Raw genomic sequence first — 43,236 nt, forward strand, 5'->3', positions numbered from 1 at the left:
TCGGGGTGATCAGGATGGTCTTGGCACCGGCGGCGATCATGTTCTCCATCGCGGTGACCTGGCCGGCGTTGTCGCCGTCGGTCTTGCCCGCGCCGCTCAGCAGCTTGGCGCCGAGCTTCTTGGCCTCGGCCTGGGCGCCTTCCTTCATCTTGACGAAGAAGGGATTGGTCTCGGTCTTGGTGATCAGGCCGATGACCGGCTCGGCCGCCATCGACGACGAGGCCATGCAGGCCAGAGCGGCGGCGATGCCCAGGGTGGAAAGACGCTTCATGGTGTTGTCTCCGTTGCGCTAGGAACGGCCCGCTTGGCAGGCCCGGTGGTGAGGTGAGGTGTGGTGTGGGATGAATTCTTGTCCTTGAGACTAATTAAATCAACTAGCTTGATTTAGTGCTTTCCCTAGTGCCTTGCCGAGCCTGAAATGAGACGATGACTGCCCACACGGCACGCAAACCATTGCGTCGCCTCCTCAACAGGACAAGAACCGGACAAGACCCATGAGCGCGAGCCTGCCCATCGTCATCTGTGGCGAATCCCTGCTGGATGTTTTCCAGAACGGCACGACCCCCAACGGACTGCACCTGGATGCCGTCGTGGGCGGCTCGCCACTGAATGTCGCCGCCGGCGTGCAGCGCATGGGCGGCCGCGCGGTCTTCCTGGGCGCGGTCTCGCGCGACTTTCTCGGCGACCGCATCCTTGCCAGCATCGAGCAGGAGGGCATCTCGACCGAGGCGCTGGTGCGCTGCGATGCACCGACGACGCTGAGCCTGGTCGGCGTGGACGCCGCCGGCGTGCCGAGCTACCGCTTCTACGGCCACGGCGGTGCCGACCGCCAGCTGCTGCCCGCGCATCTGGCGGCGCTGCCGGCCCAGGTCGCGGCGATCCACTTCGGCTCCTACGGCTGCGTGGTCGAGCCGATCGGCTCGACGCTGCGTGCGCTGGTCGAGGCGCGTCACCGCGACACGGTGATTTCCTTTGATCCGAACGTGCGTCTGAATGTCGAGCCCTCGCATGCGGTCTGGCGCGAGCACATCGAGTGGATGGCCTCGCGCACCCATCTGCTCAAGCTCAGCGACGAGGATTTCGAGCGCCTGTACCCGGGCGAGAACATCGAGGCGCTGGCCGCGCGCTGGCTGGGTGCCGGCGTGGCGCTGGTGATGATGACCCGCGGCGGCGAGGGCGCCTTCGCCTGGACGAGGGCCGCTCGGGTGCAGGTCGCCGCGCCGAAGGTCACGGTGCAGGACACCGTCGGCGCCGGGGACACCTTCCAGGCCGCGACGCTGATCGCGCTGGCCGAGATCGGGCGGCTGTCGCCGCAGGCGCTGGCGGACATCACGCCCGATGAAGTGGGCCGGGTGGCCGATTTCGCCGCCCGGGCTGCGGCGATCACCTGCACCCGACGCGGCCCGGATCTGCCGCGCCGCGCCGAGCTGCGCGCCCAGATCTGAGAATTTGCTATGATCGCGGTCTTCGTCGGGGTGTAGCGCAGTCTGGTAGCGCATCTGCTTTGGGAGCAGAGGGTCGTGAGTTCGAATCCCACCACCCCGACCACCGAATCCAGCGCCCCGCCATGCGGGGCGTTTTCGTTTGCGGCCGGCTTCGGCCAGCGACTCAGGCCTCAGGCCGGCGTGCGGAACGAGGCCACCGCCTGCAGCAGGCCGCCGGCCTGCTCGCGCATGTCCTGCGCGGCGGCGGCACTCTCCTCGACCAGCGCGGCATTCTGCTGGGTGCTGCGGTCCATCTGGGTGATCGCCTGACCGACCTGCTCGATGGCGGCGTTCTGGTCCTGGCTGGCGTCGCTGATGTCGGCGACGATGCTGCTGACCCGCTCGATCGAGCGCACGATGTCTTCCATCGTCGCGCCGGCGCGGCCCACCAGCGCCGAGCCCTGCTCGACCCGGCCGACGCTGGTCGAGATCAGGTTCTTGATCTCGCGCGCCGCCTCGGCCGAGCGCTGCGCCAGATTGCGCACTTCGCTGGCCACCACCGCAAAGCCCCGGCCCTGTTCGCCGGCACGCGCGGCTTCCACCGCAGCATTTAGCGCCAGGATGTTGGTCTGGAAGGCGATCGAGTCGATCACGCCGATGATGTCGCCGATCTTGCGCGAGGACTCGCTGATGCCGTCCATCGTCTGCACCACGTCGCGCATCAGCGTGCCGCCGCCGGTGGCGATCTGCACCGCATCCTGGGCCAGCCGGGTGGCTTCCTGGGCATGGCCGGTGTTGGTCCGCACGGTGTTGCTCAGCTCGTCCATCGTTGCGGCGGTCTGCTGCAGCGCGCTGGCCTGATCCTCGGTGCGCCGGCTCAGGTCGTTGTTGCCCTCGGCGATCTGGTTGCTGGCCTGGGCGACCGTCTCGGCACTGCCGCGCACGCCGCTCACGATCTGCGTCAGCGAGGCCTGCATCTCCTGCAGCGCGCGCAGCAGCGGCGAGAACTCGTCATGCTCGCGGTCGGTCACCGGGGTGGCCAGATCGCCGTCGCGCACCCGCTCGGCGATGCGCGTGCTCTCCTCGACCCGCCGGCTCATCGTGCGGCCGAGCTGCACCGTGTTCCAGACCAGCCCCGCTGCCAGCAGTCCGAGCACCGACATCAGGATCGTCATGGTCTGGCTGACGGCCTGACTGATCTGGTCGATTTCCTTCTTGAGTGCGCCTTGCTGATAACTGACGTTGCCGCTGAGCGTCTTGAGCAGCGCGTTGCGGGCAGGAATGGTCTTGTCGACCAGATGAGCCATCGCCTCGTCGCGACGGCCTTCCTGCACCAGGGCCAGATTGGCGCCGGCGATTTCCCAGAAGGTCTTCAGCTCCCCGGGCACCGGCGCGAAGTGGGTGCGGCCCTGCTCGCTGAAAAGCTTGCTCTCATAGCTGGCCATCGACTGATCGATCAGCTGGCGCCGCTTCAGGATGTCGTCGATCGCGGCCTGGCGCTCGTCGGCATTGCGCGCCAGCATGCCGTGGCGCAGCTGCAGCGAGCTCTGGGTCACGTACAACTCCATCTGTGCCATCTCGCCCAGCTGCGCGGTTCGCACCGTCTCGGTCCGCCGGGCGATGTCCTTGGCTGCGCCGAGCTTCCAGTACGAGAAGCCGGCCGTGCCCGCCATCAGCGTCACCGTCAGCATGGAAAAGAGATATTGACGGCGTGTCACGCCGGGTGCGGGCCAGAGAGCCATGTCTTTTGTTCCTGCCGTGCTCGACACTGGTTGGACATGGGTTCCGGTATCGGCAGATTCATGCGGATCTGAACCCCGGTGGTATCATGCAGGGCTCTGCCTGTAGCTCAACTGGATAGAGCAGCTGCCTTCTAAGCAGCAGGTCGGGGGTTCGAGTCCCTCCGGGCAGGCCAGTCGGCTTGCTGGCCCAACGCCAGAAAATCCGCCCAATACAAGCACGAAGCCCCTGGGGGATCACTCTCCCCCAGGGGCTTCGCGCATTGGATCGCTGGAGCGACCCGATCAGTGGTCAGTGGTCAGAGATCGGCGTCCGCCGACTCCAGCATTCTCTGGCTCTGCTGGGCCAGCGGCTTGGTGGCCCAGGCCCAGGCCGAGGCCACGCCCTCGCGACGGACGCAGGCCCGGACCTGGGCGCGCAGCTCGCGGCGCGGGCCGCGGATCCGCTCGACGGTGCAGCGGCCGGTGACCGCCTCGACGATGTGCATGTCGACTTTCATGAAATCCTTGTGTTCGCGATGAGCGGCCCGGACGGGCCGCGGGCATGCATCATGCCCGTGTTCCGGCCGAGCGTTCAGTCGCAGCCTCGGCCGCACGTCGACCGCGCATCAACCGCGCAGCAGGAAGGCCGCCGTCATCGCCAGGCCGGTCAGCACCACGCCGGTGCGCACCCAGGCCGCCGGCAGCCGTCGTGCCAGCCGCGCGCCGATGAAGCCGCCCAGCGTGGCGGCCACCATCATCACCAGCGCCTGCGGCCAGGCCACCGCGCCGGCCCAGGCGAAGGCGGCCACCGACAGCAGCGACAGCACCAGCGAGTTCAGGTTCTTCAGCGCGTTGGCGGTGTTGAGGCTGGATTCGCCGGTCAGCGTGTACAGCGCCATCAGCAGGATGCCCAGGCCGCCGTTGAAATAGCCGCCGTAGACGGCCACCGCGAACAGGCCGAGCCGCTGCACCCGCAGCGAGGCGGAGGACGACGAGGGCGAGGGCATCGACATGCTGGCGTCCCGCGCCCGGCGTGCGGCCACCAGGCGCGGCCCGAGCGCGAACAGCACGGTGGCGAACAGCAGCAGCCACGGCACCGCGGCCGAGAACAGCCGGGCCGGCGTGACCAGCAGCAGCCCGGCTCCGGCCAGGCCGCCCAGCGCGCAGATCAGCGCCTCGGCATGGCGGCGTGCGGCCGGCAGCTCGGCGAGTTCGCGCCGGAAGCCCAGCGCGCTGCCGAGATAGCCGGGACTGACCGCCACCGCGCTGGTCGCATTGGCGACGATCGGCGGCAGGCCGGTCCAGACCAGCGCAGGAAAGGTGAGAAAGCTGCCGCCTCCGGCGATCGCGTTGAGCGCGCCGGCGCCCAGCGCCGAGGCGCTCAGCAGCAGGAGATGGGAAAGGTTCAGGGGCAGATCAAGTGCGGACATGCCCCCGAGTGTCTCAGCTCCGCGCGCGGCGGGCGCGGGCCTCGCCGGCCTGCGGGCGCACCATCAGCTGGCGGCGCGCCTCCGGATAGATCAGCGACTCCTCCAGATCGATGTGGTCCTTGTAGAGTTCGGTGAAGACGGCGGTGCCCTGGCGCAGCGCGTCGATGTCGTACCAGCTGTAGCCCTGAGCGACCGCATCGATCTGCGCCGACAGCTCCAGCCAGTCTTCCTCGAGCCAGCCGTGATCCTGCTGCAGGCGCAGGATGTGCTGCACCAGCTCGGCGTCGCCGCTGGCGAGCAGGCCGGGAAAGACCAGCCGCTCCTCGTCGGCATGATGCGCGCGTGCGGTCTGGCTGAAGAAGCGCACGATGTCGGAGGCCATGCGGCGTGCCACCGCATCGACGCCCTTGTCGTCCAGGTGATCGACCAGGGCGGCCATGTCGCGCAGCGTCGCCAGCACCTCGCGGTGGCAGGTGTCCAGCGCCTCGAATTCCTGCTCGACCGGGATCGGCACCGGCAGGACGGCTTCAGCGGCAAGGGATGCGGACAGGCTCATGATCGACTCCTGGGTGGTGCGCTGCAGCAGCGCGATGGGCCCATTCTTGGCCTGTCGCCGGCACGCGGGTTGAGCGAGGTCAACCCGGGATCAGTCCGGAGAAAATTCACATTTCAGGTGCATCCGTGCCGATCTTGCCTCATTCTGGTGCCTTCTTCGCCGCCTGGCCGCACAGATAGGTCCAGACCAGCGTCGCGGCGGCGTTGCTGCTGAGATCGGCGTGGTCGTAGGGTGGCGCGACCTCGACGCAGTCCATGCCGACCCAGTTCTCGCCGGCCAGCTCCTCGAGCAGCGTCAGCGCCTGCGCGGTGGTCAGGCCGCCGGGCTCGGGCGTGCCGGTGCCGGGCGCGAAGGCCGGATCGAGCGCGTCGATGTCGAAGCTGAGGTAGAGCGGCGGCTGGCCGCAGGCGGCCCAGCGCGCCTTCAGGGTGTCGATGACCTCGGCGAGCTGGGCGGCGCTCTCGCGCCCGCGCAGGTCGCGCGCGGTCCAGATCAGGCCGCCCTGGTCGCGCACATAGTCGCGCGCGGCGCGGTGGCCGGCGCTGCGGATGCCGATCTGCGCAAACGCCTGCGGATCGACCAGGCCCTCCTGGATCGCCTCGTACACCCAGGTGCCGTGGCCGCTGGGCTCGCCGAAATGGTCTTCCCAGGTGTCGCAGTGGGCATCGAAGTGCAGCACGCCGAGCGGCCGGCCGTGCTGCTGGCGCTGGGCGCGCAGCAGCGACAGCGTGATCGAGTGGTCGCCGCCGAGCCAGACCATGTGCTGGCGCGCCAGCAGCGCCGCGGCCTGCGGCTCCAGCGCCGCGCGCATGCGCTCCAGGCTGGTGTTGGGCAGCGCCAGGTCGCCGTGGTCGCACAGCAGCGCGTCGGGCGAGACCTCGAACAGCGGATGGATGCCGTCGCACAGCATGTGGCTGGCCTGACGGATCGCGCGCGGGCCGAAGCGTGCACCGGGGCGGTTGGTGACGGCGCCGTCCCAGGCGATGCCGGCCAGGCCGAAGGGGCGGGGCTGCGGGCCGGCGGGCACTTTCATGAAGGTGTGGGCGGACAGGAAGGCAAAGGCGTGGTCGCTCATGGCTTGAACCGAGGGTCGATCAGGCCCGCAGTGTGCAAGATCCGCGGCATGAAGACCTCGACCGAAACCCTGCAGGCCCTGCATGCCGCCGAGATGCAGCGCTATCTCGACACCCACCCGCGTTCGGTCGCGCTGGCCGACGAGGCCACCCGCCACTGGCTCTACGGCCTGCCGATGCACTGGATGCGCGACTGGCCGGCGCCACGGCCGCTGTTCGTCGCCGAGGCGCGCGGCGCGCGGCTGCGCTGCGTCGACGGGCATGTCTACGACGATTTCTGCCTGGGCGACACCGGCGCGATGTTCGGCCACGGCCCGGCGCCTGTGGCGCAGGCGCTGGCGCTTCAGGCCGGGCGCGGCCTGACCGCGATGTTGCCGCCCGGGACGCTGCCCGACATCGGCCGGCGGCTGGCTGCGCTGTTCGGGCTGCCGCGCTGGCAGGTCACGCTGAGCGCGACCGACGCCAACCGTTTCGTGCTGCGCTGGGCGCGCGCGATCACCGGGCGGCCGAAGCTGCTGGTCTTCGAGGGCTGCTATCACGGCACCGTCGACGACACGCTGGTCGACCGCGCCGACGACGGGCGCACGCTCACCCGCGCCAGCCTGCTCGGCCAGGTGCAGGATCTGGCGATCGGCACCGTCGTCGTGCCGTTCAACGATGCCGCGGCGGTCGAGGCGGCGCTGGCCGGCGGCGACATCGCGGCGGTGCTGACCGAGCCCGCGCTCACCAACTGCGGCCTGGTGCCGCCGCTGCCGGGTTTCCTGGAGGCGGTGCAGGCGGCCTGCCGGCGCCACGGCACGCTGCTGGTGCTCGACGAGACGCACACGCTGTCGAGCGGCCCCGGCGGGCTGGGTCGCCGGCTCGGGCTGCAGCCGGACTTCCTGGTCGCCGGCAAGGCGGTGGCCGGCGGCATGCCCTGCGCGGTCTACGGCTTCACCGATGCGGTGGCCGAGCGCATGGCGCGCACGAAGGAGGCTGCGCCCGAGGGCCATTCCGGCATCGGCACGACGCTCTCGGGCGGCCTGCTCGGGCTGGCGGCGCTGCAGGCCTGTCTGGCCGAGGTGATGACGCCCGCGGCCTGGGCGCGCATGGAGGCCGGCGCGGCGCGGCTGCAGGCCGCGCTGGAGCAGGTGATCGCCGCGCGTGCGCTGCCCTGGAGCGTGACCCGGCTGGGCGCGCGCATGGAGCTGCAGTTCTGTGCCCGCGCGCCGCGCGACGCGCGCGAGGCCGCCGCGGCGATGCACGCGCCGCTGGAGCGGCTGCTGCACCTGTGGCTGCTCAACCGCGGCGTGCTGCTGACGCCCTTTCACGACATGCTGCTGGTCTCGCCCGAGACGGACGATGCGGCGATCGACCGGGTCGCGGCGCTGCTCGACCGCTTCCTTGCCGGTCTGACCCCGGCCTGATCCGGAATTTTCATGCTGCCGAACATCGTTCCATAATGCGGAAAATTGTTCTGCTGCGGCGCATCAAAATTTTCCATCGTGAGAAAAATTTTACCATGATGTGAAATGATCTCTATAAGTCGTTGATTTCATTGGGATCAAAAAGATGTCTTATATAAGACATAAGTGTTGGCGACCGGAAGGGGCGGGATTAAGCTTGAGCCATCGAACACGCCGTGTTCAGCCTCCTTGAAACACCGTCGAACGGAGAGACTCATGACGAACCTGACCCGCGAACAACAGATCGCCGCCCTCGAGAAGGACTGGGCCGAGAACCCCCGCTGGAAGCTGGTGAAGCGCGGCTACAGCGCCGCTGACGTCGTGCGCCTGCGCGGCTCGCTGCAGCCCGAATACACCCTGGCCCAGCGCGGCGCCAAGGTCCTGTGGGACAAGGTCAACGGTGGCGCCAAGAAGGGCTATGTCAACGCCTTCGGCGCGATCACCGCCGGTCAGGCGATGCAGCAGGCCAAGGCCGGCCTGGAAGCGGTGTACCTGTCGGGCTGGCAGGTCGCTGCCGACGGCAACACCTCGGAAACGATGTACCCGGACCAGTCGCTGTACGCCTACGACTCGGTGCCGACGATGGTGCGTCGCATCAACAACACCTTCAAGCGCGCCGACGAGATCCAGTGGAGCCGCGGCATCAACCCGGGCGACGAAGGCTACATCGACTACTTCCTGCCGATCGTCGCTGACGCGGAAGCCGGCTTCGGCGGCGTGCTGAACGCCTTCGAGCTGATGAAGAACATGATCGCGTCGGGCGCTGCCGGCGTTCACTTCGAAGACCAGCTGGCCGCGGCCAAGAAGTGTGGCCACATGGGTGGCAAGGTGCTGGTCCCGACCCGCGAAGCCGTCGAGAAGCTGATCTCCGCCCGTTTCGCCGCTGACGTGATGGGCGTGCCGACCCTGATCCTGGCCCGCACCGACGCCGAAGCCGCCAACCTGATCACCTCGGACTACGACGAGAACGACAAGCCCTTCCTGACCGGCGAGCGCACCCAGGAAGGCTTCTTCCGCGTGAAGAACGGCCTGGAGCAGTCGATCAGCCGTGGCGTCGCCTACGCGCCCTACGCCGACCTGGTGTGGTGCGAGACCGGCGTGCCCGACATCGGCTTCGCCCGTGAATTCGCGCAGGCCGTGCTGTCGGCCTGCCCGGGCAAGCTGCTGTCGTACAACTGCTCGCCGTCGTTCAACTGGAAGAAGAACCTGAGCGACAGCCAGATCGCTTCCTTCCAGGAAGAGCTGAGCGCGCTGGGCTACAAGTATCAGTTCATCACGCTGGCCGGCATCCACGTCAACTGGTACAACACCTTCAAGTTCGCCCACGCCTATGCCCGCGGCGAAGGCATGAAGCACTACGTCAACATGGTCCAGGAGCCGGAATTCCAGGCCCGCGAACAAGGCTACACCTTCGTGTCGCACCAGCAGGAAGTCGGCACCGGCTACTTCGACGAAGTGACCACCGTGATCCAGGGCGGGTCGTCCAGCGTCAAGGCGCTGACCGGCTCGACCGAGGAAGAGCAGTTCCACTGATGACTGCTCCGGCGCCCGTGCGGGCCGGTCCGTGATCCGGTCGGCCGTGCGGGTGCCAACCCACAGTTCATGTGGCTTTGCAACGTTCTGTTTTGAGTTCTGTTCTTGAAGGCCTCGGAGTTCATGCCTCCGGGGCCTCTTTTTTGGTGCGATCATGATGCCGGGAGGCATCGGATAAAATGCGCAGATCCTTCCGATCCACCGACCAGCAAGACACGGGAAAGGCACCAAGGGTTATGACACCGCGAACTCCACCGTCATCACGGACCGCCACCGCGGTCTGACCGGTCGGCCGCGGCTTGTTTCCCGACAGTCCCCAGACGGAAAGCGCGGCGACCCCGCGCTTTTTGCTTTTCCGAATTCCTCTTCCGTCCAAGGTTCCCCGATGATCTCGATCCAGCTCCCCGATGGCTCCCTGCGTGAATTTCCCGGTCCGGTCACGGTGGCCGATGTCGCCGCGTCGATCGGCACCGGCCTGGCCAAGGCGGCCCTGGCCGGTCGGGTCGGCGCGGGCGCGGGCGAGGGCGCGCGCCTGGTCGACACCAGCCATCTGATCGAGGCCGACACGAAGCTGGCGATCATCACCGCCAAGGATGCCGACGGCCTGGACATCATCCGCCACTCGACCGCCCACCTGCTGGCCTACGCGGTCAAGGAGCTCTTCCCCGACGCGCAGGTCACCATCGGCCCGACGATCGAGCACGGCTTCTACTACGACTTCGCCTACAAGCGCCCCTTCACGCCCGAGGATCTGGCAGCCATCGAGAAGAAGATGCTTGAGCTGGCCAACAAGGACGAGAAGGTGGTGCGCCGCGTGCTGCCGCGCGACGAGGCGGTCGACTACTTCAAGTCGATCGGCGAGGCCTACAAGGCCGAGATCATCCAGAGCATCCCGGCCGACCAGGACGTCTCGCTGTACGCTGAAGGGACGTTCACCGACCTGTGCCGCGGCCCGCATGTGCCCTCGACCGGCAAGCTCAAGTTCTTCAAGCTGATGAAGGTGGCCGGCGCCTACTGGCGCGGCGACCACCGCAACGAGATGCTGCAGCGCGTCTACGGCACCGCCTGGGCCACCAAGGACGATCTGCAGAAGTACCTGACGATGCTGGAAGAAGCCGAGAAGCGCGACCACCGCCGCCTGGGCCGCGAACTCGATCTCTTCCACATGGACGAGCATTCGCCCGGCACCGTCTTCTGGCATCCGAAGGGCTGGACGGTCTGGCAGGCGGTCGAGCAGTACATGCGCGCGGTCTACCGCGACAACGGCTATCAGGAGGTCAAGGGTCCGCAGATCCTCGACAAGGGCCTGTGGGAGAAGACCGGCCACTGGGACAAGTACCGCGACAACATGTTCGTGACCGAGTCGGAGAAGCGCGACTATGCGCTCAAGCCGATGAACTGCCCCGGCCACATCCTCATCTACAAGCAGGGCATCAAGAGCTACCGCGACCTGCCGCTGCGCTACGGCGAGTTCGGCCAGTGCCACCGCAACGAGCCCACCGGCGGCCTGCACGGCATCATGCGCGTGCGCGGCTTCACGCAGGACGATGGCCACATCTTCTGCACCGAGGACCAGATCCAGGCCGAGTGCGACGCCTTCACCGCGCTGCTGCAGAAGGTCTACGCCGATTTCGGCTTCACCGAGATCCTCTACAAGGTCGCCACCCGCCCCGAGAAGCGCATCGGCGCCGACGCGCTCTGGGACAAGGCCGAGAGCGCGCTGATCGAGAGCCTGCGCCGCACCGGCTGCGAGTTCGAGATCGCCCCGGGCGACGGTGCCTTCTACGGCCCGAAGATCGAGTACACGCTGAAGGATGCGCTGGGCCGCCACTGGCAGTGCGGCACGATCCAGGTCGATTTCTCGCTGCCTGAGCGCCTGGGTGCGGAATATGTCGCGGAATCGGGCGACCGGGTGCATCCGGTGATGCTGCACCGCGCCATTCTCGGCAGCCTGGAGCGTTTCATCGGCATCCTGATCGAGGAGCACGCCGGCGCGCTGCCCTCCTGGCTGGCGCCGATCCAGGTCGTGGTGCTGAACATTACCGATGCGCAGGCCGACTATGCGCGCGACGTGGCCAAAACGCTGCAAAAACAAGGACTTAGGGTCTCGCTCGATTTGCGCAATGAAAAGATCACGTATAAAATCCGCGAGCATTCTTTGCAGAAGGTTCCTTACCTGCTCGTTGTCGGTGACAAGGAGAGGGCCGCGGGGGCCGTTGCAGTGCGCGCCCGAGGCAATCAGGACCTCGGGGTGATGGCTCTCGAAGCCTTCTCCCAGAAGATCGCTGCCGAACTGGCTCCCGCGCGGGGCGAGTGAGGTCCACCGGTCTTTCGTCCTTGTCCCCAGGCGTGAATCCATGGTTTTTGGGTCGCCAGCCCTTGAAGGAATCTCACCATCGCTACCTTTCTTGATCGCCGCACGCCCAACGCGGAGCGCAAGCATCGTCTCAACCGCGAGATCGTCGTCCCCGAAGTTCGTCTGAACGGACCGGAAAACGAGCCGCTGGGCATCGTCAGCATCCAGGAGGCCCTGCGGCTGGCCGCCGAAAGCGACGTGGACCTGGTGGAGATCTCCGCGACGGCGCAGCCGCCGGTGTGCCGCCTGATGGACTACGGCAAGTTCAAGTATCAGGAACAGAAGCGTGCCGCGGAGGCCAAGGCCAAGCAGCACGTCATCGACGTGAAGGAAGTCAAGTTCCGTCCGGGCACGGACGAAGGCGACTACCAGATCAAGATGCGCAACCTGCGCCGCTTCCTCGAGGATGGCGACAAGGGCAAGGTCACGCTGCGTTTCCGTGGCCGCGAGATCACCCACCAGGACATCGGCATGCGCCTGCTGGAGCGGGTGCGCGACGAGCTGACCGATGTGTCGGTGGTCGAGCACATGCCCAAGCTCGAAGGCCGCCAGATGATCATGGTGCTGGCGCCGAAGCGCAAGAAATGATCTCCGCCAGCTCCCGCGCTTGCGCGGGGCTGGCACAAAAGTCGCCGCTCGGCGACAATCGACGTTTTTCGAGCGCGCAGCGGTCTGGTCGCCGCTGTCGCTCAGTGCCCGCAGGCCCCCAAGAGTCCGAGTCGTTCGGGCCGCCTCGCAGGAACATTCCAAGGAGCAGTCATGCCCAAGATGAAGACCAAGAGCAGCGCGAAGAAGCGTTTTCGCGTGCGTCCGGGTGGTACCGTGAAGCGCGGCCAAGCCTTCAAGCGCCACATCCTGACCAAGAAGTCGACCAAGACGAAGCGCCAGCTGCGCGGTGCCGCCAATGTGCATGAGACCAACATGGGTCACATGGCACAGATGCTGCCGTTCGCCGGTCTGTAATTCACCACACTGAAGGAGTCACACAATGCCTCGCGTCAAACGTGGTGTTACCGCCCGCGCCCGTCACAAGAAGGTCCTCGCCCTCGCCAAGGGTTTCCGTGGTCGTCGCAAGAACGTCTATCGCATCGCCAAGCAGGCGGTGATGAAGGCGGGCCAGTACGCCTACCGTGACCGCCGTGCCAAGAAGCGCGAATTCCGTCGCCTGTGGATCGCGCGCATCAACGCCGGTTCGCGCGCACTGGGCCTGACGTACAGCAAGTTCGTCGCCGGCCTGAAGAAGGCCAAGATCGACCTGGACCGCAAGGTTCTGGCCGACCTCGCCGTCAACGATCCTGCCGCCTTCGGCAGCATCGTCGAGAAGGTGAAGGCCCAGCTCGCTTGAGTCTGACGGCACCGGAAGCGGTTCGCGCCGTTTCCGTGTCCCTCGAAAAAGGCCGACACTGCGTTCGGCCTTTTTTCTTGGCTGTCGCCGCCCGCAGGTGCGCGCGACGGCAGCATGCACAACCCGTCCCCCGATGAACGATCTCGACCAACTCGTGCAGGCCGCGCAGGCCGACTTCGCGGCGGCCGCCACGCCCGCCCAGCTCGAAGACGCCAAGGCGCGCTACACCGGCAAGACCGGTCAGGTGACCGAGCTGCTCAAGGGCATGGCGAAACTGTCGCCCGAAGAGAAGAAGACCCGCGGCGCCGCGATCAACGAGACCAAGCAGCGCATCGAAGCCGCGCTGACGGCCCGCCGCCAGGCGCTGGCCGAGGCCGAACTGCAGGCGCAGCTCAAGGCCGAGGCGCTCGATGTCACGCTGCCCGGTCGCGGCCGCTCCGTCGGGGGCCTGCATCCGGTGTCGCGCACGATGGAGCGCATCGAGCAGATCTTCGGCTCGATGGGCTTCGACGTCGCCGACGGCCCCGAGATCGAGACCGACTGGTACAGCTTCACCGCGCTGAACAATCCGGAGAACCATCCGGCGCGTTCGATGCAGGACACCTTCTACGTCGACATGAAGGACGAGGCCGGCCGCCCGCTGTGCCTGCGCCCGCACACCTCGCCGATGCAGGTGCGCTATGCGCGCCAGCATGCCGCCACCCATGCCGGCAAGGATCCGCTGCCCGAGATCCGCGTCATCGCGCCGGGCCGCACCTACCGCGTCGACAGCGACGCGACCCACTCGCCGATGTTCCACCAGTGCGAAGGCCTGTGGATCGGCGAGAACGTCTCGTTCAAGGACCTGAAGGCGGTCTTCACCGACTTCTTCCGCACCTTCTTCGAGACCGACGATCTGCAGCTGCGTTTCCGCCCCAGCTTCTTCCCCTTCACCGAGCCGTCGGCCGAGGTCGACATCGCCTTCTCGTCGGGGCCGCTGAAGGGCCGCTGGCTCGAGGTGGCCGGCTCCGGCCAGGTGCACCCGAACGTGGTGCGCAACTTCGGCCTGGATCCGGAGCGCCACATCGGCTTCGCCTTCGGCATGGGCCCGGACCGGCTGACGATGCTGCGCTACGGCGTGGCCGACCTGCGCCTGTTCTTCGAGGGCGATCTGCGCTTCCTCGGCCAGTTCCGCTGATTTCCCGGCCCAGCCCGCCACGCCCCGGATTCCAAGGACCAGAAGATGCAATTTCCCGAATCGTGGTTGCGCGAGTACTGCAACCCTGAGCTGACGACGCAAGAGCTTGCCGACCTGCTGACGATGTCCGGCATGGAAGTCGAGGAGCTCCAGCCGGTCGCGCCGCCCTTCACCGGCATCGTCGTCGCCGAGATCCTGACCGCCGACCAGCACCCCAACGCCGACAAGCTGCGGGTGTGCACCGTCGCGGCCGGCCCGTTCAGCAAGGACGGCCCGCTGCAGATCGTCTGCGGCGCCCCGAATGCCCGCGCCGGCATCAAGATCCCGCTGGCCACCGTCGGCGCGGAGCTGCCGCCCGGCGAGGACGGCAAGCCCTTCAAGATCGGCAAGGGCAAGCTGCGCGGCGTCGAGAGCTTCGGCATGCTGTGCTCGGCGCGCGAGCTGAAGATCGCCGACGACCACGGCGGCCTGCTCGAGCTGCCGGCCGACGCGCCGGTGGGCACCGACATCCGCGAGTACCTGAACCTCGACGACACGCTGTTCACGCTCAAGCTCACGCCGAATCTCGGCCACTCCCTGAGCGTCTACGGCATCGCGCGCGAAGTGTCGGCGCTGACTGGCGCGCCGCTCAAGACCCTGACGGCCGAGCCGGTCGTGCCGACGCTGGACGACACGGTGGCGGTGCGCGTCGAGGCGACCGACCTGTGCGGCCGCTTCTCCGGCCGCATCGTGCGCGGCATCGACACCACCGCCAAGACCCCGCAGTGGATGGTCGACCGGCTGGCGCGCTGCGGCCAGCGCCCGGTCAGCGCGCTGGTCGACATCTCGAACTACGTCATGTTCGAGACCGGCCAGCCCAGCCACATCTTCGACCTCGACAAGATCCACGGCGGCCTGGTGGTGCGCTGGGGCCGCGAGGGTGAAAGCCTGAAGCTGCTCAACGGCAACACCATCACGGTCGACGGCCAGGTCGGCGTGATCGCCGACGAGCATGCCGACGGCCGCCAGGTGGTCGAATCGCTCGCCGGCATCATGGGCGGCGATGCCACCGCGGTGGGCGACGACACGAAGAACGTCTATGTCGAGGCCGCCTTCTGGTGGCCGGACGCAGTCGCCGGCCGGGGCCGTCGCTACAACTTCAGCACTGACGCCGGCCACCGCTACGAGCGCGGTGTCGACCCGGCGCAGACGGTGGCGCGCATCGAGCGCATCACGCAGCTGATCCTCGAGATCTGCGGCGGCGAGGCCACCGCCTGCGGCCCGGTGACCGATGTGCAGCCGAACCTGCCGGCGCGCTCGCCGGTGGCGCTGCGGGTGGCACGCGCGGCCAAGGTCATCGGCATGCCGGTGACGCAAGCCCAGTGCGTCGAGGTCTTCCGCCGCCTGGGCCTGGCGTTCACCGAGGCCGAGGGCGTGCTGACCGTCACCCCGCCGAGCTGGCGCTTCGACCTCGAGATCGAGGAAGACCTGATCGAGGAGGTGATCCGCGTCATCGGCTTCGACAAGCTGCCGCTGAGCGCGCCGCTGGCCCCCGTCAGCGCCCGGGTGCGCCCGGAGGCGCAGCGCAGCAGCCATGCGCTGCGCCGCGCGGTCGCCGCGCTCGACTACCAGGAGACGATCAACTTCTCCTTCGTCGAGGAGCGCTGGGAGGCGGAGCTGGCCGGCAACCTCGAGCCGATCCGCCTGCTCAACCCGATCGCCGCGCCGCTGTCGGTGATGCGCTCGAGCCTGCTGGGCTCGCTGGTGCAGGTGCTGCGCCACAACCTGGCGCGCCGCGCCACCCGCGTGCGGGTGTTCGAGCTGGGCCGCGTGTTCCGCCGCGACGCCTCGGTGCAGACCAGCGAGCAGACGGTGGTCGGCATCGACCAGCCGCTGAAGCTCGCCGGTCTGGCCTGGGGCCCGGTCGAGCCGCTGCAGTGGGGCGCCAGGGAGCGTGCGGTCGACTTCTTCGATGTCAAGGCCGATGTCGAGGCGCTGCTGGCGCCGCGGGTGGCGACCTTCGTCGCCGCCGAGCATCCGGCGATGCACCCGGGCCGCTGCGCCCGCGTCGAGCTGGACGGCCGCACGATCGGCTTCGTCGGCGAGCTGCATCCGCGCTGGAAGCAGGGCTACGAGCTGCCGGCCGGGCAGGGCGCGCCGGTGCTGTTCGAGCTGGATGTGCCGGCGCTGCTGGCCCGTCCGGTGCCGGCCTACCAGCCGGTGGCGCGCCAGCAGGCGGTCAACCGCGACATCGCGCTGATCGTCGGCGAGGCGGCCGGCCATGACGCGGTGATCGGCAGCCTGCTGGCGGCCGACACCGGCGGGCTGCTGCGCTCGGCGCGGCTGTTCGATGTCTACCGGCCGGCGCCGGGTGCCGCGGGCTTCCAACCCGGCGAGCGCAGCCTGGCGATCCGCCTGGAGCTGCTCGACGACGAGGCCCCGCTGACCGACGAGCGCAGCGACGCGGCGGTCAAGGCCGCGATCGAGGCCGCCCGCCAGGCGGCGGGCGCGCGCCTGCGTGGCGAGTGAGACGATGATGCTGTGAGCCGCCAGGAGACCGAATGCCCATCGACGACCACGATCCCGTGCCCGCCCGCGTCGTCTCGATCGAGACTCCGACGCTGACCAAGGCCGAGCTGGCCGAGCTGCTCTTCGAGCGGCTGGGCCTGAACAAGCGCGAGTCCAAGGACATGGTCGAGGCCTTCTTCGAGTTCATGCATGCCTCGCTCGCGCGTGGCGAGGAGGTCAAGCTTTCCGGCTTCGGCAACTTCCAGGTGCGGCGCAAGGCGCCGCGCCCGGGCCGCAACCCGCGCACCGGCGAGTCGATCCCGATCGAGGCGCGCAAGGTCGTGACCTTTCACGCCAGCCACAAGCTCAAGGATGCGGTCCAGGGCGATGTCCCCGGCGACGGGGACTCGGAGTAAAGTCTCAGGACTTTCTCCGAACCCGTTGATCCGGAATGGAAAACAACCTGCCCGCCATCCCGCCGAAGCGCTATTTCACGATCGGCGAAGTCAGCGAGCTGTGCGGCGTCAAGCCGCATGTGCTGCGCTACTGGGAGCAGGAGTTCGCGCAGCTGCGCCCGGTCAAGCGGCGCGGCAACCGGCGCTACTACCAGCGCCACGAGGTGCTGCTGGTGCGCCGCATCCGCGATCTGCTCTACGAGCAGGGCTTCACCATCAGCGGCGCGCGCAACCGGCTGGCCGAACTGGGCCCCGGCGCGATCCGGGCCCTCGAGGACGAGCAGGATCTGGACGAGGCCCTGGCCGAGGCCGCCGCGCCGCCGGCTGCGGCCGGCGCCGAGCCTGAGGCCTTGCCCTCGCCATCGGCGCTGCTGCCGCCGCTGCCCGAGCCATCGGCCGGGCCGCTGACCCCGCAGCAACTGCGTGCCGAGCTGCTGGCGATCCGGGCCTTGCTGGGCTGATCAAAAAAAATCGCCCGAAACGCTGGACTCTATCGCGCAATTCATCCTATAATTTCTTTCTCAGCAGTCGGGGCGTAGCGCAGCCTGGTAGCGCACTTGCATGGGGTGCAAGGGGTCGCGAGTTCGAATCCCGCCGCCCCGACCAATGAACTCAACAGGTTGGACCTCACAAGGGTCCAACCCGTTGGCCTTTGTGGGCTCCGAAAGTCGCACGGTTGCCTGATGGGCTGCTGTGACGTGCGCGCTGTCACACAAGGGTCCGCTCCCGCGAGGGGGCGGGCCCTTTGGCTTTTCGGCGTCAGCCCGCCGCGGTTGCCACCGCCTGCTTCACCAGCGCCTCGGCCAGCTGCGCCTGCTTGGCCTGCGCTGCTGCGATTTTGGCTTTGAGCTGGTCGCACAGGGCGAGGAGTTCGGTGACTTTGGCGACGATGCGGTGTTGTTCGGCGAGCGGCGGCAATGGCACTAGAAAGTCGTTCAAGCTCTCTTGATTGAGTTTTGGCATTTTTACTCGGTTCTCTGCGACGCGAACCTGAGATAAAAAATTCTCGCTAAGCATCAGGTATATCTGGTATTTGGCATTAATCCTGGAGTCAATCGGATACATATCCGCGCTGCACAGGCCGGCGAAGTCAACAAGAATTACCTTCGACAGCGAAGGTCGAATCTTAGAGTAGACGAGCTGACCTGGGTAGAAGCGACTGTTCGGCCCACGCACCCCAGAATCACGAACCGTTCTTTTGAACAGCAACCTGCCGGTTCCCTTTTCAATGCAGTCTGGCGCCACCTGCGGCTCATCCAGATGGTCTTCCGGACGCACCAGCGCTGATCGGATGCTGCAAATGTTAGAGAACTTGGTCCAGCACCAATTATTAGGCAGAGGCTCTGAAGTATCCGGTGAAGGGCTGGCGCCGAGTCGTTCGAGGAGCATGGGAGCAGCTTCATCGGATGCAATGCCTGTTCCTAGCCGACCCAGAACCCCAAGCTGCAGCACGCTGGCACGAAGTGCATCGACGCTGGCCTCGGTGGTGAAAACCGCCTCGAACTCCCCCGCCACCCGCTCCCACGCCGCCTGAAACTCCTCCGCATCCCGCGCCTGCGTCAGGCTGTCGAGCAACGCCTGCACCAGCCGGGCGTGGGCGTGCTGCGCGTCGGCCTGCCGCGCTTCCAGGCGGTCGCACAGGGCCATCAGTTCATCGACTTTGGCGACGATGCGGTGTTGTTCGGCGAGGGGAGGTAATTGGATCGGAAGGGCGGCTACCTGTTTGGTCGATATGTGTGGCACGCCATTGCTACGCCCTGGGTCGATCACATTGACAAAGAGCGGCGACCTTAACCAATGCAAGAGGAAGTCCGGTGCCAGTCGCCCTGCGAGCGGCGTGAGTTTGGCGACTCGTTGCAAGAGCAGGCACGGCAGATCTCTATCGGTGACCACTGCCACTTTGAGACCCGTCGAGATGATCGGACGATCCAGCGAAAGTAGGATGTCGCCAGAACTGAGCCCGAACGCTGAGTATTCCCCCGCCAGATCCTCACGCAGGTAAGCGCACTCTCTCCAGTCCAAGGTGCCGTGGCCAACATTTGCGTTGCGGGCCAGACGAACTCCACTTTTTGAAAACCATTCACTCTTGAATGCGTAGCCATTTTTGAAATTAACAACGCTTCCAAGTTGCACTGTTTCAAAATCGGGTGCGGCGCACGATGTGAACGCGCCCAAAATTGCCATTTTGGTAAACATGGCGCGCAACCGCTCCACACCCCCCGGCGCCTCCGCCAGCAACTCCAGGTTCTCCATCCATGCCGCGGTCGTTCGGGCGCCTTGGTGGGCGGGAATCCCCCCCGGCCCCCCTTTTTCAAAGGGGGGAGTGGTGGTGAAGTCGAGTTCGGCTTGGGCTGGGACGGGACTTGTTCCCCCCTTTGAAAAAGGGGGGCTAGGGGGGATTCGCATTTCACCTCGCATCAATCGACTTTCTCACACTCGCTTCAATCACGGCCATCACCCCATCCAGTTCGGTCAGCACCTGCCGGTTGTCGAAGCGCAGCACCTCCAGCCCCAGCGCCTGCAGCACCTGCGTGCGCTGCCGGTCGTAGTCCTGCGCATCGGGCTCATGGTGCTGCGAGCCGTCGAGTTCGATCACCAGGCTGGCCGCCGCGCAGTAGAAATCCACGATGTAGCCGGCGATCGGCTTCTGCCGATAGAACTGCACGCCGGCGACCTGCTTGCGGCGCAGGCACGCCCAGAGGCGCTGCTCGGCCTCGGTCGGATCGCTGCGCAACTGCCGGGACAGCGGCTTGAGCCGGCGTTGGTAGGGCAGCACGGCCTATCGCGCCAGCGCCTCGGCCAGCGCCGCCTTCAACTGCCCCTGCAGCGCCGCAATCTCCGCCTGCATCTGCCAGTATTCGGCCAGCAACTCGTCCGGGTCGTGGCTGACCTGCTCGCCGACATGCGGGTTCTTGCAGTCGAGATTCCAGTGGCGGGCGCGGATCTCGTCGATGCCGACCTTCCAGGCCTGCGGCGTCTCCTGCCGGTCGCCCCACCACGCCTCCTCGGTGGCGAACTCCTCGATGCGCATCGGCCGCGTCTTGGAATAGTTCTTCACGCCCGCCGGATACGGGTGCTCGTAGAACCAGACCTCGCGGGTCGGCTCGCCCTTGGTGAAGAACAGCAGGTTGGTCTTGATGCCGGTGTAGGGGTTGAAGACGCCATTGGGCAGCCGCACCACGGTGTGCAGATTGCACTCGGTCAGCAACTTCTCCTTGATCCGGCTCTTGATGCCCTCGCCGAACAGGAAGCCGTCGGGCAGCACCACCGCCGCGCGGCCGCCGCTCTTCAGCAGATGCATGATCAGCACCATGAACAGGTCGGCCGTCTCGCGGGTGCGGAAGGCGGCGGGGAAGTTGCCCTCGATGCCGTCTTCCTCCATGCCGCCGAAGGGCGGGTTGGCGACGATGCAGTCCACCCGCTCGCCCGGCCCCCAGCTGATCAGCGGTCGCGCCAGCGTGTTGTCATGGCGGATCTGGCTGGGCACCTCGATGCCGTGCAGGATCATGTTCGTGGTGGCCAGCAGATGCGGCAGCGGCTTCTTCTCCACGCCGAAGACGCTGGCCTGCAGCACCGCCTCGTCGGCGGGCGTCTTCACATGGCGGCGGCGCTTGTGCTCGATGGTGCAGGTCAGAAAGCCGCCGGTGCCGCAGGCCGGGTCCATCACCTTCTCGTGCAGCTGCGGGTCCACCATGCGCACCATGAACTCGGTCACCGGCCGCGGCGTGTAGAACTCGCCCGCGTTGCCGGCGTTCTGCAGGTCGCGCAGCAGCTGCTCGTACATGTCGCCGAAGGCGTGGCGCTCCTGCGCCTTGTTGAAGTCCACGCTCTCCTGGATCTTGTTGAGCACCTGCCGCAGCAGCTGCCCGGACTTCATGTAGTTGTAGGCGTCCTCGAACACGCCGCGGATCACGCGCGCCACCGGCCGCAGCTCGCCGCCATCGTCGCCCAGGCTCTGCAGCGTCGGGAACAGCTCGTTGTCGACGAAGCTCATCAGCTCGTCGCCGGTCATGCCCTCGGCATCGGCCGCCCAGTTCCGCCAGCGGTAGGCCGCGGGCAGCGGCGAGCGGTAGTCGTCGTCGAACAGCTCCCACTCCGTCTCGCGGTCATCGAAGACCTTCAGGAACAGCATCCAGACCAGCTGCCCGATGCGCTGCGCATCGCCGTCGACGCCGACGTCCTTGCGCATGATGTCCTGGATGGATTTGATGGCGGTGGTGATGGACATGCAGGAAAAGAGGAGGGAAGGAAGAGAAGGAAAAAAGGGTTTCCGGCCGCTCAGGATCAGGTTCAGGCATAGAGCTGGGTTTCCAGCTCCTGCACCGCACGCCTGAAGCCGGCCGGGCCGCCCAGGGCCTGGAGCAGTTCCACCGGCGCACCCAGCCGGGTGAACGGATCGAGGGTCAGGATTCTGCGGTCCTCGATCGGCTCGATGCCGGTGTCGGCGTACTTGTCGAGCAGGGCTTCCAGCACCTGACGCGCGATGCCCTCGTAGCGGCCGAACAGATCGCGCTTCCTCACATTGTCGGCGCGCTCGCGCCGGGTCAGCGGCGGTCGGCCGAAGGCGACATGGCAGACCAGATCGAAGGGGTCGAGCGCCGGGCCGCCCCGCGCGCCGATCTCCTCCTGCAGCGCCTCCCAGATCACGCCCTGCGCGGCCAGCTCGTCGATGACCGCCTTCTTCTGTTCGGCGCCGTTCCAGCGGCGCAGGAACTCGTCGAGCGAGGCGAACCGCTTCTGGACGCACGAGCGGGTGTAGTCGCGCAGGCTCTCGGTGACGAGCCGGCCGTCGGCGCCGTAGTACTGCACCCGCTCGGCCACGATCTGCACGCTGACCTGATCGGCGCCGACGCGGTACTTGACGCGGCGGCCTTCGCCCTCCCCATCACCGCCGCCGTCCGGGAAAACGCCGTCGGGCGAGGGGGAGGGCGCCGCCGGGGCGCTGCCGTCCGGCGTGTCCGGCGGCTCGTCCGGCGGCGTGACGGGATCGCCGGGGCCGGGCTCGAAGACCGTGACCGGCTCGCCGTCGAAGGCCGGATCGGCGAACAGCTCGGTCGCCTTCTTGAAGTCCAGGATCGTGAACCAGAACTTGCCGTGCTCCTCGTTGATCCGCGTGCCCCGGCCGATGATCTGCTTGAACTCGGTCATCGACTGGATGTGCTGGTCCAGCACGATCAGCTTGCAGGTCTGTGCGTCCACGCCGGTCGTCATCAGCTTGCTGGTGGTGGCGATGACCGGCCACGGCTGCTCGGGGTCGATGAAGCTGTCCAGCTCGGCCTTGCCCTCGACATCGTCGCCGGTGATGCGCATGACGTACTTGCGGTTGCGCCGGACCTGCTCGGGGTTCAGGTTCACCAGCGCCTGGCGCATGCGCTCGGCGTGGTCGATGTCGCTGCAGAACACGATGGTCTTCTGCATCGGGTCGGTGGCCTGCAGGAACTCGGTGATCTTCCGGGCCACCAGCTCGGTGCGCGCGTCCAGCACCAGGCTGCGGTCCATGTCCTTCAGGTTGTAGATGCGGTCCTCGACCCGCTGGCCGTTGCGGTCGAGCAGGCCCTGGGGCGGGCGCCAGCCCTGCAGGTCGCGGTCGAGGTCGACGCGCACCACCTTGTAGGGCGCCAGGAAGCCGTCGTCGATGCCCTGCTTCAGGCTGTAGCTGTAGACCGGCTCGCCGAAGTAGCCCAGGCTGGAGACCTCGCGCGTCTCCTTGGGCGTGGCGGTCAGGCCGATGTGGGTGGCGCTTCGGAAGTGGTCGAGGATGTCGCGCCAGGCCGAGTCCTCGGCCGCGCTGCCGCGGTGGCATTCGTCGATCACCACCAGATCGAAGAAGTCGGGCGAGAACTGCCGGTAGATGTGGCTCGCCTCGTCGGTGCCGGTGACCGCCTGGTAGAGCGACAGGTAGATCTCGTAGCTCTTGTCGATCCGGCGGCCGGTGATCTTGGTCATCGCCGCGCCGAAGGGCTTGAAGTCGTTGGTGCGGGTCTGGTCGACCAGGATGTTGCGGTCGGCCAGGAAGAGGATGCGCTTCTTCTGCCCGCTCTTCCACAGCCGCCAGATGATCTGAAAGGCGGTGTAGGTCTTGCCGGTGCCGGTGGCCATGACCAGCAGGATGCGGCCCTGCCCGCGCGCCACCGCCTCGACGGTGCGGTTGATCGCGTTGAGCTGGTAGTAGCGCGGCGCGCGGCCGCTGCCGTCGTCGTGATAGGGCGCCACGGCGCGCGCCTGCTGCTCGCTGTCCAGGCCGCGCCACTGGCACCAGCGCCGCCAGAGCTCCTCCGGCGTCGGAAAGGCGTCCAGGCCCAGCTCCGTCTCCATCCGGTCGCCGGGGTGGCCGGTGCCGCTGCGGTCATGGAACAGGAAGCCGCGGCCGTTGGTCGAGAAGACGAAGGGCACCTGCAGCGATTCGGCATAGTCCAGCGCCTGCTGCATGCCGGCGCCGACCGCCAGCGTGGCCTTCTTGACCTCGATGACCGCGATCGGCTGGTTCGGCAGGTGGTAGAGCACGATGTCGGCGCGCCGCCCGTTGCCACGGGTGTGCAGCCGGCCGCGCACGATGATGCGGCCCTTGGTGAAGCTCACCTGCTCGCGCACCTGGCGCCGCAGATCCCAGCCGGCCTGCTGCAGCGCCGGAATGACGAACTGGGTGCTGATGTCCTGCTCGGACAGCGTGGTCAGGTCCATGTCCATGCGGTCGATTCCCCCTGAATGTCTTGATGGTGCATTCGGGTGCAGATTGTCTGCTCTCGCACCGCCGGGCGACATCACCGCGTCACTGCAGCGTCTCCGCGGCCGTGATCTGGGTCGCGGCGGCCGGCTCGGCTTCAGATCACCGGCGCCCTCGGCAGCGCCGCATCCAGCGCCATCAGCCGCGGGCGCAGCTGCATCCAGCTGGTGCGGGTGGGGCTGTAGACCAGGTGCATCGCCAGGCCGGGCTGGGAGAGCAGGGTGCGCACGCCCAGCGCCTCGGTGCCGCCCATGACCAGCACCTCGTCGGCCTGGCCCGGGATCTGCAGCTGGCGCCGGGTGCTGTTGCCGGCGGCCAGCAGCAGCGAGCCGCGCCGCGCCAGATCCGGCCCGCGTGCGACCGAGCCGGCATGCGCGATCACCCGGCTGGTGGCGATGTCGAACACGCAGGCCGCCTGCACGCCGCTGAGCGCATGCAGCTCCAGCGCGAAGCGCTCCATCGGCGTGGCCTGGGCGGCCAGGGCCGGGCGATCGGCGCCGGTCGGCGGCATCGGCTGCGGCGCGCTGCTGGCGCTGGCCGGCGGGAAGGGCGACAGCAGCACGCCGGTGCCGTCCGGGCGGCGCGCATGCTCGATCTGGTTCCAGCGCTCGCCCAGCAGGGTCCAGGCCTCGGCCGGCCGACTGACCGGCGCTGACAGCCGGCAGTCCAGCCCGCTGCCAAGCCCCAGGCCGGCGATCAGGCCGGTCATCGCCGCATGGCTGCCGGCGGCCAGCGGCATCAGCTGCAGATGCCGGCACTGCCACTGCGGATGAAAGAGCAGCTCGCGCAGCGGCTGCAGCGCATCGCCCAGCGCATGCGGCGGCAGGTCGCCCACCAGCACCACCGCCAGCGTCGCACGCGACAGCAGCACCCGCGTCAGCGCGGCGCGGGTCGGGCTGTCGGCGTCGATGTCGGTGCTGTAGAGCCGCACCCGCCGGCCCTGGCTGCCGGGACAGTCGACATGGTCGATGCCCGCCAGCGTGGTGCCGTAGCTCTGCCGGCGCACATGCAGCCGCTCGACCGGCTGGCCGGCGGCCGCAGCCACCGCGTGCAGCATGCGCCGCGCGCCGCGGCTGGCGATGTCGTGCAGCACGATGTAGCTCGGGCGCAGGAACTCGAGCTGCTGCTGCAGCGCCTCGGCGGGCTCGCAGGACACGAACAGCTCGCGGGTGTGGTTGCCCACCGCCCGGCCGATGTCGGCCGGCTCGTCGAGATAGTCGCGCACGCTGCGCTGGATCTGGGTCTGATGGAGGTCGTCGTCGTCGCGCACGTCCACAGGCGGGCGCGACGATGGATGACCTGAGCTCGAAAACATGGCCGGTGTCTCCTGGAGGGAACGCTGTGGCGGCACGCGGCCGGGACAAGCGGAGGAGCCGGCGTGGAACGATCGCGTCTCATCCTATCATCCGGGCCTTGATTTCATATCGTGCGCCAGCATGTCTTCCAATTCTTTCACTTCCGAACCTGATGCGCTGCCTGTCGTGATCGTCGGGGCCGGCCTGGCCGGCTTGACGGTGGCCCTGCATCTGGCTGCCACGCATCGCGTGATCGTGCTGGCCAAGCGCCAGCTCGGCGAGGCGGCCACCGCCTGGGCCCAGGGCGGCATCGTCGGCGTGCTGGGGCGCGACGACAGCATCGACAGCCATGTGCGCGACACCCAGGACGCCGGCGCGGGCCTGGTCGACGAGCACACCGCGCGCTTCATCGCCGAGCGCAGCGCCGAGGCCGTCGTGTGGCTGGTCGAGCGCGGCGTGCCGTTCTCGCCCGATCCGGACGGCCCGCTGGGCCTGCACCTCACGCGCGAGGGCGGGCACGCGGTGCGCCGCATCGCGCATGCGGCCGATGCCACCGGCTTTGCGATCCACCAGGCGCTGCTGGCCGAGGTGGCGCGCCATCCCAACATCGAGCTGCGCGAGCGCTGGATGGCGATCGACGTCATCACCCCGCGCCATCTGCACAGCGACGCGGCGCCGCGCTGCCACGGCGTCTATGTGCTCGACATCGACAGCCAGCGGGTCGAGACGATCGCCACCCGCGCGGTGGTGCTGGCCAGCGGCGGCGTCGGCAAGGTCTACCGCTACACCAGCAATCCCGACACCGCCACCGGCGACGGCATCGCGATGGCCTGGCGCGCGGGCTGCCGGACCGCGAACATGGAGTTCATCCAGTTCCACCCGACCTGCCTCTACCACCCGCAGGACCGCAGCTTCCTGATCACCGAGGCGCTGCGCGGCGAGGGCGCGCACCTGAAGCTGCCCGACGGCACCCGCTTCATGCCGGCGCACGACGCCCGCGGCGAGCTGGCACCGCGCGACATCGTCGCCCGCGCGATCGACTTCGAGATGAAGAAGCACGGCCTGGACCATGTGTGGCTGGACGCGACGCATCTGGGCGAGGTCTTCCTGAAGGAACACTTCCCGACCATTCACGCGCGCTGCCTGGCCCTGGGCATCGACATCGCGCGCCAGCCGATCCCGGTGGTGCCGGCGGCGCACTACACCTGCGGCGGCGTGGTCACCGACCTGCACGGGCGCACCGACCTGCCGGGCCTCTACGCGGTCGGCGAGACCACCTACACCGGCCTGCACGGCGCCAACCGGCTGGCGAGCAACTCGCTGCTGGAGTGCGTGGTGCTGGGCAAGACCTGCGCCGAGACCATCGTCGCGGCGCCGCGCGCCGAGCAGCCGCTGCTGCCGGCCTGGGACGAGAGCCAGGTGCACAACGCCGACGAGCAGGTGGTCATCGCGCACAACTGGGACGAGCTGCGCCTCTTGATGTGGAACTACGTCGGCATCGTGCGCACCACCAAGCGGCTGGAGCGTGCGCTGCACCGCATCCAGCTGCTGCGCGACGAGATCGACGACTACTACGCCAACTTCCGCGTCGACCGCGACCTGCTGGAGCTGCGCAACCTGGTCGACTGCGCCGAGCTGATCGTGCGTTCGGCGCTGATGCGCCAGGAGAGCCGCGGCCTGCACTACAGCCGCGACTTTCCCGACCCGCTGCCGGTGAGCTTCCCGACCGTGCTGGTGCGTCCGGCGCGCAGCCGGCGCGGCGCCGGCCTGGCGGGGCTGGGCATGGGGCTGGTGTCGCCCTCGGTGCCGCGTCCGCCCTCGGCGACCGGCCTGTGTGGCTGAGACGGCGGAAGGATTGAAATCAGGCGTTCAACGGGTATTAATATTTCGTTCAACAAGCGGCTAGAATCTTAATTCTTTCTTTCAGCCGCTGGGCCCTGCCACGTCCGTGCAGGGCCGGAACGATCTTCATGTCCAGCTCACGCCCGCAAACGCACACCCGACCGCTGACGGTCCTGACCTCGCTGTTCTTCATGTGGGGTCTGATCACCTCGCTGAACGACATCCTCATCCCGCACCTGAAGGCGATGTTCTCGCTGAGCTATGTGCAGGCGATGCTGATCCAGTTCTGCTTCTTCGCGGCCTATTTCCTGGTCTCGGTGCCGGCGGGCCGGCTGCTGCAGCGCCTGGGCTACCAGCGCGGCATCGTCACCGGGCTGTGCATCGCCGCGGTGGGCTGCCTGATGTTCGGTCCGGCCGAGAGCCTGCACTCCTATCCGCTGTTCCTGGGCGCGCTGTTCGTGCTGGCCGCGGGCATCACGCTGCTGCAGGTGGCGGCCAATCCCTATGTGACGCTGCTGGGCCGTCCGGAGACGGCCTCGAGCCGGCTGAACCTGACGCAGGCCTTCAACTCGCTGGGCGCGACGCTGGGCCCCTTGCTGGGCGCAGTGCTGATCCTGGGCGCTGCCGATCAGGCCGCCTCGGCGGCGCAGGGCGGTGACAGCGTGCAGGGCCCGTACCAGGCGCTGGCCGCGGCGCTGTTCGTGCTGGCGCTGGTGATGGCAATGTTCCGCCTGCCCGACGCCCGCGAGATCGAGCGCGCCGCCGAGCAGGCCGGCCCCGGCGACCTGCCGGCCGGCGAGCGCGGCCGCCTGATGGCGCACCGCCATCTGGTGCTGGGCGCGGTGGCGATCTTTGCCTATGTGGGCGCGGAGGTCAGCATCGGCAGCTTCCTGATCAACCTGATGGCCGATCCCTCGATCGCCGGTCTGGACCATGTGCAGGCGGGCAAGTACCTGGCGCTGTACTGGGGCGCGGCGATGGTGGGCCGCTTTGCCGGCAGCGCGATCATGCGTCGCATCCAGGCCAGCCGGGTGCTGGCGCTGGTGGCGGCGGCCAATGTGGTGCTGATCGGCGCGGCGATCGCGCTGGGCGGCCCGGCGGCGATGTGGCTGCTGCTGGCCACCGGCCTGATGAACTCGGTGATGTTCCCGACCATCTTCTCGCTGGCGCTGGAAGGTCTGGGCGCGCTGACCAGCCGGGGCTCGGGCCTGCTGTGCATGGCCATCGTCGGCGGCGCGATCGTGCCGCTGCTGCAGGCGCTGGTGGCCGATCATGTCGGCCTGCTGGTGTCCTTCGCGGTGCCGCTGGTCTGCTATGTCTACATCGCGCACTACGGCGCGGCCGGGCACCGTCCGGTGGCGGTCGAGTCCGCCGAGCCGCCGCCGGCCGGTGCCGCGCTGGGCGCTGCGGCCTGAACCGCCAGAACGGTCTGAACGCGGATCAGCGGCGGGCGCGCATCGCGATGCGTGCCTGCACGAACTCGAACGCGTAGGTCACCGCCTCGCCGATCGTCTGCTCGATCGCGAGGCGTTCCTTTTCGGTCAGGTAGAAGTTCAGGTCCACCGTGTGGCGGATGTAGCGCGAGCCCAGCCGGTTGAGCGCGACGCAGGCCACGTCGGGCAGCGCGTCGGCCTCGAGGTAGGGATAGTTCGGCGCCAGTCGGCTGACCGCGTCGAAGACCGGGCGCTCGTAGTGGTTGTGGACCGAGGTGAAGTCGATGTTCGTCGTCATGGCCAGGTCGGAGGTCGGGTCGTGAAGTCGGATGCAGGATCCGTCTTCATCGGCCCGGCCCGGACCTGACTTGAACCGCTTCGGCCCGCGCCGCCGGCTCAGGCTGCGCCGATGTTCGGCACGAAGCCCTGGGCCGGCCTGGCGATCGCGGCCGGGTTGGCCTTGACGAAGTCGAGCATGCGGTCGATGCAGCCCAGCGCCTGCGAGCGCACCGGCTCCTCGACATGGATCTCGCCGCTGCCCTTCTCCAGGCAGTCGATCACGCCCTGCAGCGCGTTCATCGCCATCCACGGGCAGTGCGCGCAGCTCTTGCAGGTGGCGCTGTTGCCGGCAGTCGGCGCCTCGATCAGGCGCTTGGTCGGTGCGGCCTGCTTCATGCGGTGGAACATGCCGTTGTCGGTGGCGACGATGAACTCGGGCGCGTCCATCTCGATGACCGCCTTGAGCAGCTGCGCGGTCGAGCCGACCACGTCGGCCTGCTCGACGACGCTCTGCGGCGACTCGGGGTGCACCAGCACCTTGGCCAGCGGATGCTCCTGGCGCAGCAGCTCCAGCTCGGTGCCCTTGAACTCGTTGTGCACGATGCAGTCGCCGCTCCACATCAGCATGTCGGCGCCGGTCTGGCGCTGCACATAGCTGCCGAGGTGGCGGTCCGGCGCCCACAGGATCTTCTTGCCCTGCGCATGCAGGTGGCCGACGATGGACAGCGCGCAGGAGCTGGTGACCATCCAGTCGGCGCGGGCCTTCACCGCGGCGCTGGTGTTGGCGTAGACCACCACGGTGCGGTCCGGGTGCGCGTCGCAGAAGGCGGCGAACTGGTCGGCCGGGCAGCCCAGGTCGAGCGAGCAGGTCGCGTCCAGGTCGGGCATCAGCACCCGCTTCTCGGGACTGAGGATCTTGGCGCTCTCGCCCATGAAGCGCACGCCGGCCACGATCAGGGTCTGCGCGGCATGGTCGCGGCCGAAGCGCGCCATCTCGAGCGAGTCGGACACGCAGCCGCCGGTCTCGACCGCCAGGTCCTGCAGATCGCCGTCGACGTAGTAGTGGGCCACCAGCACCGCGCCGCGCTCCTTCAGCAGCATGCGGGCGCGCTCCTTCAGGTGAGCGCGCTCGTCGCGGGTCAGCGGCTTGGGGGCCTTGGCCCAGGCCAGCGCGGTGCAGCTCTGGCCGCTGGCGTCCTGGCGGGTGTAGTCGAATTGGAGTCCGTTCATGGTCGGTCTGGATCGTCGGTCTGGAGCGCGATCCTAGCCGAGACTCAGCAGCCCTGATGGCGCGCCACCGCCGCCTGCCAGCGCGAGGCCGACAGATCGCCGAACTGGCGGTCGATGCACACCAGCAGCAGCAGGTCGGTGCGCTGCGGCATCGGCAGCATCAGATGGTGATGCTCGGCATCGGACCAGAGCAGCTCCTGCAGCGCCTCCTGCGCAGGCTTGGGCGCGTCCGGCCCCAGACCGGCCTGCCACATCGCGCTGCCCTGACGGGCGGCCCGCTCGGCCAGGTCCGCGGCGCGCTCGGTGAGGGCCTGCAGCGACAGCAGCTCGGCCGAGCCGCTCTCCACCAGCGCGGCAGCGAGCACGCCCGGGCCCATCGCCGCCAGCTCCAGCAGGCGCTCCACGCGCGAGAAGTCCAGCGATCCGGCCGGATCGTCCTGTTCGTCATGCGGCGCGTCGTGCAGCGGCGGCAGCTCGGACGTCGCGATCGGTGGGTTGATCGGTGGGGCGATGGGGGCGGTCTGGACGGGCGTGGCGGGCATGGGCGGGGAAATGGGGGTCTCGGTCGTGGCGCGCAGCCGGGCCAGCAGCAGGCGGGTCCAGTCCGGATCGGCGCTGCTGCCGGGGTGCTCGATCACCCGGACATTCAGGCCGCGCGGCCACAGCGCCTGGCGAAGCGGCTCGCCGCGGCCGGGCGGCTCGGTCGGCACCAGCATCTGCAGCACCGGGCCGCGCCAGTGGTCGGGACGCAGGCCTTCGCGGATGCGTCGCACCAGGTCCTTGTCGCGGCGGGAGCCGGCCAGCACCAGCGCGGTGCCGGCGCGCGCCAGCAGATCCAGCGCCAGGCCGAGCGCGCGGGCATCCTCGGGCGAGGCCTCGACCTGCAGCACGCCCAGCCAGATGCCTTCCGGCGTCGGCAGCACGGTGCCGCGCAGCAGGGCCAGCGGGGTCTCGGGCTGGCTCTCGTGCAGCAGCACCACCTCGGACAGGCGGGTGCCGGCGCCGTGGGCCAGGGCCTGCAGGCTGAAGCCCGGCCAGCTGCCGTGCGGATCCCAGGCCACCAGGCAGTCGCCCGGCATCGGGGCCTCGCGTGGGAACAGGCTGTCGAGCGGCGGGGCCTCCGGCTGCGCGGCCCCGGTGCGCAGTTCGCGTCGCACCGACATCACACCAGCACCTGCTGGGCCTCCATGATGCGGTAGCGTGTCATCGCGAGATTGCTGCGCAGCTTGTCGAGCACCGACAGGATGAACAGATCGGGATGGGCGCGCAGCGTGCGCAGGATGTGGTAGCGGCTGCCGGCGGTCACCAGGATCTCCTCGAGCGGATCACCCGGGCGCGAATGGCCGAGCTGCCGCAGCGTGCGCCGGTGCGTCTTCCAGATCTCGGAGGCGGCCAGCGCGGCGCGGTCGATGTCGGGGCCGGGCGCGGGGCAGGCCACCACTGCGCCGGTGGCGCCATTGACCAGCGCGACGAAGATCAGCCCGTCGAGCACCGTCAGCTCGTCGAGCACCGCGCGGGCGCGCCGGGCGTCGATGCGCGGTTCGATGCCCGACTGCAGGCTCATCGGCGCGCTGACCGGGCCGAAGTCGCTGACCGGCGCGGCCGGCGGTGGCGACAGCGGCGCCAGCGGCGACATCAGCGTGGTCGGTGCCTGGCCGACGAACACCATCGAGGGCGTCGGCGAGGAGACGAGCGGCGCCGGTTCAGGCAGCGGCATCGGGGCGCTGGCGCTGGTCAGCGACGCCGGCGCGCTGGGCGTGGCCTGCTCGGTGCGCAGCTTCTGCCAGTGCGCGAGCATGCGGTTCCAGACCACGCTGGCGCTGGTGAGCGATTCGCAGATCGCCTCGACCCGCACCTGGTCGGGCCAGTCGAGCTGCTGGATGCGCTGCATCAGCGCGCTCGAGCTGACCGGCAGCATGAACAGCAGGTTGCGGCACTGCCAGTGCAGGCTGTGGGTGGCCTGGCGGATGTCCTCGAGCATCGAGGCGATGTCGGCCGGCGCCATCGGGCCGATGATCACCACCGACAGGTCGGAGCGCTCCATCAGCGCGATCTGCACCTCGGCGGCATCGCGGCCCTCGGCCTGGATGTCGGCGTAGTAGATCTTCAGCGTGTCGTCGGTGCGGCGCGGCAGCGTGGTGCGCTCGATGTCGGCCAGCGGCGCCAGGCTGGTCTGGTCGCGCATGTGCAGCCGCTCGATCGGCTGGCCGCTGGCGTCGGCCAGCGCACGGATGACGGCCGCGGCCCACATGTGGGACGGATCGCAGATGGTGATGAGCTTCTGGCGGACGAAGGTGTCCTTGCGGCTGCCGGCGAAATGGGTGCGCATCGCCTGCGCGGGCGAGCCCTTGACCAGCAGCTCGTCGCGGTGCGGATCGACCGCGGGCGGCTCGGCGGGCATGCAGTCCTGCTCGTCGGCCACATCCATGATGGTCGTCGAGATGAAGTCCGCGTCCTGACGGTCAGGCGCCGGGTCGTCCTTGTGGCGACTGGCGCGACTGACCGCCTCCCGCAGCGGTGTGAGGTCGCCAAAGAGGCTCTTGAGCATGTTCTTCTCGGGGGTCTTCCGGGTGCGATGTCTGTCCGAAGAGGTTCCGATGGATGATTTCGGCACGGCGCTACTTTAGTGCCTGAAACCTTGTGCTGGCTGATTCCGAGTGAAAGTTCATGCTGCAATCTTTTGTGTTGCATCGGCCTCTTGACTTCGCGTGATTCGATTGGGAACAAAAAATCACCGGTACCCCGTTCGTGATGGTGTAGGTGTTGGGTGACATGTCCCTTCATGGGCCGGGCCTGCATTCCCGGGCACACTGCGGGCCGTGCCCCGTTTCCTGACCCTGATCTGCCCCCGTCCATGCCTGACCTGATGCTTTTCCGTCTGCCGCTGCGCGCGCTGCTGTCTGCGCTGCTCGGGCTGGCGCTGCTGCTGCCCGCGCTGGTGCGCGCCGAGGACTTTCTCGAGCCTGACCGCGCCTTCCGTCTCGAGGTCGAGCTGCTCGACGCCCGCACGCTGGGGGTGCGCTACACCATCGCGCCCGGCTACTACCTGTACCGCGAACGCCTGGCGCTGCAGTCCGAGCCGGCCGGGCTGGCGCTGGCGGGCGTGCCGCTGCCGCAGGGCGAACGCAAGTACGACGAGACCTTCCAGAAGGAGCTGGAGGTCTACCACGACCGGCTGGCCTTCGGCGTCGATCTGGGGCCGCTGCTGGAGGCGGCGCGTGCCGCACCGGGCGGTCCGGTGCGCATCACGCTCGGCAGCCAGGGCTGCGCCGACAAGGGGCTGTGCTATCCGCCGCGGCGCCAGGTCCTGCAGCTGGAGCTGAAGGACGGCGGTGCGGCCGGTCTGCAGGCGCTGGCGGTGCGGCTGCTGCCGGAGCAGGAGGACGGAACGCTGGTGCCGCTGGAGGACTTGCCGGGCACCGATCGGTCGCAGGGCCTCGGCGGCGTGGGTGGCGCGATCGGCGACCGCTTCGCCGCCGCGCTGGGCTCGGGCAGCCTGCTGACGGTGGCGGCGGTGTTCGCGCTGGCCGGCCTGCTGCTGTCCTTCACGCCCTGCGTGCTGCCGATGGTGCCGATCCTGTCGTCGATCATCGTCGGGCAGGGCGAGCCGGTGTCGCGTGCGCGCGGCCTGGGCCTGTCGCTGGCCTATGCGCTGGGCATGGCGCTGGTCTATACCGCCTTCGGCGTGGCCGCCGGCCTGGCCGGCGAAGGGCTGGCCGCGGTGCTGCAGACGCCCTGGGTGCTGGGCGGCTTCGCGCTGCTGCTGGTGCTGCTGTCGCTGTCGATGTTCGGGCTCTACGAACTGCAGATGCCGGCGGCGCTGCAGTCGCGTCTCAGCCAGGCCGGCAGCGGCCTGCGTGGCGGGCGCCATGGCGGCGTCTTCCTGCTGGGCGGGCTGTCGGCGCTGATCGTCGGGCCCTGCGTGGCCGCGCCGCTGGCCGGCGCGCTGGTCTACATCAGCCGCACCGGCGATGTGGTTCTGGGCGGGCTGGCGCTGTTCTCGATGGCGATCGGCATGAGCGTGCCGCTGCTGCTGGTGGGCCTGTCGGCCGGATCGCTGCTGCCGAAGGCCGGCGCCTGGATGGCGTCGGTCAAGCATGTCTTCGGCGTGCTGCTGCTGGGCGTGGCGCTGTGGATGGTGCTGCCGCTGCTGCCGGCGGTGGTGGCGATGATCGGCTGGGGCGCGCTGGCGCTGGCGCTGGCCGGGGTGCTGTGGCGGGCGGCGCGGCCCGGATCCGGCGGTCTGGCCGTGCGGGCGCTGGCGCTGGTCTGCGCGCTGCTGGCGCTGGCGCAGTGGGGCGGCGCGGCCAGCGGCGGGCGCGATGCGCTGGCGCCGCTGGCGCATCTGGGCGTGAATCTGGGCCTGGGCGGCGTGCCCGCTGGCGAGCCGGTGCATTTCCGTCGGGTGCGCACGCTGGCCGAGCTGGAGACGGCGGTGCGCGAGGCCGGCCGGCCGGTGATGTTCGACTTCTATGCCGACTGGTGCGTGTCCTGCAAGGAAATGGAACGCTACACCTTCACCGACCCGCGGGTGCGCGAGCGCCTGGCCGGCGTGCTGCTGCTGCAGGTGGACGTGACCGCCAACCATCCCGACGACCGCGAGCTGCTGCGCCGCTTCGGCCTGTTCGGGCCGCCGGCCATCCTGTTCTTCGACGCGGCCGGGCGCGAGCAGTCCGAGCGCCGGGTGATCGGTTTCCAGAAGGCCGACGACTTTCTCGCCAGCCTGGAGGCGGCCGGCATCCGCTGACGCCTGCTGACCCGGCGATGGACCCGGCGATTCCGACCTGACGCCGGGCTGACGCTGCGCCAGGGTGCCGTCAGCCCGGCGTGGCATCGTCGCGGACCTTTTCACCATCCCGGCCTCGAGACTCGAGAGGAGAGCTTCCGTGACGACCGACCTGATCCCGACCTGCGACCTGTGCGACCGTTTCAAGGGCGACACCAGCGGCGACTTCCGCGTGCTGCCGCCGGTGTTCCGCGAGTTCGGCGGCCGTGCCGCATTCAGCGGCACCGCGGTGACCGTCAAGTGCTTCGAGGACAACACCTCGGTCAAGGCGCTGCTGGAGGGGCCGGGCGAGGGCCGGGTGCTGGTGGTCGACGGTGCCGGCTCGCTGCGCCGCGCGCTGGTGGGCGGCAACATCGGCGCGGCGGCGGCGCGCAACGGCTGGGCCGGCGTCATCGTCGACGGCTGCGTGCGCGATGTGGCCGAGCTGGCGGTCTGCGATGTCGGCATTCGCGCGCTGGCGCTGATGCCGCTGCCCACCGAGCGGCGCCAGCCCGGCCTGCTCGACCAGCCGGTGCAGATCCAGGGCGTGACGGTGCGCCCCGGCGACTGGATCTGCGCCGATGCCGACGGCATCGTGGTGATGGGCGCGCGCCCCGCCTGAACCGGGTCCGGTACCCGAACCCCGCACCGTACCCGGAGTCCGTGCACCGTGCAGACTGCACGGACCCCTGCTTACAGACAGGGCGAACAGGGCCGAAATAGGGCGCATGACCGAGACCCTGCTGTGCGCCATCGCCAGGCCCGACAGTGCTGCCGACGAGGCGGCGGGTGGGCTGCCGCCGGCGGCGGCCGGGTCCGTTCAGGGGCTGGCGCTGCCGGCAGCGCCGGTGCTGCTGTCGCAGCTGCGCAGCGAGGCCCCGGCCGCGCTGTCCCGTCTGGCGGCCGCGCTGGACGCCCCGAGCTGCGCACTGCTGATGCAGTGCGCGATCTCGCTGGGCCTGGGGCCGCCGGGCGGGCGCCGTTCCACCTTCGAGGCGGCTGTCGACGCCTTCGGCGTGCGCCGTGCGGTCGATCTGTTCGGCACGCTGGCGCTGGTGGGTCAGATGCGTGCGCTGGCGCAGCAGCGAGACGGCGCGGGCGGTCCTTGCGCGTCCTGGGCCGGCTTCTGGGAGCACAGCCTCAACCGGGCGCGTGTGCTGGCCTGGCTGGCCCGCCGGCATGGCGGCGAAAGCGCCGATCTGGCGCTGGGCTTCGGCCTGCTGTGCGACAGCGCAGTGGCGCTGATGATGCTGGAGCTGCAGTCGCCCAGCTATCGGGTCACGCTGGCCGAGGCCAATCTCGGGCACCGTCCGGTCACCGAGGTCGAGCGCAGCCGCCACGGCATCGACCATGCCGAAGTGGCCGAACGCCTGGCGCTGCACTGGGGGCTGGACGCCGGTCTGGCCGGCGCGGTCGGGCGGCATCATGATGCCCGGGTGCTGACGCCCGAGCCCTCGTCGCCGGAGCAGCCCTGCCGTGTGCGGCTGCTGGTCGCGCTCGGCCTGGTGGCCGACCGCATGACGGTGCGGCCGGCCGCGCGTCATCGCCAGCATGTCGAGTGGCAGCGCGGCGGTGCGATGGCCCTGCATGTGCTGGGCCTGAGCCTGCAGGACTACGACGACTGGCTCGACGAGGTCAGCGTGCAGGCCACCCTGGGCGGGCGCGGCTGACCCAGGTCGGCGCGCTCAGGGCCGCACCACCTCCAGCAGCCGGTCCAGGCCGCCGGATTCGATCGCCACCATCGCACGCTCGCGCACCGCCGGCTTGGCGTGATGCGCCACCGACAGGCCGACCGCGCCCATCATCGGCAGATCGTTGGCGCCGTCGCCCATCGCGATGGCCTGGCGCGGGTCGATGCCGTGCTGCGCGCACAGGGCCAGCACCGTGCGGCGCTTTTCCTCGCCGTCGCAGATGTCGCCCCAGTCCTGGTCGAGCACCCGGCCGGTGAGGCGTCCGTCGGCGTCGACCTCGAGCAGGTTGCTGCGGGTGTGGTCGATCTGCAGCAGATCGCGCAGCCGGTCGGTGAAGAAGGTGAAGCCGCCCGAGACCAGCACGATCTTCAGGCCGGCGGCCTGGCAGGTGCGCACCAGCGTCTCGGCGCCGGGGTTCAGGCGCAGCCGCTCGGTCCAGACCGCCTCCAGCGCCGACACCGGCACGCCGGCCAGCAGCGCCACGCGCCGGCGCAGGCTGTCCTTGAAGTCGGTGATCTCGCCGCGCATCGCCGCGGCGGTGATCGCGGCGACCTCGGCCTTGCGGCCGACCGCGTCGGCGATCTCGTCGATGCACTCGATGTTGATCAGCGTCGAGTCCATGTCGAACGCGATCAGGCGGAAGTCGCTCAGCCGCAGCGGCGGCTCGAAGCCGCGCACCACCAGGCCCGGCGCGATCTCGCGCGCGGCCGGCAGCACCCGCATCGACAGGTCGATGGCGCGCACGTCCTTGGTGAGCCGGCCGATCGAGACACGGTCGACGCCGGTGGCGGCGATCTCGCGGATGGTCGTCATGTCGACGCCGCCGGAGACCTCCAGCAGCGCGCGGCCCCGGTTCAGCGCCACGGCTGCGCGCATGTCGTCGAAGGAGAAGTCGTCGATCAGCACGCTGGTGGCGCCGGCGTCCAGCGCCTCCTCCAGCTCGGCGAGGTTCTCGACCTCGATCTGGATGCTCACGCCCGAGTCCAGCGCCTGCGCGGCCTTCAGCGCCGCGGTGATGCCGCCGGCCGCGGCGATGTGGTTCTCCTTGATCAGGATGCCGTGCCACAGCGCCATGCGCTGGTTGGCGCCGCCGCCGACGCGCACCGCGTACTTCTGCGCCTGGCGCAGGCCGGGCAGGGTCTTGCGGGTGTCGAGCACCACGCAGCCGTTCGGGTTGGGGCTCAGTCCGGCGATCGCGTCGACATGCTGGCGGGTCACGGTGGCCACCGCCGAGAGCATCTGCAGGAAGTTCAGCGACGAGCGCTCGGCGCTGAGCAGCGCGCGTGCCGGCGCATCGATGCGGCACAGCTCGGTGCCGGCCGTGAAGCGCGCGCCCTCGGCCACCGCCCAGTCGACGCGGATCGAGGCATCGCAGCCGTGCATGCAGCCATCGAACCAGTCGCGGCCGCACAGCACGCCGTCCTCCTTGGCGACCACGCGGGCCTGCACGCGGCGGTCGGCCGGCACCAGCTCGGCGGTCCAGTCGCAGCGGCCGATGTCCTCTTGCAGCGCGTCGCGGATGTTGCGTGCGCGTGCGGCTTCCAGGGTCTCGTTGTCTTCGAAGTGCATGGCGGGTCGTCGGGGGAGCGGTGAAAACGGGCAGTAGCGGACGGGTCGCGAGCGTAGCAGGTCCGCGGGATGAATCCTGTTTCAGATATTTCAAATTCCCGGAGGCAAAAGCCGGGCCTGAATCGAGAAATCACTTTTGGCCGCGGTTTCTGTGTCCGGGTCGGAATACCCCCGAGTACCTTGGGGTGATCTTCCTAAGATCGCCCGATCATGAGTTTCAAGCTGTTCCAGGCCTACATCCTGCTGACCTTCTTCCGGCCGGTGGAGCTGTTCATGCCCGAGCTGGGCGAGCTGCGCCCGATGCTGTGGCTGTGGCTGCTGGCGGTGATCACCTCGGTGGTCGCCGCAGCCGCGAAGAAGGAAGCGGGTGCCCGTCCGATCCACTTCAAGCTGATCTTCGGGCTGTGGGCGCTGATCGGCGTGTCCAAGCTGCTGTCGCCCTGGCCGGGCGGCACGATGGAGGCGATCAGCGACTTCAGCACCTCGTCGATGCTGTTCCTGCTGGCGGCGCTGAACCTGACCACGCTGGAGCGGCTGAAGTCGACGATGAACGCGGTGGTGCTGGCGATGCTGCTGAACTGCGTCTTCGGCATCCAGGCCTATCACACCGGCGAGAACATGGACAAGCTGGTGCTGCGCCAGACCGCGCCTGCGCATGACAACGACGATCCGTCGACGATGCCGGATCTGAAGACGGTCATTCCGGCGCGTGACGATTCCGGCTGGTTCCTGTGGCGGCTCAAGAGCGTGGGCTTCCTGGCCGACCCGAACGATTTTGCCCAGGTGCTGGTGATGACGCTGCCGATGCTGTGGGGCGCGGGCTGGCGGCCGGACCGGCGGCTGAACAATCTGGTGCGGGTGATCGCGCCCGGTGCGCTCATGGTCTACGCGATCTTCCTGACCCAGTCGCGTGGTGCGCTGCTCGGGCTGGCCTCGCTGCTGTTCTTCGGCGTGCGCAAGGCCCTGGGCACGACCAGGACGGTGCTGCTGCTGGGCTCGATGGTGGCGGTGCAGCTGCTGGGAAACATGTCGGGCGGGCGGGAGTTCTCCGGCAAGGAGAAGTCGGCCGAGGAGCGCATCGAGTCCTGGGTGATCGGACTGGATCTGCTCAAGCGCAATCCGCTGTTCGGCGCGGGCTACGGCAACTACCTCGAATACAACTACCTGACGGCGCACAACTCCTTCGTGCTGTGCTTCGCCGAGCTGGGCCTGCTGGGCTACTTCGTCTGGATGGGCCTGATCGTGCTGACCTTCAAGGGCCTGAACCGCACGCTCGATCAGCTGCCGGCGGGCAGTCCGGCCTGGCAGACGGCCTCGCTGCTGCGCTCGTCGATGGTGGGCTATCTGACCTGCGCCTGGTTCCTGTCGCGCACCTACGGGCCGGCACTGTTCTTCCTGCTGGCGCTGTGCATCGGCGCCTGGCACTGCGCAGTGCGCTCGATGCCGACCCATCAGGTGCCTGCGCCGCTGCTCAGCATCGACTGGCGCCGCGACACGCTGCGGCTGATGGGTCTGACGATCTTCGGGGTCATGCTGTTCGTGCGCTCGCACTGATCGGGCGGCATACTCCGGATCCGACATGGATCTGAAACAACTGGACTATTTCGTGCACGTCGCCGAGCTGCGCAGCTTCAGCCGCGCCGCGGTGGTGCTCGGCATCGCGCAGTCGGCGCTGAGCCGGCAGGTGCGCGCGCTCGAGATCGAGCTGCGCGAGACGCTGCTGCTGCGCAACGGCCGTGGCGTGACGCTGACCGAGGCCGGCCAGCGCCTGCTCGAGCACAGCCTGGCCATCCTGCAGCGCGTCGGCGAGGCCCGCGCCGACATGGCCTCCAACCGCGACGAGCCGGTCGGCCGCATCACCATCGGCCTGCCGCCGACCATCGGCCGCCAGCTCACGCTGCCGCTGATCGACGGCTTTCGCCGCCGCATGCCCCGGGCCCGTCTGGCGGTCGTCGAGGGGCTGTCGACCCATATCGTCGAGTGGATCACCTCGGGCCGGGTCGATCTGGGCCTGCTCTACAACCCGGAGGCCCAGCCGGGTCTGGAGTTCGTGCCGCTGCTGGAGGAGCCGCTGTGCCTGGTGCAGCGTGCCGATGCGCCGGCCCCGGCCGGGCGCGGGCCGCTGTCGATGGCCGAGCTGGCCGATGCGAAGCTGGTGCTGCCCGAGCGCGCCCATGTGATCCGGCGCCTGCTCGAGACCCGTGCGATGCATGCCGGGCTGCAGCTCGACATCGCCTGGGAGGTCTCCAGCGTCGCGGCGATCATCGATCTGGTCTGTGCCGACTACGGCCAGGCGGTGCTGACCGCCAGCGCGGTGGCGGCTTCCGGCCGCGCGGACCTGCTGGCGGTGCGGCCGATTCTCGATCCGGGGTTGCGCAGCATCCTGTGCCGGGCGGTGTCGTCACGCCAGCGGCCCACGCCGCTGCTGCGCCAGGCGACCCGGCTGCTGTCGGATCTGGCACGCGGGCTGCCGCAGGCGGCGGCGGCCAGCTCGCTGCCGGGCTGAGCGCCGGGCCGATTTCTTGCGGAGGTGTCGTCGCGATGATTCCTGCCCCGATCCCGACCGACGAGGAGCAGCGCCTGCAGGCGCTGGCGCGCTGCGCCATTCTCGACACCGCCGCCGAGCCGCTCTATGACGAGCTGACCGCGCTGGCCGCCCGGCTGTGCGCCGCGCCGGCGGCGGCGATCACGCTGGTCGACCGGCATCGGCAGTGGTTCAAGTCGCGCATCAACATGCCGGTCAGCGAGACGCCGCGGGCGATCTCGGCCTGCGCGCACACCCTGCTGGGGGACGGGCCGCTGGTCTGCGAGGATGCCTTCCAGGACGCGCGCTTCCACGACAACCCGCTGGTGGCCGCCGACCGCAACCGCTTCTACGCCGGCGTGCCGCTGCGCCTGGCCAGCGGCGAGCGGCTCGGCGCGCTGTGCGTGTTCGATCACCGGCCGCGCCGGCTCGAGCCTGAGCAGCTGGAGATGCTCGAGCTGCTGGGCCGGCATGTCTCGCGCCTGCTCGATGAGCGCATCACCGCCGCCCAGCAGGTCGAGGCGCGGAAGGACAGCGACCGCATGATCGACCTGCATGCCGGCATGGCCGACGAGTCGCGCGGCCTGCTGGTCGCGGCCGAGCAGGCGCGGCTGGCGCTGGTCGAGCTGCTGGAGTCGCAGCGCCGCCTCGAGCAGGAGCTGCGCGAGAGCGAGCAGCATTTCCGCACCCTCGCCGACCAGGGCTCGGCGCTGATCTGGACCTCCGGCCTGGACATGGGCTGCGACTACTTCAACCAGCCCTGGCTGAACTTCACCGGCCGCACCCTGGCCCAGGAGCTGGGCAGCGGCTGGACCGAGGGCGTTCATCTGGAGGACATCGAGCGCTGCCTGCTGACCTACAAGGCGGCATTCGTCGCGCAGCGCAGCTTCAGCATGGAGTACCGGCTGCGCGCCGCCGACGGTCGCCACCGCTGGATCCGCGACGACGGCTCGCCTCGGCATGACAGCCAGGGCCGCTTTCTCGGCTTCATCGGCTACTGCTACGACATCACCGAGGCGAAGGAGCTCGAGTTCCGGATGCGGCGCTTCCATGCCGAGCTGGAGCAGCGGGTGGCCGAGCGCACCGCCGATCTGGCCACCGCCAACCGCGAGCTGGCCACCTTCACCTACACCGTTTCGCATGACCTGAAGGCGCCGCTGCGCGGCATCGACGGCTACAGCCGCATGCTGCAGCTGGTGCATGGCGATCTGCTCGACGACGGCGCGCGCGATCTGGTGGCGCGCATCCGCCACGGCGCGGGCCAGATGAACCAGCTGATCCACGACCTGCTGGCCTACTGCCATCTCGAGCAGCGTCAAGTGCGCTGCACCCAGGTCGATCTGGTCGACCTGGCGCGGCGGGCGATCGAGGCGCGCCGTGCCGACGATCCCGGCCTGGGCTCGGGGCCGGGTCTCGAGCGGGTGCTGCAGCTCGAGGTGCCGGACACGCCGGTCATGGCCTGTGCCGATGCCGACGGCCTGGCGATGGTGCTGCGCAACCTGATCGACAACGCGCTGAAGTTCAGTGCCCGCAGCCAGCCGCCGTGCGTGCGGCTGCGTGTCAGCCACGGCGAGGATGGCTGCGCTATGCTTTCTGTCCACGACAACGGCATCGGCTTCGACATGCAGTATCACGACCGGATCTTCGAGATCTTCCAGCGGCTGGAGCGCGCGGAGGCCTATCCCGGCACCGGCATCGGTCTGGCGATCGTGCGCAAGGCGATGCAGCGCATGGGCGGCCGGGTCTGGGCTCAGGGCGAGCCGGGCCGTGGTGCCGTCTTCCATCTGGAGATGCCGCAATGATCTCGAGCGAGCCGGTGCGCCGCGCCATCCTGCTGGTCGAGGACAACCCGATCGATCTGGACCTGACCCGGCGCGCCTTCGCGCGCAGCCAGCTGGTCAATCCGCTCGAGGTTGCCCGCGACGGCGCCGAGGCGCTGGCCTGGCTGGCGCGCTGGGAGGCTGGCGAACCGCTGCCGCTGGTGGTGCTGCTCGATCTGAAGCTGCCCAAGGTCGACGGGCTGGAGGTGCTGCGCCGCTACCGCGAGCATGCCCTGGCGCGCACCGTGCCGATCGTGGTGCTGACCTCCTCGGCCGAGGACTGCGACATCGCGCAGGCCTATGGCGACGGGGCGAATTCCTACATCGTCAAGCCGGTCGACTTCGACAAGTTCCTCGAGGTCACCTCGCAGATCAAGCTCTACTGGTGCCTGCTGAACCAGCCGCCGTCGGCACATCCGCCCGTCGTGCAGGGCCGTTCTTCCTGAGTCTGCGCGCCTGATCCTGTGGCCTTGCATGCCGGGCCGGCATAGCTGCTAGTCGCCGGTCTTGCTGGCGGATCGGGTTCGCGGCTGGCCCGCTGCGCCGCCTCGGCCCGGCCGAGGTCGCGCCGATCGGTCTGGGCTGCATGAACCTCAGCCATGCCTATGGCGTGCCGCCTGCGCCCGAGGCGGCGGCCGGCCTGCTGCTGCGCGCGCTCGATCTGGGCGTGAACCATTTCGATACCGCGGCGCTGTACGGCTTCGGCGCCAACGAGGAGCTGGTCGGCCGGGTGCTGGCACCGCACCGCCACCGCTTCACGCTGGCGAGCAAGTGCGGCATGACCGGGGTCGATGGCCGGCGCGCGCTACAACGGTGCCACCCAGACCGAGATCGACACGGAAGAGTTTCCGGCCTGAAACCACAGCGCTGAAACGACAGAGGCGGCCCGCAGGCCGCCTCTTGCTGCGCCGGGGCCAGACACGGCCCCGGGGCGACGATCACCAGAAAGCGCGAGAAGCCCCGTCCTTCAGGGCGGGGATGCAGAGCGCAGGCTCGCGCAGCGAGCCATTGGCTTGGTGGTCGAGTTTCCTGTGGCATGGTTGACTGTTTTTATATACAGTA

Annotated in this window: 36 protein-coding genes, 3 tRNA genes and 2 pseudogenes (1 of these 41 only partly in view); 24 read left to right on the forward strand and 17 right to left on the reverse strand. The window is 68.8% G+C overall.

Annotated elements, in window-relative coordinates; genetic code table 11:
• Nucleotides 1–271 carry the start of a sugar ABC transporter substrate-binding protein gene (locus NFT33_RS04835; RefSeq protein WP_220786483.1) on the reverse strand. The gene continues 728 nt to the left of window position 1, outside the view, so 271 of the gene's 999 nt are visible here — the first part of the coding sequence; the start codon lies at nt 269–271; the stop codon falls past the left edge of the window.
• Between the two features lie 223 nt (nt 272–494).
• Between NFT33_RS04835 and NFT33_RS04840 the strand changes: the two genes are divergently transcribed.
• Nucleotides 495–1,445, forward strand: a complete 951-nt coding sequence (locus tag NFT33_RS04840) for a carbohydrate kinase family protein (RefSeq protein ID WP_251673554.1) — start codon at nt 495–497, stop codon at nt 1,443–1,445.
• Nucleotides 1,446–1,471: 26 nt separating this feature from the next.
• Nucleotides 1,472–1,548, forward strand: a tRNA-Pro gene (locus NFT33_RS04845).
• Nucleotides 1,549–1,615: 67 nt separating this feature from the next.
• Here NFT33_RS04845 and NFT33_RS19210 read toward each other — a convergent pair.
• Nucleotides 1,616–3,166 (reverse strand): methyl-accepting chemotaxis protein, encoded by a 1,551-nt coding sequence (locus NFT33_RS19210; RefSeq protein ID WP_309296115.1) that lies wholly within the window; start codon nt 3,164–3,166, stop codon nt 1,616–1,618.
• Nucleotides 3,167–3,262: 96 nt separating this feature from the next.
• On the opposite strand from NFT33_RS19210, the gene NFT33_RS04860 reads away from it, so the two are divergent.
• Nucleotides 3,263–3,339, forward strand: a tRNA-Arg gene (locus NFT33_RS04860).
• 123 nt (nt 3,340–3,462) lie between these two features.
• Here the strand turns inward: NFT33_RS04860 and NFT33_RS04865 are convergent.
• From NFT33_RS04865 to speB, 4 genes are all read right to left on the reverse strand, one after another.
• A complete protein-coding gene (locus tag NFT33_RS04865) occupies nt 3,463–3,663 on the reverse strand; it encodes a hypothetical protein (protein WP_139330908.1) in 201 nt (66 codons plus the stop codon).
• Between the two features lie 108 nt (nt 3,664–3,771).
• A complete protein-coding gene (locus NFT33_RS04870) occupies nt 3,772–4,575 on the reverse strand; it encodes a sulfite exporter TauE/SafE family protein (protein ID WP_251673555.1) in 804 nt (267 codons plus the stop codon).
• Between the two features lie 13 nt (nt 4,576–4,588).
• The gene (locus NFT33_RS04875; RefSeq protein ID WP_251673557.1) at nt 4,589–5,131 is read right to left on the reverse strand and encodes a hemerythrin domain-containing protein; all 543 of its coding nucleotides are present in this window, start codon (nt 5,129–5,131) and stop codon (nt 4,589–4,591) included.
• 139 nt (nt 5,132–5,270) lie between these two features.
• On the reverse strand, nt 5,271–6,206 hold the full coding sequence (gene speB / locus NFT33_RS04880; protein WP_220786488.1) for an agmatinase: 936 nt from the start codon (nt 6,204–6,206) through the stop codon (nt 5,271–5,273).
• A 48-nt stretch (nt 6,207–6,254) separates the two neighbouring features.
• On the opposite strand from speB, the gene NFT33_RS04885 reads away from it, so the two are divergent.
• The 11 genes from NFT33_RS04885 to NFT33_RS04935 all read left to right on the forward strand — a co-directional run bounded on the left by NFT33_RS04885 (nt 6,255) and on the right by NFT33_RS04935 (nt 17,608).
• Nucleotides 6,255–7,610 carry a transaminase gene (locus NFT33_RS04885; protein ID WP_251673559.1) on the forward strand — a complete coding sequence of 452 codons (1,356 nt, stop codon included), beginning with the start codon at nt 6,255–6,257 and terminating at the stop codon, nt 7,608–7,610.
• A gap of 255 nt (nt 7,611–7,865) precedes the next feature.
• Entirely contained in the window at nt 7,866–9,182 is a 1,317-nt protein-coding gene (gene aceA, locus NFT33_RS04890; RefSeq protein ID WP_220786490.1) for an isocitrate lyase, read from the forward strand.
• A gap of 385 nt (nt 9,183–9,567) precedes the next feature.
• A complete protein-coding gene (gene thrS, locus NFT33_RS04895; protein WP_251673561.1) occupies nt 9,568–11,499 on the forward strand; it encodes a threonine--tRNA ligase in 1,932 nt (643 codons plus the stop codon).
• 78 nt (nt 11,500–11,577) lie between these two features.
• The gene (gene infC / locus NFT33_RS04900) at nt 11,578–12,126 is read left to right on the forward strand and encodes a translation initiation factor IF-3 (RefSeq protein ID WP_076458999.1); all 549 of its coding nucleotides are present in this window, start codon (nt 11,578–11,580) and stop codon (nt 12,124–12,126) included.
• 171 nt (nt 12,127–12,297) lie between these two features.
• Nucleotides 12,298–12,501, forward strand: coding sequence for a 50S ribosomal protein L35 (rpmI, locus tag NFT33_RS04905; protein ID WP_037483023.1), 204 nt, complete (start codon nt 12,298–12,300; stop codon nt 12,499–12,501).
• 25 nt (nt 12,502–12,526) lie between these two features.
• Complete coding sequence (gene rplT / locus NFT33_RS04910) at nt 12,527–12,883, forward strand: 50S ribosomal protein L20 (protein WP_037483020.1); 357 nt, start codon at nt 12,527–12,529, stop codon at nt 12,881–12,883.
• Between the two features lie 133 nt (nt 12,884–13,016).
• Nucleotides 13,017–14,060: a phenylalanine--tRNA ligase subunit alpha gene (gene pheS / locus NFT33_RS04915; RefSeq protein WP_173805216.1), complete on the forward strand. Its 1,044-nt coding sequence runs from the start codon at nt 13,017–13,019 to the stop codon at nt 14,058–14,060.
• A 45-nt stretch (nt 14,061–14,105) separates the two neighbouring features.
• Complete coding sequence (pheT, locus tag NFT33_RS04920; RefSeq protein ID WP_251673563.1) at nt 14,106–16,568, forward strand: phenylalanine--tRNA ligase subunit beta; 2,463 nt, start codon at nt 14,106–14,108, stop codon at nt 16,566–16,568.
• Nucleotides 16,569–16,600: 32 nt separating this feature from the next.
• Nucleotides 16,601–16,963 carry an integration host factor subunit alpha gene (locus tag NFT33_RS04925; protein ID WP_251673566.1) on the forward strand — a complete coding sequence of 121 codons (363 nt, stop codon included), beginning with the start codon at nt 16,601–16,603 and terminating at the stop codon, nt 16,961–16,963.
• 35 nt (nt 16,964–16,998) lie between these two features.
• Nucleotides 16,999–17,463 (forward strand): MerR family transcriptional regulator, encoded by a 465-nt coding sequence (locus NFT33_RS04930; protein WP_251673568.1) that lies wholly within the window; start codon nt 16,999–17,001, stop codon nt 17,461–17,463.
• Nucleotides 17,464–17,531: 68 nt separating this feature from the next.
• A tRNA-Pro gene (locus tag NFT33_RS04935) sits at nt 17,532–17,608 on the forward strand.
• 153 nt (nt 17,609–17,761) lie between these two features.
• Here NFT33_RS04935 and NFT33_RS04940 read toward each other — a convergent pair.
• From NFT33_RS04940 to NFT33_RS04960, 5 genes are all read right to left on the reverse strand, one after another.
• Nucleotides 17,762–19,255 carry a restriction endonuclease subunit S gene (locus NFT33_RS04940; RefSeq protein WP_251673570.1) on the reverse strand — a complete coding sequence of 498 codons (1,494 nt, stop codon included), beginning with the start codon at nt 19,253–19,255 and terminating at the stop codon, nt 17,762–17,764.
• 154 nt (nt 19,256–19,409) lie between these two features.
• Entirely contained in the window at nt 19,410–19,778 is a 369-nt protein-coding gene (locus NFT33_RS04945; protein ID WP_149503506.1) for an endonuclease domain-containing protein, read from the reverse strand.
• A gap of 3 nt (nt 19,779–19,781) precedes the next feature.
• Nucleotides 19,782–21,230, reverse strand: coding sequence for a type I restriction-modification system subunit M (locus NFT33_RS04950; RefSeq protein WP_251673572.1), 1,449 nt, complete (start codon nt 21,228–21,230; stop codon nt 19,782–19,784).
• 62 nt (nt 21,231–21,292) lie between these two features.
• Nucleotides 21,293–23,683, reverse strand: a complete 2,391-nt coding sequence (gene hsdR / locus NFT33_RS04955; protein ID WP_251673608.1) for an EcoAI/FtnUII family type I restriction enzme subunit R — start codon at nt 23,681–23,683, stop codon at nt 21,293–21,295.
• Between the two features lie 140 nt (nt 23,684–23,823).
• The gene (locus NFT33_RS04960; RefSeq protein ID WP_220786498.1) at nt 23,824–25,041 is read right to left on the reverse strand and encodes a hypothetical protein; all 1,218 of its coding nucleotides are present in this window, start codon (nt 25,039–25,041) and stop codon (nt 23,824–23,826) included.
• Nucleotides 25,042–25,162: 121 nt separating this feature from the next.
• Between NFT33_RS04960 and nadB the strand changes: the two genes are divergently transcribed.
• Both nadB and NFT33_RS04970 read left to right on the forward strand, forming a co-directional pair.
• On the forward strand, nt 25,163–26,863 hold the full coding sequence (gene nadB / locus NFT33_RS04965) for an L-aspartate oxidase (protein WP_251673574.1): 1,701 nt from the start codon (nt 25,163–25,165) through the stop codon (nt 26,861–26,863).
• Between the two features lie 128 nt (nt 26,864–26,991).
• The gene (locus tag NFT33_RS04970; RefSeq protein WP_251673576.1) at nt 26,992–28,278 is read left to right on the forward strand and encodes a sugar MFS transporter; all 1,287 of its coding nucleotides are present in this window, start codon (nt 26,992–26,994) and stop codon (nt 28,276–28,278) included.
• Nucleotides 28,279–28,303: 25 nt separating this feature from the next.
• On the opposite strand, the gene NFT33_RS04975 is transcribed toward NFT33_RS04970, so the two are convergent.
• From NFT33_RS04975 to NFT33_RS04990, 4 genes are all read right to left on the reverse strand, one after another.
• Complete coding sequence (locus NFT33_RS04975; protein WP_037483003.1) at nt 28,304–28,594, reverse strand: late competence development ComFB family protein; 291 nt, start codon at nt 28,592–28,594, stop codon at nt 28,304–28,306.
• Nucleotides 28,595–28,692: 98 nt separating this feature from the next.
• Nucleotides 28,693–29,805 (reverse strand): quinolinate synthase NadA, encoded by a 1,113-nt coding sequence (gene nadA / locus NFT33_RS04980; protein ID WP_251673578.1) that lies wholly within the window; start codon nt 29,803–29,805, stop codon nt 28,693–28,695.
• Nucleotides 29,806–29,849: 44 nt separating this feature from the next.
• Nucleotides 29,850–30,968 carry a hypothetical protein gene (locus NFT33_RS04985; RefSeq protein WP_251673580.1) on the reverse strand — a complete coding sequence of 373 codons (1,119 nt, stop codon included), beginning with the start codon at nt 30,966–30,968 and terminating at the stop codon, nt 29,850–29,852.
• Nucleotides 30,968–32,353, reverse strand: a complete 1,386-nt coding sequence (locus tag NFT33_RS04990) for a hypothetical protein (protein ID WP_251673582.1) — start codon at nt 32,351–32,353, stop codon at nt 30,968–30,970. The genes NFT33_RS04985 and NFT33_RS04990 overlap by 1 nt, the downstream gene beginning before the upstream one ends.
• A 306-nt stretch (nt 32,354–32,659) precedes the next feature.
• On the opposite strand from NFT33_RS04990, the gene dsbD reads away from it, so the two are divergent.
• From dsbD to NFT33_RS05005, 3 genes are all read left to right on the forward strand, one after another.
• Nucleotides 32,660–34,552 carry a protein-disulfide reductase DsbD gene (gene dsbD, locus NFT33_RS04995; RefSeq protein WP_251673584.1) on the forward strand — a complete coding sequence of 631 codons (1,893 nt, stop codon included), beginning with the start codon at nt 32,660–32,662 and terminating at the stop codon, nt 34,550–34,552.
• Between the two features lie 139 nt (nt 34,553–34,691).
• Nucleotides 34,692–35,192 carry a ribonuclease E activity regulator RraA gene (rraA, locus tag NFT33_RS05000; protein ID WP_251673586.1) on the forward strand — a complete coding sequence of 167 codons (501 nt, stop codon included), beginning with the start codon at nt 34,692–34,694 and terminating at the stop codon, nt 35,190–35,192.
• Between the two features lie 106 nt (nt 35,193–35,298).
• Entirely contained in the window at nt 35,299–36,240 is a 942-nt protein-coding gene (locus tag NFT33_RS05005; RefSeq protein ID WP_251673588.1) for an HDOD domain-containing protein, read from the forward strand.
• Nucleotides 36,241–36,255: 15 nt separating this feature from the next.
• On the opposite strand, the gene serB is transcribed toward NFT33_RS05005, so the two are convergent.
• Together serB and nadC are read right to left on the reverse strand one after the other, a co-directional pair.
• Nucleotides 36,256–36,984 carry a phosphoserine phosphatase SerB gene (serB, locus tag NFT33_RS05010; RefSeq protein WP_220786543.1) on the reverse strand — a complete coding sequence of 243 codons (729 nt, stop codon included), beginning with the start codon at nt 36,982–36,984 and terminating at the stop codon, nt 36,256–36,258.
• Nucleotides 36,973–37,830, reverse strand: a pseudogene (gene nadC, locus NFT33_RS05015) (carboxylating nicotinate-nucleotide diphosphorylase); the annotation flags it as partial. The pseudogene nadC and the gene serB, both read right to left, overlap by 12 nt.
• Before the next feature lie 210 nt (nt 37,831–38,040).
• Here nadC and NFT33_RS05020 point away from each other — a divergent pair.
• From NFT33_RS05020 to NFT33_RS05040, 5 genes and pseudogenes are all read left to right on the forward strand, one after another.
• A complete protein-coding gene (locus NFT33_RS05020; RefSeq protein ID WP_251673590.1) occupies nt 38,041–39,384 on the forward strand; it encodes an O-antigen ligase family protein in 1,344 nt (447 codons plus the stop codon).
• 25 nt (nt 39,385–39,409) lie between these two features.
• Nucleotides 39,410–40,336, forward strand: a complete 927-nt coding sequence (locus NFT33_RS05025; RefSeq protein ID WP_149503518.1) for a LysR family transcriptional regulator — start codon at nt 39,410–39,412, stop codon at nt 40,334–40,336.
• Nucleotides 40,337–40,371: 35 nt separating this feature from the next.
• Nucleotides 40,372–42,156: a sensor histidine kinase gene (locus NFT33_RS05030; RefSeq protein ID WP_251673592.1), complete on the forward strand. Its 1,785-nt coding sequence runs from the start codon at nt 40,372–40,374 to the stop codon at nt 42,154–42,156.
• On the forward strand, nt 42,153–42,620 hold the full coding sequence (locus NFT33_RS05035; RefSeq protein ID WP_246607535.1) for a response regulator: 468 nt from the start codon (nt 42,153–42,155) through the stop codon (nt 42,618–42,620). Before NFT33_RS05030 ends, NFT33_RS05035 begins: the two co-directional genes overlap by 4 nt.
• 92 nt (nt 42,621–42,712) lie before the next feature.
• Nucleotides 42,713–42,967 (forward strand): annotated as a pseudogene (locus NFT33_RS05040) (aldo/keto reductase); the annotation flags it as partial.
• Between the last annotated feature and the right edge of the window lie 269 nt (nt 42,968–43,236).

The organism is Sphaerotilus sp. FB-3, assembly GCF_023706025.1.
Lineage (GTDB): Bacteria > Pseudomonadota > Gammaproteobacteria > Burkholderiales > Burkholderiaceae_C > Sphaerotilus > Sphaerotilus sulfidivorans.

Coding starts and splice junctions, on each gene's coding strand:
- pheS (WP_173805216.1), top strand. CDS start 13,017: ATGAACGATCTCGACCAACTCGTGCAGGCCGCGCAGGCCGACTTCGCG.
- NFT33_RS04960 (WP_220786498.1), bottom strand. CDS start 25,041: ATGTTTTCGAGCTCAGGTCATCCATCGTCGCGCCCGCCTGTGGACGTG.
- NFT33_RS04975 (WP_037483003.1), bottom strand. CDS start 28,594: ATGACGACGAACATCGACTTCACCTCGGTCCACAACCACTACGAGCGC.
- NFT33_RS05005 (WP_251673588.1), top strand. CDS start 35,299: ATGACCGAGACCCTGCTGTGCGCCATCGCCAGGCCCGACAGTGCTGCC.
- NFT33_RS19210 (WP_309296115.1), bottom strand. CDS start 3,166: ATGGCTCTCTGGCCCGCACCCGGCGTGACACGCCGTCAATATCTCTTT.
- nadA (WP_251673578.1), bottom strand. CDS start 29,805: ATGAACGGACTCCAATTCGACTACACCCGCCAGGACGCCAGCGGCCAG.
- NFT33_RS05030 (WP_251673592.1), top strand. CDS start 40,372: ATGATTCCTGCCCCGATCCCGACCGACGAGGAGCAGCGCCTGCAGGCG.
- NFT33_RS04865 (WP_139330908.1), bottom strand. CDS start 3,663: ATGAAAGTCGACATGCACATCGTCGAGGCGGTCACCGGCCGCTGCACC.
- speB (WP_220786488.1), bottom strand. CDS start 6,206: ATGAGCGACCACGCCTTTGCCTTCCTGTCCGCCCACACCTTCATGAAA.
- hsdR (WP_251673608.1), bottom strand. CDS start 23,683: ATGGACCTGACCACGCTGTCCGAGCAGGACATCAGCACCCAGTTCGTC.
- nadB (WP_251673574.1), top strand. CDS start 25,163: ATGTCTTCCAATTCTTTCACTTCCGAACCTGATGCGCTGCCTGTCGTG.
- NFT33_RS04870 (WP_251673555.1), bottom strand. CDS start 4,575: ATGTCCGCACTTGATCTGCCCCTGAACCTTTCCCATCTCCTGCTGCTG.
- NFT33_RS04970 (WP_251673576.1), top strand. CDS start 26,992: ATGTCCAGCTCACGCCCGCAAACGCACACCCGACCGCTGACGGTCCTG.
- NFT33_RS04950 (WP_251673572.1), bottom strand. CDS start 21,230: ATGTCCATCACCACCGCCATCAAATCCATCCAGGACATCATGCGCAAG.
- aceA (WP_220786490.1), top strand. CDS start 7,866: ATGACGAACCTGACCCGCGAACAACAGATCGCCGCCCTCGAGAAGGAC.
- NFT33_RS04930 (WP_251673568.1), top strand. CDS start 16,999: ATGGAAAACAACCTGCCCGCCATCCCGCCGAAGCGCTATTTCACGATC.
- thrS (WP_251673561.1), top strand. CDS start 9,568: ATGATCTCGATCCAGCTCCCCGATGGCTCCCTGCGTGAATTTCCCGGT.
- NFT33_RS05020 (WP_251673590.1), top strand. CDS start 38,041: ATGAGTTTCAAGCTGTTCCAGGCCTACATCCTGCTGACCTTCTTCCGG.
- NFT33_RS04875 (WP_251673557.1), bottom strand. CDS start 5,131: ATGAGCCTGTCCGCATCCCTTGCCGCTGAAGCCGTCCTGCCGGTGCCG.
- dsbD (WP_251673584.1), top strand. CDS start 32,660: ATGCCTGACCTGATGCTTTTCCGTCTGCCGCTGCGCGCGCTGCTGTCT.
- pheT (WP_251673563.1), top strand. CDS start 14,106: ATGCAATTTCCCGAATCGTGGTTGCGCGAGTACTGCAACCCTGAGCTG.
- rplT (WP_037483020.1), top strand. CDS start 12,527: ATGCCTCGCGTCAAACGTGGTGTTACCGCCCGCGCCCGTCACAAGAAG.
- rpmI (WP_037483023.1), top strand. CDS start 12,298: ATGCCCAAGATGAAGACCAAGAGCAGCGCGAAGAAGCGTTTTCGCGTG.
- serB (WP_220786543.1), bottom strand. CDS start 36,984: ATGCGGGTGCTGCCGGCCGCGCGCGAGATCGCGCCGGGCCTGGTGGTG.
- NFT33_RS05035 (WP_246607535.1), top strand. CDS start 42,153: ATGATCTCGAGCGAGCCGGTGCGCCGCGCCATCCTGCTGGTCGAGGAC.
- NFT33_RS04985 (WP_251673580.1), bottom strand. CDS start 30,968: ATGTCGGTGCGACGCGAACTGCGCACCGGGGCCGCGCAGCCGGAGGCC.
- NFT33_RS04940 (WP_251673570.1), bottom strand. CDS start 19,255: ATGGAGAACCTGGAGTTGCTGGCGGAGGCGCCGGGGGGTGTGGAGCGG.
- NFT33_RS05025 (WP_149503518.1), top strand. CDS start 39,410: ATGGATCTGAAACAACTGGACTATTTCGTGCACGTCGCCGAGCTGCGC.
- NFT33_RS04885 (WP_251673559.1), top strand. CDS start 6,255: ATGAAGACCTCGACCGAAACCCTGCAGGCCCTGCATGCCGCCGAGATG.
- NFT33_RS04840 (WP_251673554.1), top strand. CDS start 495: ATGAGCGCGAGCCTGCCCATCGTCATCTGTGGCGAATCCCTGCTGGAT.
- NFT33_RS04990 (WP_251673582.1), bottom strand. CDS start 32,353: ATGCTCAAGAGCCTCTTTGGCGACCTCACACCGCTGCGGGAGGCGGTC.
- NFT33_RS04925 (WP_251673566.1), top strand. CDS start 16,601: ATGCCCATCGACGACCACGATCCCGTGCCCGCCCGCGTCGTCTCGATC.